Source organism: Dyella sp. PARNA 12/25 (assembly GCF_055702865.1).
On the sequence record NZ_JBVQCI010000003.1, the window covers coordinates 400,106 to 457,337 of the forward strand.

General features: G+C 61.6%; 53 protein-coding genes and 1 pseudogene (2 of these 54 cut by a window edge). 24 read left to right on the forward strand and 30 right to left on the reverse strand.

Annotation, left to right across the window (positions count from 1 at the left end; all coding sequences use genetic code 11):
* The 9 genes from AC0GUR_RS09510 to AC0GUR_RS09550 all read left to right on the forward strand — a co-directional run.
* Positions 1-21, forward strand: partial view of a hypothetical protein gene (locus tag AC0GUR_RS09510; RefSeq protein ID WP_472877218.1) — the 3' end only. It extends 165 nt beyond the left edge of the window; 21 of the gene's 186 nt are visible here — the last part of the coding sequence; its start codon lies beyond the left edge, outside the window; its stop codon occupies positions 19-21.
* The gene (locus AC0GUR_RS09515; RefSeq protein ID WP_472877219.1) at positions 18-254 is read left to right on the forward strand and encodes a hypothetical protein; all 237 of its coding nucleotides are present in this window, start codon (positions 18-20) and stop codon (positions 252-254) included. Before AC0GUR_RS09510 ends, AC0GUR_RS09515 begins: the two co-directional genes overlap by 4 nt.
* Positions 251-1,324 (forward strand): replication initiation factor domain-containing protein, encoded by a 1,074-nt coding sequence (locus AC0GUR_RS09520; RefSeq protein ID WP_472877220.1) that lies wholly within the window; start codon positions 251-253, stop codon positions 1,322-1,324. The genes AC0GUR_RS09515 and AC0GUR_RS09520 overlap by 4 nt, the downstream gene beginning before the upstream one ends.
* Positions 1,325-1,341: 17 nt before the next feature.
* Complete coding sequence (locus tag AC0GUR_RS09525; protein ID WP_472877221.1) at positions 1,342-1,638, forward strand: hypothetical protein; 297 nt, start codon at positions 1,342-1,344, stop codon at positions 1,636-1,638.
* A gap of 199 nt (positions 1,639-1,837) precedes the next feature.
* Positions 1,838-2,062: a major capsid protein gene (locus tag AC0GUR_RS09530; protein WP_472877222.1), complete on the forward strand. Its 225-nt coding sequence runs from the start codon at positions 1,838-1,840 to the stop codon at positions 2,060-2,062.
* Between the two features lie 120 nt (positions 2,063-2,182).
* Positions 2,183-3,460, forward strand: coding sequence for a hypothetical protein (locus AC0GUR_RS09535; RefSeq protein WP_472877223.1), 1,278 nt, complete (start codon positions 2,183-2,185; stop codon positions 3,458-3,460).
* A gap of 1 nt (position 3,461) precedes the next feature.
* The gene (locus tag AC0GUR_RS09540) at positions 3,462-3,773 is read left to right on the forward strand and encodes a hypothetical protein (RefSeq protein WP_472877224.1); all 312 of its coding nucleotides are present in this window, start codon (positions 3,462-3,464) and stop codon (positions 3,771-3,773) included.
* Positions 3,773-4,936: a zonular occludens toxin family protein gene (locus AC0GUR_RS09545; protein ID WP_472877225.1), complete on the forward strand. Its 1,164-nt coding sequence runs from the start codon at positions 3,773-3,775 to the stop codon at positions 4,934-4,936. The genes AC0GUR_RS09540 and AC0GUR_RS09545 overlap by 1 nt, the downstream gene beginning before the upstream one ends.
* Entirely contained in the window at positions 4,936-5,073 is a 138-nt protein-coding gene (locus AC0GUR_RS09550) for a hypothetical protein (RefSeq protein ID WP_472877226.1), read from the forward strand. Before AC0GUR_RS09545 ends, AC0GUR_RS09550 begins: the two co-directional genes overlap by 1 nt.
* Before the next feature lie 127 nt (positions 5,074-5,200).
* Here AC0GUR_RS09550 and AC0GUR_RS09555 read toward each other — a convergent pair whose 3' ends face one another.
* Positions 5,201-5,497 carry a hypothetical protein gene (locus AC0GUR_RS09555; RefSeq protein WP_472877227.1) on the reverse strand — a complete coding sequence of 99 codons (297 nt, stop codon included), beginning with the start codon at positions 5,495-5,497 and terminating at the stop codon, positions 5,201-5,203.
* 103 nt (positions 5,498-5,600) lie between these two features.
* Between AC0GUR_RS09555 and AC0GUR_RS09560 the strand changes: the two genes are divergently transcribed.
* The gene (locus tag AC0GUR_RS09560) at positions 5,601-5,930 is read left to right on the forward strand and encodes a hypothetical protein (RefSeq protein ID WP_472877228.1); all 330 of its coding nucleotides are present in this window, start codon (positions 5,601-5,603) and stop codon (positions 5,928-5,930) included.
* A gap of 1 nt (position 5,931) precedes the next feature.
* On the opposite strand, the gene AC0GUR_RS09565 is transcribed toward AC0GUR_RS09560, so the two are convergent.
* From AC0GUR_RS09565 to AC0GUR_RS09605, 9 genes are all read right to left on the reverse strand, one after another.
* On the reverse strand, positions 5,932-6,120 hold the full coding sequence (locus AC0GUR_RS09565; protein ID WP_472877229.1) for a hypothetical protein: 189 nt from the start codon (positions 6,118-6,120) through the stop codon (positions 5,932-5,934).
* 161 nt (positions 6,121-6,281) lie between these two features.
* A complete protein-coding gene (locus AC0GUR_RS09570; RefSeq protein WP_472877230.1) occupies positions 6,282-7,466 on the reverse strand; it encodes a zonular occludens toxin domain-containing protein in 1,185 nt (394 codons plus the stop codon).
* Positions 7,466-7,753, reverse strand: coding sequence for a DUF2523 family protein (locus tag AC0GUR_RS09575; RefSeq protein WP_472877231.1), 288 nt, complete (start codon positions 7,751-7,753; stop codon positions 7,466-7,468). Before AC0GUR_RS09575 ends, AC0GUR_RS09570 begins: the two co-directional genes overlap by 1 nt.
* A gap of 1 nt (position 7,754) precedes the next feature.
* Complete coding sequence (locus AC0GUR_RS09580) at positions 7,755-9,125, reverse strand: virulence factor TspB C-terminal domain-related protein (protein WP_472877232.1); 1,371 nt, start codon at positions 9,123-9,125, stop codon at positions 7,755-7,757.
* 152 nt (positions 9,126-9,277) lie between these two features.
* The gene (locus tag AC0GUR_RS09585) at positions 9,278-9,499 is read right to left on the reverse strand and encodes a major capsid protein (RefSeq protein ID WP_472877233.1); all 222 of its coding nucleotides are present in this window, start codon (positions 9,497-9,499) and stop codon (positions 9,278-9,280) included.
* A 32-nt stretch (positions 9,500-9,531) separates the two neighbouring features.
* Positions 9,532-9,714 (reverse strand): hypothetical protein, encoded by a 183-nt coding sequence (locus AC0GUR_RS09590; RefSeq protein WP_472877234.1) that lies wholly within the window; start codon positions 9,712-9,714, stop codon positions 9,532-9,534.
* A gap of 70 nt (positions 9,715-9,784) precedes the next feature.
* A complete protein-coding gene (locus AC0GUR_RS09595) occupies positions 9,785-10,063 on the reverse strand; it encodes a hypothetical protein (RefSeq protein ID WP_472877235.1) in 279 nt (92 codons plus the stop codon).
* 20 nt (positions 10,064-10,083) lie between these two features.
* Complete coding sequence (locus AC0GUR_RS09600; protein WP_472877236.1) at positions 10,084-11,283, reverse strand: replication initiation factor domain-containing protein; 1,200 nt, start codon at positions 11,281-11,283, stop codon at positions 10,084-10,086.
* Positions 11,280-11,450 carry a hypothetical protein gene (locus AC0GUR_RS09605; RefSeq protein WP_472877237.1) on the reverse strand — a complete coding sequence of 57 codons (171 nt, stop codon included), beginning with the start codon at positions 11,448-11,450 and terminating at the stop codon, positions 11,280-11,282. The genes AC0GUR_RS09600 and AC0GUR_RS09605 overlap by 4 nt, the downstream gene beginning before the upstream one ends.
* Positions 11,451-11,659: 209 nt before the next feature.
* Here AC0GUR_RS09605 and AC0GUR_RS09610 point away from each other — a divergent pair, with 209 nt between their 5' ends.
* Entirely contained in the window at positions 11,660-12,079 is a 420-nt protein-coding gene (locus tag AC0GUR_RS09610; RefSeq protein WP_472877238.1) for a DUF3693 domain-containing protein, read from the forward strand.
* 517 nt (positions 12,080-12,596) lie between these two features.
* Here AC0GUR_RS09610 and AC0GUR_RS09615 read toward each other — a convergent pair.
* From AC0GUR_RS09615 to dgoD, 5 genes are all read right to left on the reverse strand, one after another.
* Complete coding sequence (locus AC0GUR_RS09615; protein ID WP_472877239.1) at positions 12,597-14,939, reverse strand: glycoside hydrolase family 31 protein; 2,343 nt, start codon at positions 14,937-14,939, stop codon at positions 12,597-12,599.
* A gap of 1 nt (position 14,940) precedes the next feature.
* Positions 14,941-16,374: a sugar porter family MFS transporter gene (locus tag AC0GUR_RS09620; RefSeq protein ID WP_472877240.1), complete on the reverse strand. Its 1,434-nt coding sequence runs from the start codon at positions 16,372-16,374 to the stop codon at positions 14,941-14,943.
* A 75-nt stretch (positions 16,375-16,449) separates the two neighbouring features.
* Positions 16,450-17,787 (reverse strand): xylose isomerase, encoded by a 1,338-nt coding sequence (xylA, locus tag AC0GUR_RS09625; protein WP_472877241.1) that lies wholly within the window; start codon positions 17,785-17,787, stop codon positions 16,450-16,452.
* A gap of 46 nt (positions 17,788-17,833) precedes the next feature.
* Positions 17,834-19,348: a xylulokinase gene (gene xylB / locus AC0GUR_RS09630; RefSeq protein ID WP_472877242.1), complete on the reverse strand. Its 1,515-nt coding sequence runs from the start codon at positions 19,346-19,348 to the stop codon at positions 17,834-17,836.
* Between the two features lie 11 nt (positions 19,349-19,359).
* On the reverse strand, positions 19,360-20,508 hold the full coding sequence (dgoD, locus tag AC0GUR_RS09635) for a galactonate dehydratase (RefSeq protein ID WP_472877243.1): 1,149 nt from the start codon (positions 20,506-20,508) through the stop codon (positions 19,360-19,362).
* Between the two features lie 253 nt (positions 20,509-20,761).
* Here dgoD and AC0GUR_RS09640 point away from each other — a divergent pair, with 253 nt between their 5' ends.
* Positions 20,762-21,928 (forward strand): XylR family transcriptional regulator, encoded by a 1,167-nt coding sequence (locus AC0GUR_RS09640; protein ID WP_472877244.1) that lies wholly within the window; start codon positions 20,762-20,764, stop codon positions 21,926-21,928.
* 216 nt (positions 21,929-22,144) lie between these two features.
* On the opposite strand, the gene AC0GUR_RS09645 is transcribed toward AC0GUR_RS09640, so the two are convergent.
* The 5 genes from AC0GUR_RS09645 to AC0GUR_RS09665 are packed head-to-tail and all read right to left on the reverse strand — an operon-like array spanning position 22,145 to position 33,471.
* A complete protein-coding gene (locus AC0GUR_RS09645) occupies positions 22,145-24,658 on the reverse strand; it encodes a beta-glucosidase (RefSeq protein ID WP_472877245.1) in 2,514 nt (837 codons plus the stop codon).
* An 8-nt stretch (positions 24,659-24,666) separates the two neighbouring features.
* On the reverse strand, positions 24,667-26,271 hold the full coding sequence (locus AC0GUR_RS09650; protein ID WP_472877246.1) for a GH35 family beta-galactosidase: 1,605 nt from the start codon (positions 26,269-26,271) through the stop codon (positions 24,667-24,669).
* Positions 26,272-26,279: 8 nt separating this feature from the next.
* Positions 26,280-28,181: a sialate O-acetylesterase gene (locus AC0GUR_RS09655; protein ID WP_472877373.1), complete on the reverse strand. Its 1,902-nt coding sequence runs from the start codon at positions 28,179-28,181 to the stop codon at positions 26,280-26,282.
* 35 nt (positions 28,182-28,216) lie between these two features.
* The gene (locus AC0GUR_RS09660) at positions 28,217-30,430 is read right to left on the reverse strand and encodes a WD40/YVTN/BNR-like repeat-containing protein (RefSeq protein ID WP_472877247.1); all 2,214 of its coding nucleotides are present in this window, start codon (positions 30,428-30,430) and stop codon (positions 28,217-28,219) included.
* A 53-nt stretch (positions 30,431-30,483) separates the two neighbouring features.
* Positions 30,484-33,471, reverse strand: coding sequence for a TonB-dependent receptor (locus tag AC0GUR_RS09665; RefSeq protein WP_472877248.1), 2,988 nt, complete (start codon positions 33,469-33,471; stop codon positions 30,484-30,486).
* 281 nt (positions 33,472-33,752) lie between these two features.
* Here AC0GUR_RS09665 and AC0GUR_RS09670 point away from each other — a divergent pair, with 281 nt between their 5' ends.
* A complete protein-coding gene (locus AC0GUR_RS09670) occupies positions 33,753-35,411 on the forward strand; it encodes an alpha-L-fucosidase (protein WP_472877249.1) in 1,659 nt (552 codons plus the stop codon).
* 15 nt (positions 35,412-35,426) lie between these two features.
* Here the strand turns inward: AC0GUR_RS09670 and AC0GUR_RS09675 are convergent, their stop codons facing one another.
* Positions 35,427-37,046, reverse strand: a complete 1,620-nt coding sequence (locus AC0GUR_RS09675) for a family 43 glycosylhydrolase (RefSeq protein ID WP_472877250.1) — start codon at positions 37,044-37,046, stop codon at positions 35,427-35,429.
* A 440-nt stretch (positions 37,047-37,486) separates the two neighbouring features.
* On the opposite strand from AC0GUR_RS09675, the pseudogene AC0GUR_RS09680 reads away from it, so the two are divergent.
* A pseudogene (locus tag AC0GUR_RS09680) lies at positions 37,487-37,678 on the forward strand (IS30 family transposase); the annotation flags it as partial.
* A gap of 731 nt (positions 37,679-38,409) precedes the next feature.
* Here the strand turns inward: AC0GUR_RS09680 and AC0GUR_RS09685 are convergent.
* On the reverse strand, positions 38,410-39,447 hold the full coding sequence (locus AC0GUR_RS09685) for an alpha/beta hydrolase (protein ID WP_472877251.1): 1,038 nt from the start codon (positions 39,445-39,447) through the stop codon (positions 38,410-38,412).
* 110 nt (positions 39,448-39,557) lie between these two features.
* Positions 39,558-40,541, reverse strand: coding sequence for a GlxA family transcriptional regulator (locus AC0GUR_RS09690; RefSeq protein WP_472877252.1), 984 nt, complete (start codon positions 40,539-40,541; stop codon positions 39,558-39,560).
* 337 nt (positions 40,542-40,878) lie between these two features.
* Between AC0GUR_RS09690 and AC0GUR_RS09695 the strand changes: the two genes are divergently transcribed.
* From AC0GUR_RS09695 to AC0GUR_RS09730, 8 genes are all read left to right on the forward strand, one after another.
* The gene (locus AC0GUR_RS09695; protein WP_472877253.1) at positions 40,879-41,289 is read left to right on the forward strand and encodes a nuclear transport factor 2 family protein; all 411 of its coding nucleotides are present in this window, start codon (positions 40,879-40,881) and stop codon (positions 41,287-41,289) included.
* Positions 41,286-41,897 (forward strand): LysE family translocator, encoded by a 612-nt coding sequence (locus tag AC0GUR_RS09700; protein WP_472877254.1) that lies wholly within the window; start codon positions 41,286-41,288, stop codon positions 41,895-41,897. Before AC0GUR_RS09695 ends, AC0GUR_RS09700 begins: the two co-directional genes overlap by 4 nt.
* A gap of 71 nt (positions 41,898-41,968) precedes the next feature.
* Positions 41,969-42,451, forward strand: a complete 483-nt coding sequence (locus AC0GUR_RS09705) for a hypothetical protein (protein ID WP_472877255.1) — start codon at positions 41,969-41,971, stop codon at positions 42,449-42,451.
* Positions 42,452-42,634: 183 nt separating this feature from the next.
* Positions 42,635-42,886: a chorismate mutase family protein gene (locus AC0GUR_RS09710; protein WP_472877256.1), complete on the forward strand. Its 252-nt coding sequence runs from the start codon at positions 42,635-42,637 to the stop codon at positions 42,884-42,886.
* A 605-nt stretch (positions 42,887-43,491) separates the two neighbouring features.
* A complete protein-coding gene (locus tag AC0GUR_RS09715; RefSeq protein WP_472877257.1) occupies positions 43,492-44,622 on the forward strand; it encodes a YncE family protein in 1,131 nt (376 codons plus the stop codon).
* Between the two features lie 414 nt (positions 44,623-45,036).
* Positions 45,037-46,254, forward strand: coding sequence for a hypothetical protein (locus tag AC0GUR_RS09720; protein WP_472877258.1), 1,218 nt, complete (start codon positions 45,037-45,039; stop codon positions 46,252-46,254).
* A 156-nt stretch (positions 46,255-46,410) separates the two neighbouring features.
* Entirely contained in the window at positions 46,411-47,040 is a 630-nt protein-coding gene (locus AC0GUR_RS09725) for a class I SAM-dependent methyltransferase (RefSeq protein WP_472877259.1), read from the forward strand.
* Position 47,041: 1 nt separating this feature from the next.
* Entirely contained in the window at positions 47,042-47,965 is a 924-nt protein-coding gene (locus tag AC0GUR_RS09730; protein ID WP_472877260.1) for a flavin reductase, read from the forward strand.
* Positions 47,966-48,278: 313 nt separating this feature from the next.
* Here AC0GUR_RS09730 and AC0GUR_RS09735 read toward each other — a convergent pair whose 3' ends face one another.
* A complete protein-coding gene (locus AC0GUR_RS09735) occupies positions 48,279-49,283 on the reverse strand; it encodes a phosphoenolpyruvate carboxykinase (ATP) (protein ID WP_472877261.1) in 1,005 nt (334 codons plus the stop codon).
* 203 nt (positions 49,284-49,486) lie between these two features.
* Here AC0GUR_RS09735 and AC0GUR_RS09740 point away from each other — a divergent pair, with 203 nt between their 5' ends.
* Complete coding sequence (locus tag AC0GUR_RS09740; protein WP_472877262.1) at positions 49,487-50,956, forward strand: B12-binding domain-containing radical SAM protein; 1,470 nt, start codon at positions 49,487-49,489, stop codon at positions 50,954-50,956.
* A 25-nt stretch (positions 50,957-50,981) separates the two neighbouring features.
* On the forward strand, positions 50,982-52,193 hold the full coding sequence (locus tag AC0GUR_RS09745) for a nucleotidyltransferase family protein (protein WP_472877263.1): 1,212 nt from the start codon (positions 50,982-50,984) through the stop codon (positions 52,191-52,193).
* Here AC0GUR_RS09745 and AC0GUR_RS09750 read toward each other — a convergent pair.
* The 6 genes in view from AC0GUR_RS09750 to AC0GUR_RS09775 are tightly spaced (at most 35 nt apart) and all read right to left on the reverse strand, a layout consistent with a single transcriptional unit that may run on beyond the window.
* Entirely contained in the window at positions 52,182-53,312 is a 1,131-nt protein-coding gene (locus tag AC0GUR_RS09750) for a glycosyltransferase family 4 protein (protein ID WP_472877264.1), read from the reverse strand. The two genes, AC0GUR_RS09745 and AC0GUR_RS09750, sit on opposite strands and share 12 nt — an antisense overlap.
* Positions 53,309-54,445, reverse strand: a complete 1,137-nt coding sequence (locus AC0GUR_RS09755) for a glycosyltransferase family 4 protein (RefSeq protein WP_472877374.1) — start codon at positions 54,443-54,445, stop codon at positions 53,309-53,311. Before AC0GUR_RS09755 ends, AC0GUR_RS09750 begins: the two co-directional genes overlap by 4 nt.
* A 35-nt stretch (positions 54,446-54,480) precedes the next feature.
* Positions 54,481-54,678, reverse strand: a complete 198-nt coding sequence (locus AC0GUR_RS09760) for a hypothetical protein (protein ID WP_472877265.1) — start codon at positions 54,676-54,678, stop codon at positions 54,481-54,483.
* 33 nt (positions 54,679-54,711) lie between these two features.
* The gene (locus AC0GUR_RS09765) at positions 54,712-56,217 is read right to left on the reverse strand and encodes a B12-binding domain-containing radical SAM protein (protein ID WP_472877266.1); all 1,506 of its coding nucleotides are present in this window, start codon (positions 56,215-56,217) and stop codon (positions 54,712-54,714) included.
* 22 nt (positions 56,218-56,239) lie between these two features.
* A complete protein-coding gene (locus tag AC0GUR_RS09770; RefSeq protein WP_472877267.1) occupies positions 56,240-56,938 on the reverse strand; it encodes a class I SAM-dependent methyltransferase in 699 nt (232 codons plus the stop codon).
* Positions 56,938-57,232: the end of an amidohydrolase family protein gene (locus tag AC0GUR_RS09775; protein ID WP_472877375.1), read on the reverse strand. It continues 911 nt past the right edge of the window; only the last 295 of its 1,206 coding nucleotides appear in the window; its start codon lies beyond the right edge, outside the window — the gene reads right to left on this strand; it ends in the stop codon at positions 56,938-56,940. The genes AC0GUR_RS09770 and AC0GUR_RS09775 overlap by 1 nt, the downstream gene beginning before the upstream one ends.

Below are 57,232 nucleotides of genomic sequence, written 5' to 3' on the forward strand. Positions count from 1 at the left end.
AAGCAGGGGGTGCAGCTGTGATCCGCCTTACCGAAGGTCTTCCGGGTGACGGCATGATCCTGGCTCCGCTGCCGCCAGTCTCAGGCATTGAGATTGAGGACGTTCCCTATCTGGACACCATCGAGCGAGTTCAGGTGTACCTGGACGATGCCGACCGTCTGTTCCGCGAGGGTTCGCGAGCGGGCGGCATGTTCGTGCTCGGCAAGGCTGCGTGCGCGCTGGAAGCGCTCGGAGCAGGGGAGGGCGAGCTTTGAATGCCCAGCGTCCGCGTCGTCGTGAGTTTGTGACGGATAAGGCGTGCGCAACTGCGCGCGCCGCTCATAGGCCCGATAGTAATACGGGCCTAAACCCTCAGTCCCCAATTCGGCGGGGCTTTGCTCTTGGCATTGACTATCTCTCGCTTGTTTTCCAGGCGGATCAGACGGAGCGTCACGGGCTTGTCACAGTGGCGGACGTGGTTGCATGGCTGTACCCGAAAGCGCCGCTGATTGTGGGCGCGGTTGAGGCCAAGTGGTTTCAGTTCTACACCGAGTCGGCCTATATCTTCGGGCCTGATGGCAAGGTCGTGGGTCGTGTCGGCCTGGGCAGCAAGAACGGCGGCATGTGCGTGTCGCTCTCCGGCGCTGGCTGTCAGCTCGTCGACGACTGGTTTTGCACGCAAGTGCAGGCGCGGCGCTTGATGGCGCATATCTCGCGCGTCGATATCGCATTCGACGACTTCGAAGGCGCGATTTTTCGCGACATTCGCGAGGTCGATACCTGGGCGAAAGAGGGCAAGTTCAACGCACGCACGGGCCGTCCTGCTGAGACCAGCTTTTGGGATGACCACGGCAAAGGCAAAGGCTGTTCTGTGTACGTGGGCAAGCGTGGCCGCAAGCTGCTGAACCTTTACGAGAAGGGCAAGCAGTTGAAAGACCCTGATTCCCCGTGGGTGCGCTGCGAGTTGCGCTTGTGGGCGAATGATTGCGTCCTGCCGCTGGAAATTTTGACGGACCCGCTGGGCTATCTGCGCGGCTCTTACGCGCTGCTCGCGGAACTGCTTCCGGAAACGGCGGCAGAGAACAAGCCGGAGCGCATTGCGCGCACGGTGGACGCTCATGCGAAAGCGATGGTGAAAGTCATGGCTAACCAGTCCGGCGCGTCGCTTTACCTTTTGGTGGCTGCCCTGGGTCCTGATGTTTGGGCCTTCCTCAAAGACCGTGTTTTCCGCGCTGACATACCGCGCCGATTTAAGGGCGTAGCCCCTGACCTTCAAACCCTTCGAACCATCGTCCGCGAACAACTCGGCTATTCGCCGGACGTCCAATTTTCTGTAGCCGTGTAGACGCCCTGGGAGGCGATATGACCAACAACCGTCCGCAGTACACGATTCTCCGCGCTTATGACGAAGTGCGCGTGCATGAAGACAAGAAAGACAGCAGCAAGAAGCACGGTTTTCAGACGTGCGGCATCGTCAAGGGCGAAGGCCGCGTGGAAGAGTTCCAGCAGTACTTCGATCCTAACCGCCAATCGCACTTCCTGCCCCCTGGCGACTTCCAGGTGAAGGCGGGCGGCATGTACCTGGACCGCGACGGGCGCTTGCAGATCGAACGCGAATTCGTGCCGATGCCGAAGACGCGCGCTGCGGCGACCGCGTAATGCCTTACCTGTACTGCCCCGGCGAAGCGATTGACCAAAGCACGGGGCAGTGCAGTGACCCGCATTGGGTCGATACACCCGGTGGGCTTCCGCCCCTCACCGCGGCGCAAGGTTCAGCTATCGCGGGAGCGATTGCGGTGTGCTGGGCCTTGGGCTACTGCGGGCGGCTTATACGACATGCATTGAAAGGAAGACTGTGATGAACCTGAAGAACCTCAAGAGCAAGACCTTGGCTATTGTGGCCACCCTGTCGGGCGGCTTCATTGCCGCTCCGGCGTTTGCTGCCGACGCCGACATCAGTGGCCCGGTGGTGAGCGCGATCGCGGGCACGAACCCGCAGATCGTGGCGGTGGTTGGCGCGATGGCCGGTGCACTGGTGCTGATCGTCGCGTGGAGCCTCATCCGCCGCGCGATGGGCAAGTAAGCCAAGAGCAACAGCAACACACGACGGCGGGGCAATCCCGCCGTCCTTTCCTCGGGAGGCGGTCGTGGGCATTGCAGCGTACGCGGGGTATTTCGTCATCGTGGCTTTCTTGGGGGCGATGTGGCTCGCATTCTCCGGCGATTGATGGTCCTGCTGTTGCTGTTGGCGGCGGCATGGCCCGTCACATCCTTTGCGGCAACGTACGATGAAGCGAAGGCGGGGTGTGAGGATGGCCTCGCGAAAAATCCGTCCATGAACCAGAACGGCTTTACTACCACGTGCAAGGTCCGTGATGCGGGTACAAGCGTTCCTGCGTCGCAGCGCTACATGTTCCAGTGGTGGCAGCTGAGGAATGGTGTTGTGCAGGGCTGGTATGGTCCTCAGTGGGCGTTTGACGGCGACCTGAGCGGCATGTGCAAGGCGCGTCCGGCGTATCAGACAACGACGCCCGGAAATATGACTCTGTGCCTTGCCGGTTGCTCGTATGCGCCATCGCCGGGTAAGGAAACGTGGACGGTTAACCACATCACGCGCGGCACGTCGAGCATTGGCGCGGGCAAGATGCATCCCACGGGCGAGACGTGCGGCGTGGGGCCTGTCGCTGCGACGGAGCCGCCACCGGTAGACGAGCAGCAGCGCAAGTTGTGCGGTGGCGGTAGTTGCGTCGATACGGCGGCGGGCAAGGCGTGCGCGCTGAACAGTGCAGGCGAGCAGGTGTGCTTGACGCTGCCGAAAAAGGGCGACCAGGGCGCGTGCGCCTCGGGCGGCGACACGACCTTGTGCGCGGGGAACCCCGCACCTACACCGCCCAACCCGCCTATCACGGATCCGTCGTCGCAGATCGCTGCAAGCGACAAGTACACGTCGCAGACCGGTAACGGTCCGATCGATAACACGACGGTCAACAACTACAACAACACCGGTTCCGATGCGAATCCAGGCAAGGGGCCCGGTGATGTCGATGGCAAGGGCGACAAGCCCGACGATCAGAAAAAAGACGATGGCACCACGGCCAGCGGCGGCGGTGACTGCACGACCGCGCCAATGGTGGAGGGTAGCGCGGCACTCGGCCTGATCGCGCGTCAGGCGTGGCTGCTGCGCTGCGCAGAATCCGGCAAGGGTGGCGACGATAGCGACAAGACCGTGCCCGGTCTTGACGATATTGGCAGCTCCCCCGGCGATGGCTTCAAGAAAGAGATAAACGTGCTGGACAAGCTGGATTTCTCGGGCTTTGGTGGTGGCGGGCAATGCCCGCGCCTGCCGGATTTTGACCTTGGCAAGTTCGGTGGCCATCTCACGCTGCAAGCCGATTGGTGGTGCGACGTGTTGAACAAGGCGAGCTACGTGATCGTGCTGCTGGGCGTGTGGTTCGCGCTGCGCATTCTCGGAGAGAAGTGACATGTTTGATGGCTTGAAAGGCTGGTTGTGGTCACATCTGAAGATGCTCATAGGCATCTTCATCAGCACGATGCTGCTGAAGTCCGGCGGCATTTTTGGCCGTATCTTCGGCACGCTCGGCCTCGCGTTCATCACGTACAAATACGTGATGCCTGAGCTGCGTAGCCTGCTCATGCAGTACGCGGGCGCGGTTAGCTCCGAGACGTACAGCCTGATCACCTACACCAAGTTCGACGTGCTCATGGTGCTGGTGATCTCCGCGAGTGCGACGAAGCTCGCGTCTAACTTGATGGTCGGCAAGGTGGGCTTCTAATGGCGATTGAACTCATCACGGGCCAGCCGGGTCACGGCAAGTCCTTGCTCGCAATCTCCAAGGGCTTGGAGTTCGTGAAGCAAGGCCGCGAAGTGTACGCGGCGGGCTTCAAAGAGTTGCAGTACGAGGCCGCAGGCTTCAAGCCGCTGCCGTTCGATTTTCGCGAGTTCGATCCTGCTGACAAGGACGACCAAGGCCGACAGATGCCGAAATGGCAGCTGTTGCCTCACGGCTCGGTGATCCTGTTGGATGAGTGCTACGACTACATGCCTTCGCGTGCGGCGGGCGCAAAGGTGCCTCCGCATATCGACGCGCTGGCACGCCACCGTCACCACGGCTACGACATCGTGCTGGTGTGTCAGAAGCATGACCAGCTGGACAGCTTCGTCAAGGGGTTGATTGACCCGCACATCCACGTGCGCCGCAAGTTCGGCTTTAACGTGGCGTTGCTGAAAACGTGGGACCGCTTCGAGTCGAACTGTGCGAAGGGCAGCGATTACATCATTGCGCCGACATGGCGCTATCCTAAAGAGGTGTTCGGGCTCTACACCAGCGCCACGATGCACACGGTCAAGAAGCGGCTTCCGTGGTACTTCTACGCCCCGTTCGCGCTGGTCCCGATGATCGGTGGCGCAGTCTGGTACGCCCAGCACTCCTTCAAGAGCATGGGCGACCAGACGACCGGCGCAGCAGCGACGGGCGGCGGGTCGAGCATGAGCGCAAAGGCTTCACACTCGGCAAGCAGAGATGCGGACGACGATCTACGGCGCAGCGACTACGTGGCGTGGTTGAAACCACGGGTGCCAGGTCAACCGTGGACGGCACCGGCCTACGATCAGTTGGCACCGCAAGGTGTGCCCGATCTGTTTTGCATCGCGGTGGACGATGGCCGCTGCACGTGCAACACGGAGCAGGGCACCAAGTACGAGGTAGACGCCGGCGTGTGCCGCGCCATCGCACGGGATGGCACGTACAACCCCTTCCGTAAGCCGCTGGATGGTGCCTCTCGCCATCACCAGCGAGAGCGCGAGCCGGGCACGGTAGGTAGTCAGGAGGCCGTGGCGGGGCCTGATGGGGCTGACTCTGGTGGCTACTGGCCGAAGGCCACGATTCCGCAGAACTACAACCCGCCTGAACACCAAATCGCCACAGGAGGTCCCTGATGCCGCTTATTGCTGTTTTGGCCGAACTCGGCCTTGTGTCTGAAAGCGTCGCCGCGATTCTTGGCGCGCTTGCCAGTGCCTACGCTCTCTACAAAGCGTGGCAACTCGTGCTCAACGTAATGTCTGCCCGAGCCTGACGGGGTGTAGGGGTGAAACCCCTACGGATACGCCGTTGACCTAGAAACCCATCCGGCTCGAATGGGTCACTGGCCTGCTCAGCTCAAAGGTCGATCACTCCCCATCGCCACCCGCCAAACCGCGCTCTTATGGCTCGTCGGGCGTTTTATGTGAAAGGGTTTCTGGCGTCCAAATTTGGCCGCGCGGGCCTTTGAGATACCGGCCACGGACCACCCAGCCATGCCATGGTCCAGAGAGGTCGTGGCGGTTATAGACGCGATCTTGCAGCCAAGTGGCGATTTCTTTGACGGTCACTTTCCAGCCCATGGGCGAGGAAAGTGCCTGTTTTTCAACGTCGAAGGTCCATCTAAACCGCATACCCAGCATCCATTCGCAAGAAACTGCGAAGGATCGCAAAGAACATGCCAAGGCGGCGACGGCCACGTCGGTAATTTGACATAATATACATTATGCGAAATCTTATGGCGCTGGCCGCCGCTGGCATGGCCCTCGCATGGCTGCTCTCCCAAACGCACGGAAAGCGCACATGTCCCGCCGCAGTACCCGCCTAGACTGGCTATACGACGACACCCTGCAACAGTTCACCACGCCATCAGGCCGCATCGTCACGCTGCGCGAAATCGCCAGGCTTCTGCAAGATCACGTCAACTGTCACTTTGACTTCGCCGACCCGTGGACGGGTTGGCGAATGCGTGGCGACACGCTAATCCCTCCGCACGGGTCGATGCGAGGCCCAAGGCTCAAGCCGCACAACGGCCCCGCGTTCGCCCGCTGGGCGGCCAGCGAAGATCGACCGCAAGAGGCTCGGCCTCAGGGAAAACCCGGGCTGCGGCTGGTGTACAGCAAAAAGGCCTGACTCAATTCTTGCGACGCCGCGCGTCATACACCTTGCGCCGCGATTCCTCGGCCCATTGCTCAAACGACTGTTTCGGCTTCGGCTTCGCCTTAGGCGGCGAGGCCGGCCCGTTCTGGCGCTGTCGCCACAGCCCATAGATCAGCGCAGCCACCGAGATAAGAAAGCCCGCGTTGGCGAGTAGATGATCCATCACGCATCCCCTGTCCTGTCGGGACAGGGTAACAAAAGCGGGTTTGGCGGGTGGCAATGGGGAATGATCGAACTTTGATATGAGCAGGCCAGTGACCCATTCGAACCGGATGGGTTTCTAGGTCAAAGGCGTATCCGTAGGGGTTTCACCCCTACACCCCATCAGCGGCCCGAACGACCGCCCCCGAAATAGTTGGGGTCCCAGTGGCCATACGTAGGAGGCGTGTACGCCGTGGCCGTCGCCCGTTCATGAGAAGTCGCGGAAGACGCGGAGTCGGCATCAGAACCGGCAGGAACCGGTTGCTGCGCAACCGGAACACTGCCGGTGCTGCTTTGCGACGCGATGGCTTGCGACGGCTGTTTGCTGATCGGCGTGCGGTACGGGTTATAGACGCCGCCTTCCGCGTAGGCCTTGCACATCGCGTGCGGCACCTCGGCGTGCGTGCCCTGCTCCGTCAAGCATCGGCAATTGTCCTCGCCGTGGTCGCCCTCGAACTTCACACAGAACAGGTCAGGCTGTGCCTGCACTTTCTGATCATCAAACACCGGGGCACTCCACGGGATGCCGGCGACGCGCGGAATCTGGCGCTTGACCCACTCATCGGGCGTAAGCAGCGGTTTCTGCTGGCCGCTCAGCGCGGCGGTTGACGGCCCGATGCCAGACGAAGTTGCGGGTGCTTCATCCTGCGCACCGGCCTTGCTGCCGGCGTGCTTCATGGCCTGATAGCCGAGCATGCCGAGCAGCGGCAGTGCCAGGAGCACCGCGCCGGCAATATAGATGAACTTCGGCACGCGACGCTTCACCGTGTGAAGCTCCGCCGACTTGTAAGCCGCCATCGCGTCCTTGCTGTATTTGTGACGCGACTTATTTTCGGCCTGCTTTTTCACGCCCGCAGCATTTGGGTCGGCCTGACAAATCGGCCACTCCCATCGCTCGATCCACTCGGTACCGAACACGCGAACCGTGTGAATGTGCCGATCAACCAACTTGCGGACGTATGGGTCGATCAAGCTCGGATGCTGCGTGATAAATATGAAATCGACACCAGCATGCCGGTGCTCGCTCATATCCTTAATCCACTCGGGCGAATCGGCAGCACCACGGCGTGCCGGCATCAACTTCTGACACTCGTCCACTACAACGATCGCGCCCGCAGGCAAGGTGCGCCACGCCCTGACACCATCTGCATCCAAGGGAATCGCAATGCCATCACGCAGATCGGTTATGCCATGCTGATAGAGCGGTCGCTCAGGCATGGTCTTGCGAAGATTCGTCATGTGCTCGACGGCACCGAGGGTCTTGCCTGCACCCGGCAATCCGGTGCGCAACTCCATCAAACCCGACATTACGAAGGCCTCCGACGCTCAAGCACAGACTTGACGCCATTCATCGTGTACTTCGCTGCCACTGCCGACAGCAGCATCGTGATCGCCGCATCCACGCCCAAGAAGCCCATCACCTGCAGGCCCATGGCCGGAACGCCGCCCGCGACCTGGCTGATGTAATTGCGCAGCGGCGCAATCGTGAACGTGTACGAGGTAAAGCTAAAACCAAGGGTCATGAGACCCGAGATGATCATGCTGCCGATGCGCGTCTCCATGACGCCAAGCAGCCACGCAATGAGCCGAGGCATGTCATGACCCTCCGAAAATGCTGCCGATCTTGAAGCCGCCGAGGATGCCCGCGCAGCCAAGCGCGGCGAGCAGCATCACAAAACCGCGCATCCATGGACCGTAATCACACACTGGCGTGAACGAGATGGTCTTGCTCACGCCGGCCACCTCAACCGTAAAATCATTGAACGGGCATGCATTGCCCCAGCCGAGACCGCTGCTGTCCAACTTGCTTGTGTCGCCCGCGTCCACGGTCTTGCCGCTGTCGATGTCGCCGACGACATGCTTGCCGCCCTCGGGCGGAGTGGAGCCGTCGCCGCCCACTGCGCACTTCGATGCCCAGGTGTTGCGGGCCACACCGCACATCACCTGATCACCCGAGCACGGCGGCATCGCGTCGCAACCGCCATCGCTGTAAGTGTTCGGGTCCTTGTTCGGCCAATGATCCTCAACCCACTTGTAGTAGTCGCACGCGGCAGCGGCCCAGCCGCAGTACGCCGGCAAATCCGTTTGTTTGGGCGAGCTTTGTTGCGTGGGGTAGTTCGGGTCCGGCTGCGTTGGCGTGAGTGTCTGAGGGTCTACACCGTACTTCGGTGCAAGCTCCTGTTTGAGCGCATCCATGTCGTGCGCAATGTCCGGGTTAACAACCACGTTGCCGGTTTGCGGATCGGTAAACAGCTGCGGCCACCAATCCGGGTGTTGCGCGGCAAGGCCGGCGAGGTCCTGATCCGTCACCGGCACAGGCTGCGCCGTGTAGTCCGGATCATGAAGATTGCCGGTTGCTCCGGCCTGAAACCAGTGAATCACGAGTTGGCCGGAAGCCTGAAAACCGTCATCTCGCACGGCCTTCCATGGCGCCATGCAATCGCCATTAATAGGTGGCGTGCAGGGCTCCACTACATACGAAACCATGTAGGGATAATGCGCTCGATAGTCTGCCTCCTCCTGCGCTACCGCGCCCACTGCCGAGCAACTTGGGAAGTTGCCGCCAATCGTGAAGTATGAGCCGCCCGCCTGACAGGAAGCGCCCACCGTCGTTGTACCCGGTGCGGTGAGCTGGCCCGTGCCCGGGTCTGTGTACCACTTGTAAAGCTGGTACGCCGAGATGGCGAGGCCGACCCAACCCGCAAAACGCAAACCCGCTGCCACACCGCCACGGATGATGCCGCCCACCGTGCCACCTGACATCGTGACCGCACGCGAGACGTAAGAGGCCTCGTTCGCCGCCGCAGCGACGCCGGCATCATTTGCTGCGCCGCCCACCTGATACGTCACGCGCGTGACGATGCCGTTACCCGGCGCAGATCCAATGGGCTGCACGGCGATTGGTTGAACCGATGGCATCGACGCAGCGCGCGCTACAGGAGCGCACAGCACGGTCGCAAGCAGCATCGTCAGTCCGACGACGATTTGCCGTTGAAGAGAATCCATCCGGCCCCCAAGAACGCGATCAGCACGAAGTACCCGGCGTAATCGACAATGGTCATAGCGAAGCCCTCACGGGGCGAAGAAGGGAGGGGGAGGTGTGCCCTCCCCCGCCGGCCTTACAGGCGATTCCAGACCTTCTTGAGGTACTTGAAACCGAGGAACGCCGCACCAATCGCGGCAATGGCAGCGAGGCCGCTGGTGATGGTCGCCACCACGGTGCTGGTGTCGATGCTACCGGCGTCAGCCATAGCTGCACCCGATGCAGCGAACGTCATCGAGGCCAGCATCAGCTTGTTGTTGCGAACGGCCACGAGGGCCTTGGACAAGTTCAGCTTCATTGTTTTGTTTCCCATGCAGGTTGATTGAGTTATCAGCAGTGTTTGTAAACCCACGCCAGCGCCCACACCGCAAGAATGGCGCTTGCAATCGCCGCGCCTGAGCTAGCACTCAAGGGCGGCAACATCGTCGGAGCCTGCACGTACTGCACCTGGCTGCATTGCTGCGTCTGCGGGTCAATGTTCACCGCGTCACACACCACGTACTGCACTTGCATGACACCTCCTAAAAGCTTTCAAGGCGAAGATCGCAGGGGAAATAAACGATTCCCCCTGCACACCCCGATATCACGCTGCGCGTGCGGCAGCCTTTACCGGCACCAGATCGAAACCAATGCGAAGGCTACCCTTGCTGTCGATGTAGGCCGGCTTCGGTTCGACGGCGTAGTCACCGGCCGGGAGCGCCTTCTCACCTCGATCCGGCGAGAACATGCGATCGAACTCGCGGAACATGCCCTCGCCCGTCATCAGGCCGCACGTCTGGAAGCCGTAGCGTGCGTTCGGGTCTTTCTTGCCATTGACAAGGCGAACATTGTTGGTCGCACGGATAATGGATTGCTGAGTCATGATGCGTCTCCTATGGACGTCTAAACGTTGAGAATGCGGCCCATGTGCGAGCCAAGAATGGGCGTGAGCACGGATGCACCCAGCCCGGTTGAAATCACCCACGCGGGAAGTTCTCTGCGCGTGAGCAGTTTTGCCATCGCATCGGCAAATTCAGAGGTTTCAGGGAACGCTTCGGCAATGGCGTAAACCACGCGGCCACACTGGCGTTTCGCGTGACGCAGCGCGCTGACCATCGTTGCGGCGAGCTTCGCCGTGCTGGTTTCCATGCGCGTGCTGTGCTGGCTGATCCACTCAAGCACAGGGTAATGACCCACGAGGTATTCCCATGGGCGATCGAGAATGTCGTACGGGATTTCGCGGTACTTGGCACCAAAGCGAGCTTCAAAGCGGACCCACGGGCTTTCTGGGTCGCCGAGCTGCTTGCCTTTCTCGTACGCGCACAGCTGCTGATTGCCGGTGTTCTTGCCGATGTAGACGGTCTGGCCCGAACCATCGGCGTAGCCAGCGAAACCAATGGCCGGGGGCCTACCGCGCGTGGTGAACTTGCCCGCGGCGTGCCAATCCTTCACATCGTCCAGCGTGTACCGCCCTTCCCTGTCGTCGTGAGCGCAATCCACGCGCGACAGTTTTGCGCCCCACCCCTCGACGACGGCGCGGGTGTGTGCCCACGCCGTGACGTGAGCACAACCCGTGCCAGAGAGTTCTACGCAGAACGTGCCGCGCTGCGATTCGCCACCGATCGCCACAAAACCGCACGTGTCGCCGGATGCCGTCAGGATGCGGCAGTGGTGGGCGTAGAAATTGCGGAAGCCACGCACCTGGGGCTCAAGCTGCAATCCACTGTCCGTTGCGACCGCCTGCAACACGTAGCGGGCCAGCAGTTCAATGCTTGTCTCACAGCCCTTGACCGCTTCAGCGCGGGTGCGCGTCCAGAAATCACCGTCGCGCACGTTGTCGCCCAACACAGACAGCGGGGCGGTGAACGTCAGGAAATCCACAATGGCAAGGGCCGCATCGTTGGCAGCTTCCCTTACCTCGACCACTGAGGACTTTAGTCCCCTGTTAGCTGAGGGGACTGCGCTTCGCGCGGCTTCGCGTGCCGCCATGAAAGCGCGTGCGCGCGCCATCGCGCCCTGCCCCAACTCTTCACGCAGCGCTTGAACACCAACTCGCTGCTCGACCGTCATCGCGTTTGCAGGCAAACCCGAAACGCGGCTCATGCGCGGCACGCCAGATCGAAGGCATAGGCGCTTTCCTGCTCGGCACGCTCCGCGCACTCGGCAGCGTCAAGCCACATCTCGGCGGCAACGTAGGTCGACTCAAGAGCCATGTGCCGCTCGCACTCGCGGGCGGCAAAAACGATCTGATCCAGCTGGAAGGCGGTCATGCGTTCACCCCGGCCAGAGAGGCGCGGCAGTCGCGAGCCACGCCGATCAACACAGCGACGATGTACGTCGCGTACGCGCCGAGCACGACGCCTAGAAGGGTTCCCGCGAGGAATACGGTGTGCATAAATGGCCCCTTATCAGTCCGAGACTCTCAGACTCGAGGTGCAGTAAAGTACCCTCGTACTCTCCAGTCAAGGGGTCTCAGACCGTGAACGCCACAATTAAATTGCTTGACAAATACGCCGACGCCTGCTCCGTCAAGCAGGACAAGGATTTGGCGGCCAAGCTGCGCGTTACGAAGCAGGCCGTTAGCGGGTGGCGCACCGGTCGATCACACCCGGATGCAGACAGCGTTTCACGCATGTGCGAGGCCACCGGTGACCAAGTGGCGCACTGGCTACCCTTGATCGAGGCCGAGCGCGCACGCAATCCGGAAGCTCGCAAGGTGTGGCTTCGGCTTGCTCAACTGGCTGCTGCACTCGCGGCCGTCTTCCTGACGCTCCGCCATGGGGTGGATACGCACGCCGTCTCGGCGTTCGTATTTGCACCTGTATACATTATGCGAAATCATGGATGGTCCCCGAGGCCGCCGGAGATGCTGGCTTGGCTGTTGTCGCAGTCCTCTTAATTCTGTCGCCAGACCGTTAATCGCGTCATTTCCGCTTATTCCGTCATCTTTTGACATCAGGTATTCGAGCCGCCTTGGTGGCGAACCTATTTAGGACTGGAGCGACGCGCCTTTGGTGACGATTCCCGTTGATCGTGCTTGGTGGCGTCTTTGGACGCTGCGGGTGCTTTCTTCCGCTTCGGCGACGTTGCCGAGTAAGCCTCGGAGAGCGCCTTTTCCAAAGCGACAATCTGGCCGATTTGACGCGCGGCCTGCGGTTCTAGGTGTCGGGCCTGATACCCGCGATCACACGAGCTAATCGCCCTGCCCTATGGCACGCTTTGGGTCGGAAGCAGACATGGTGCGAAGCCTGATGCGGTCTCCGATACATGCGAAATTCCGATCGGAAGAGCCGCGCGAAATGACTGATGCTGCCGGCCAATCTGGCAACATCAGCCTCTCAATCCCCGATCGCCTCATTCCACGCATTCATCTGTGGGAGTGAGGCCTGACCACATGGCCAGAGAGCCGATACAACCTACCTGCCGATGACCTTGGCACGTTCAGAGACGATCTTGTCGAACGCCGCGTCGCCACCAACAGCGTTCAACGCACTGGAGCTGTTGTTCCAATGAAGTTTCGTCGTTTTGCCCTTGTCCAGCTCGTAGCCGTACGAAGTACCGTCATCATCGTAGAGGGCAAAATCGGCGTCCTTGCCTGGATAGACAAGGATCTCACTGATGGATTGCTTTGACGCCGTCGACTGGATGTCAGAGCCCAGCGGCACGATGGATCCTGCGCGAACAAAAACGGGGATCTGGTCGATGGGTGCGGCCACCTTGACCCAGCGACCGCCTGACAGCTTTTCATTCGTCCAAAAGTTGTACCAGTCACTGCCAGCCGGAAGGTAGACGTCCTTCTGTGTCTGGCCCTGCTCGGTGATGGGCGCGACCAGGAAAGCCGGCCCGAACATGTATTCCGTACCCAGGTCGGCGACATTGGAGTCGCCGGGAAAATCCATCCACAACGGCCGCATGAAGGGTGCGCCCGTGTCGTAGGTTTTCCTAGCCTGGCTATAGATATACGGAATCAGGCGATAACGGAGTTTGTCGTACTTCGCCATGATGGCCTCGGCTTGATGGCCGAATGCCCAGATTTCCGTGTGCTTGCGATCGCCATGGAGGCGCAGGGTTGGCAGAAACGTCCCGTATTCGAACCAGCGCGTGAGTAGCTCCGGATAATCGTTGTTCTGTCCCACGGTATCGCGCGCATCCGAGGGATCGAGCAGGGGTGCCTTGGTTGCGCTGGTGGTCTGAGGCAAATACTGCCAACCGCCGATGTCGTTGCCCCAGTACGCGATGCCGGAGGCTGTCATGTTGAGTCCAGTGGGAATCTGGCGCTGCAACGCCTCCCAACTGGGATCGATGTCTGACGACCAGAACAGCGCACCGGTGCGCTGCGATCCCAGATAGGCCGCACGGGAGAGAATCAATACGCGCTCATCGGGCTTCCATGCGCGCATGCCTTGTGCAACGCCTTCCACATGTACCAGCGGAAAAAGGTTGTGGTAGCGATCCCCGGAGCCGATCGAGAAGAAATAGCCGTCCGGCACCAGATCCGGCTCGGTCTCGTCAAGCCACGGATAGTCGAAACCGTGCGAGAGGATGTTGTCGCGGGCGTGCTCCCAGAACCACTGACGCGCAGCGGGACTGGTCGCGTCGATCAATGCACCGGTGCGATCCGATCGGAAAGGCAGGCCGTCGACCGTCTTGCCGTTCCGGTCCTTGAGGAAATACCCCTTGGCATCAAGCTCGCTGAAATAGCGCCCCGAGCGTTCAAAGCGTGGCCAGATGGAGATGATCGACTTCATGCCCGCATCATGAAGCTGCTTGTTCATGCCGTCAGGGTCGGGAAATTCAGCGGTGTTGATGTCCATCTGGCCCATGTGTGTCCAGTAGAACCAATCGATCACCATCACGTCGAGCGGATAGTTCTTTTCGCGATACGTATGCGCAACGCGCAGCACCTCGGCCTGGCTGTCGTAACGCGCCTTGGACTGGATCAGGCCGAAGGCAGCCTTGGGCGGAATCGGCGTCTTGCCCGTTACGCGCGCGTACGCCGAATAGATCGCTTCGGGTGTGTCGCCCGTCACCACGAAAAAGCTGACGCGCTCGCCGACATTCGACTGAAAGCTCATGCGACCGCGAATTCCAGCAACAAATCGCGTGTCCGACGGGTTGTCCCAGATGATGCCGTACCCCTTGGACGAAACCATGAAGGGCACGCACACGGCTTCCCCGCTGGGTGCGTCGTACCAGTGCCGGCAATCGATGACGCGACCTCGCAGGTCGAGCGGGCCAAGGCTGCCCTGGTTCTGGCCCATGCCGTAGTAGTGTTCATCCGCAGGTGCCGAGAACGTCGCGCCTACCTGATAGGTGGATTCACCGGCCACCTCATGCGGATACATCTCCCAGCCGGTCATGTTGACGACGGTCGCACCCTTGGCGTTTTTCACCTGCAGGCGGACCGGCGCAAGGTCTGGCGCAAAGTACCGTTCCATGATGCCAGGCGCATGTGGTGCCGGCGCGGCATCCAGATGCAAGGTCAGCCCCGGCGATGCAAAGGTATCGCCGTTCGCATTGTGGATCTCATGGAAAGCCGAACTGTCAGCATGGTCGGCAAGGATTCCGTAGCCGGGCGCCTTCAATGCCTGCGTTTTGTCGGCGGCGATGGTGATGTGGACCACGTTGGGGCCGTAGGCCTCGACGCTTACCCATGCGCCGTTGCGGTCCAGCGCAACCGCCGGTGCAGCCTGGGCGGCGGAAAAGGCTGCGGTGAGGGAGAGTGCCAGGCCAAGCCATGCCGTGTTGGATGCCTGCATGTCAGCCTTCCATCTCTTCGAGTTCCTTGCCGCGCGTTTCCTGCACGTAGCGCACCACGAATACCACCGACAGCGCGGCTGCCAGGGCGTAAAGGCCATAGGCGCCGGCAAGCCCGATACTGGTGAGCAGCATCGGGAAGGTCACGGTAATGGTGAAATTGGACACCCACTGCGCAGCGCCTGCGACAGCCAGTCCCGAGCCACGGATCTGGTTGGGGAACATCTCGCCCAGCATCACCCACATCACCGGGCCCCACGACATGTTGAAGAAGATCACGTAGAGATTGGCAGCTGCCAATGCGAGCGTGCCCTGCCCGGCGGGCAGGCTGAGCTTGCCGCCGGCATCGATGCCGCCATGCGCGAAGGCCCACGCCACCAGTGCCAGTGTGATGGTCATGCCCGCCGAGCCCACCCACAGCAGCGGCTTGCGACCCACGCGGTCAACCAGCATCACCGCGACCAGGCAGGCGCCGATGCTGAGTGCACCGGAAAGCACGTTGATCAACAGCGCATCATTCTCGGAGAAGCCGACCGCCTGCCACAGCACAGCGCCGTAGTAGAACACCACGTTGATGCCCACCAGTTGCTGGAAAGTAGCAAGGCCAATGGCTACCCACACAATGGGGCGCACTCGCTTCGTGGTCTTGTCCAGAAGGTCGGAGAACTTGGGGTTGTGCCGGTCCTGCGAAAGCGAGGCGCTGATCTCCGCTAGTTTGGCGCGGGCCTCCCGCTCGCCGTACAGGCGCACCAGCACGTCGGCAGCTTCCTTGTCGCGCTTGCGCACCACCAGGAAACGCGGGCTTTCGGGAATGAACAGCAGTGACACCAGAAACAGCGAAGAAGGCAGCACCTGCATCCAGAACATCCAGCGCCATGCATCCCGGTCCAGCCAGAGCGTGCCGGTGGAACCGCCCGCGGCCCTGGCCAGCAGGTAATTGCTCAGGAACGCGCTGAACAGGCCGCTGATGATGGCGATCTGCTGCATGGTGGCCAGCCTGCCGCGATATCGTGCAGGCGCTACTTCGGCGATGTAGGCAGGTGCGATGACGCTGGCGGCACCCACTGCAAAGCCGCCGGTGATGCGAGCGGCCACAAAGAGCGCTGCACTGGTTGCCGCACCCGCGCCCAGCGCCGAAATCAGGAACAGCAGCGCCGAGACGATCAGCACCGAACGACGCCCCCAGACATCGGCAACGCGCCCGGCGAAGAATGCACCGAAAGCACAGCCAAGCAGCATGGATGCCACCTGGAAACCGATGGCTGCCGAGCTGGAATGGAATGCCTGCTTCAGGCCTTCCACAGTGCCGTTGATGACGCCGCTGTCGAAGCCGAACAGGAAGCCGCCCAGTGTGGCGACGCTGCTGATCTGCACGATGAGTCGGGTGTTTTCTGCCTGATTCGCGGCAGTCGGGCTGTCAAGCGCAACGCTGTTCATGCTTTCGGTATCTCATGTCGTTTTCGGTCGTCCCCCGGCAAGGCACACCCCCGTGTGCCCTGCCCCTTGCTACCGTCAACGCAGCAGATACTGGTTGATCAGGTTCTCGTAGCGCTCCTGCTTGCCACTCTGTCGCACTGGCTCGCCCTGCTTGACGGCGTAGTCGTACAGATTGGCAAGGCTCAGCTTGCCCTGAGCAAAATCGAGCCCAGCACTATAGTCGAAGCTGGCGTAGCGGTCCGCGCGCCACTTTTCCAGTGGCGACTGGTCCAGCAACGCGTGCGCCACTTCGAGGCCGCGCGCAAATGCATCCATACCGCCGATATGGGCCAGGAACAGGTCGTCGGCATCGGTGGATTCGCGACGTGCCTTGGCGTCGAAGTTCAAGCCGCCCGGTGCCAGGCCACCCTGGCGCAGCACCACCAGCATCGCACCCACCGTGTCGTAGAGGTCGGTCGGGAACTGGTCGGTATCCCAACCGTTCTGTGCGTTGCCGCGATTGGCATCGATGCTGCCGAGCAGGCCGTGATCGGAGGCCACCTGCAGGTCGTGTTCGAAGGTGTGGCCAGACAGCGTGGCGTGGTTGGCCTCGATGTTGAGCTTGAAGTCCTTTTCCAGGCCATGCTCCTTGAGGAAGCCGGCCACGGTGGCGGAATCGAAGTCGTACTGGTGTTTCATCGGCTCCATCGGCTTGGGCTCAATCAGGAAATTGCCCTTGAAGCCGATGCTGCGACCGTAGTCGCGCGCCATCGTGAGGAATCGCGCGAAGTGATCCAGCTCGCGCTTCATCTGGGTGTTGTGCAGCGAGGCATAGCCTTCGCGACCGCCCCAGAACACATAGCTTTCGCCGCCCAGCGCCACCGTTGCGTCCAGCGCGGCCTTGATCTGCACGGCGGCACGAGCCACCACGGCAAAATCCGGATTGGTCGCCGCGCCATTCATGTAGCGCGGATGGCTGAACAGGTTGGCCGTGCCCCACAGCAGCTTGACGCCAGTGGCCTGCTGGCGCTCCTTGGCAAGCGCGACCATGTGCCTGAGGTTGGCTTCGTACTCGTCGATGTCATCCGCATCCGGCGCCATGTCGATGTCGTGGAAGCAGTAATACGGCACGCCAAGCTTGGTGAAGAACTCGAAGGCGGCATCCATCTTCGCTTCGGCGCACGCCATCGCCGTGGCTTCCGCATCCCACGGGAAAACGCGGGTGCCGGGGCCAAACGGATCGTGGCCCGCATTGCAGAACGTATGCCAGTAGCAAACGGCGAAGCGCAAGTGCTCGGCCATGCTCTTGCCGCGAATCAGTTTGCCCGCGTCGTAGTGCTTGAACGCGAGCGGGTTGTCCGAGCCCGGACCTTCGAACGCGATGCGTCCGATGCCGGGAAAATATTCGCGCTTGCCAATAAAGGGGGTGCTCATGTGGTGGGAATCCTTGTCGGGCAAATAATGCAGGTCCGGTTGGCCGTCACACGGTGTCCGTGACCGGGGAATGGGCGTGCAGCAACCTGGCCACCTCGAGGTGGCGCAGAAAACCCTGGTAGTGCTGCCGGTAGGCGGCGACGCTAGCCGGATCCGGGCGCGTCGACAGTCCGGTGGCGATAACGACGTGCTCGCTCGCCAGCTCAGCGATATCCGCGCGGCAACCGCGGGCATGGTCACTCGCCCACGCCGCCTGCAACGCCGCGCCAAGCGCGGCGCCTTCGGCCTGTAGCGGCACTTCCACCGGCAGGTCGAACACGTCGGCAATCATCTGTCGCCATGCGGCGCTGTGACTGCCGCCGCCGGTGAGGCGGATCGCATCGAACTGCAAACCCGTGGCCAGCAGTGCGTCGTAACCACTGCGCAGTGCATAGGTCGCGCCTTCCATCGCGGCGCGGTAGATATTGCCGCGCGTCACGTTGCCCAGATTCATGCCATGCAGGCTGCCGCGTGCATGCGGCAGGTCCGGCGTGCGCTCGCCGTTGAAGAACGGAAGTATCAGCAGCCCACCGGCACCAGGCAGTGTGCCGGCCATCACCGTGTCGCCATCGCGCGCACTGAAGCCGAACGCCTTGGCCACCATTTCCGTGGCAAGCGTGCAGTTCATGGTGCAGATCAGCGGCAGCCAGCCGCCGGTGGACGAACAGAACGCCGCCCAGCGGGCCTTGTCATCCACCACCGGATGGTCCGCATGGGCAAACAGCGTGCCCGACGTGCCCAGGCTGATGCTAAGTACGCCGGGCCGCACATTGCCGGTGCCGATGGCGGCCATCATGTTGTCTCCGCCACCGGCGGAAACGCGCACGCCGGGCGACAGGCCCAGTTCTTCGGCAATGCTGTCCTTGATCGTGAAACTCGCGTTGGCTGCCACCAGCGGAGGCAGGCAGGCCGACAGGTCGCGATCGGCATCCGTCGCATCGAGCATGTGCATCGACCACTGGCGTGTGCGCACATCCAGCCAGCCGGTGCCCGAGGCGTCGCCGTATTCCATCCACCGCTCACCGGTGAGCCAGAAGTTCACGTAGTCGTGCGGCAGCAGGATGGTCGCGAGCTTGGCGTAGGCTTCCGGACGATACTTGCGCGTCCACGACAGCTTGGAAGCCGTATAGCCGGCCAAGATAGGGTTGCCACCCAGCGCCACGCAGCGTTGCGCTCCACCGGCGGTTGCCATGATCTCGTCGCATTCGCGCTGCGTGCTTGTGTCGCACCACAGCTTGACCGGAGCAAGCACGTTGCCATCGGCATCCAGCGGCACGAAGCCATGCTGCTGCCCCGACACGCCGATGGCGACGATTTCCGCGCGCAGCTGCCGGGGCAGCTTGGCGAAGCAGGTGCGCACGGCATCGATCCACCAGGTGGCGAGCTGCTCGCGGCTGCCATCCTCGCCGGCGATCAATTCGATCGACTGACCATGCGCGGCGATGACGCAGCGCGAATCCATGTCGTAGGCCACAAGCTTGACGCTCTGCGTACCCACGTCGATGCCAATCGTCAGGTTCATGGGCGCGCGCATCACCATTCCGCCACGCTGCCATCGGCATGGCGCCATACCGGATTGCGCCAGCGATGCCCGACCATGGCGCGCTCGCTCACATAGGCCTGGTCGATCTCGATGCCCAGGCCGGGACCGTTCGGAATGGCCACATAGCCATCCAAATAGGCGAAGACACTGCGATCGACCACGTAGTCGAGCAGATCGTTGTCGGCGTTGTAGTGGATGCCCAGGCTCTGCTCCTGGATGAAGGCGTTGTGGCAGAGCGCATCGATCTGCAGGTTCGCGGCCAGCGCGATCGGCCCTAGCGGGCAATGCAGGGCGATCGCCACGTCGTAGGCCTCGGCCATGGCAGCGATCTTCAATGTTTCGGTGATGCCGCCGGCGTGAGACGGATCGGGCTGGATGATGTCCACGCCACCGGTTTCCAGCACGCGCTTGAAGTCGTAGCGCGAATAGAGGCGCTCACCCAGGGCGATGGGCGCGGGCGACAGCGCAGCCAGTTCGGGGATGGCTTCCAGATGCTCGGACAGCACCGGCTCCTCGATGAACATGAGCTTGTAAGGACGCAGCTCGCGCATCAGCACCTTGGCCATGGGCTTGTGCACGCGACCGTGGAAATCCAAGCCCAAGCCGATTTCCGGGCCTACCGCATCACGCACGGCTTGTACGTTTTCCAGCACGCGCTCCACCTTGGCGTAGGTGTCCACGTACTGCATTTCCTCGGTACCGTTCATTTTCACGGCAGTGAATCCGCGCGCCACCGCCTCTTTTGCGGCGCGGGCGGTGTCAGCCGGCCGGTCGCCACCGATCCACGAGTACGTGCGGATGCGCTCGCGCACTGGGCCGCCGAGCAGTTCGTGCACGGGCACGCCCAGTTGCTTGCCCTTGATGTCCCACAGGGCCTGGTCGATGCCGGCCAGCGCACTCATAAGGATCGGGCCGCCGCGATAGAAGCCGCCCCGATACATCACGTTCCAGTGGTCCTCGATCCGGCGCGGATCCTGGCCGATCAGGTAATCGGACAACTCGTCCACGGCGGCGGCCACCGTATGCGCCCTGCCCTCCACGATCGGTTCGCCCCAGCCACTGATGCCGGCGTCCGTGTCGATGCGCACAAACAACCAGCGCGGCGGCACGATGAAAGTGGTGATGGCGGTGATCTTCATACTTGCTTGCGTTCCGGCCCGGGGCCTGCAAAGTGGCGACACCGGTCGCAACTCCTGGCGCCCGGAAGGGGCGTCCATACGGCTGCCCCGAATACCGCCGGGATGCTGCAATCAGGCTGCGGGGCTCGCAATTGCGAAATCCGCCAGCGAGGCACGTTTTTTTCCCTGTCGCGTTGCGTCATGCCCGGTGCCAGCGGAACTGCTAGCGTCGGCTTCCCTGGGCTATTTCCGACACGGCCCGTATCGCCAGACCATGTCTCCACATCGCATCGCCCTTCTCTTCAACGCGAACAAGGTTTACGACCGGCAGATCATTGCCGGCATCGGGCAGTACCTGAAATCCACGCGCGTGGAGTGGGACCTCTTCCTGGAAGAGGACTTCCGCAGCCGCACGCTAGGCATCCATCACTGGCGCGGCGACGGCATCATTGCCGACTTCGACGATCCCACCGTGGCCGAGACCCTGGCCGACATACCCATTCCGGTGGTGGCCGTTGGCGGTTCTTACGCGGATGTCAGCCAATACCCGACGTTGACGCCCTACGTGGCGACCGACAACGTCAAGCTGGTGCGGCTGGCCTATGACCACCTCATCGAGCAAGGCCTGCAGCGTTTCGCCTTCTACGGCCTGCCGCCCAATCCGGGCAACCGCTGGGCGCAGGAACGTGAGTCGGCCTTCCTGCGGATGATCGAGGCGGATCATCTGGAGGGCCTGGTCTACCGCGGTTCGTCGACCAGTGCTGGCGGCTGGGGGCGTGCGCAGGAAGACATGGCCGCCTGGGTGAAGTCGCTACCCAAGCCCATCGGCATCATCGCGGTGACGGATGCGCGCGCTCGCCAGCTGTTGCAGGCCTGCGTGGTGGCCGACGTACCGGTTCCGGAACAGATTGCTGTGGTGGGCATCGACAACGACCCCATGGCCCAGTTGCTGAGCCGCATCCCGTTGACTTCGGTGACGCAGGGTGCCGAGGAAATGGGCCGCATGGCTGCGCAGGTGCTGCACCAGATGCTGCATGGCGGCGTGGTTGCGGGCACCCGCGTGCTGGTGCCGCCGGTGGGCTTGAATATCCAGGCCAGCAGCCTGCACAAGCCGATGAAGAGCCCGCACGTGATGCGCGCCTGCCACTACATCCGCCAGTACGCCTGCCTGGGCATCAAGACCGAACAGGTTGCCGATTACGTCGGCATCTCGCGCACGTTGCTGGAAGAACACTTCAAGCGTGAGCTGAAGCGCACCGTGCACCAGACCATCCTGGAGCACAAGCTGGAAATGGCGCGCAGCATGCTCAAGGACGCCACCCGGCCGCTGGCCGACGTGGCAGTACGCAGCGGCTTCACGTCGCTGCAGTACATGTACGCAGTGTTCCGTCGAGAATTCAACTGTACCCCGCGGCAGTTCATCGAGAACGCGCGCTCGTAAGCTATGCGGGCGACTGCCAGGCTCTACGCGAGCCGATAACGCCAAAAATGCGGGCCATCCTTGGCCCGATCATGCGCCGGCCCCGGGGAGGCCATCATGGTCCAGCGCGAAACCTTTGTTTCGTGGTTGCAGGCCCGGCCCGCGCACCGCCAGTTCTCGGGGTCGAAATAACCGGCATGCCCGCGCCAGCGCACCGGCGCGGGAAATGTCACGCGGTTACTTGCCCACGGCCAGGTCCGCGCTCAGCGGCGTCTGGTCGGACGCGTCGCCCACATAGACAACGAAGCGACCCGGATCGACCTGCCAGTCATGCTTGCCGGCGTCGTACCAGGCGAAGGCGCGGCGATCCAGCGTCAGGCTGACGTGCTCGGTTTGCCCGGGCGCCAGTCGCAGCTTGCGGAAGGCTTTGAGCTCCTTGGCCGGGCGCGCTACGCGCGCCGACGGATCTCCTACGTAAACCTGCGCCACTTCAGCGCCTTCGCGCGAGCCGGTGTTGCGCACATCGAACGACACGGTGACATCGCCATTCGCGGCCACGCCCGAAAGAGCGAGCTTGCTGAAGGCGAAGTTGGTGTACGACAGGCCATGGCCGAACGCGAACACCGGCTGCGCCTCGCGCGGATGGCTGGTGTACCAGCGATAGCCCAGGAACACGCCTTCGCCATAACGCACGGTGGGATGGCCATCGGGTGCTGGGTGCGCATCGTAGAAGTCGTGCGTCGGGTTGTCCTGCCAGCGACGCTCGAAACTCATCGGCAGCTTGCCTTCCGGCGAGCGGTCGCCGAATAGCACTTCGGCAATCGCCTGCCCGCCTTCCTGCCCCGGGTACCAGTTCTGCAGCAGTGCCGGCACGTGGTCCAGCCAGCCATCGGTGGCGTAGGCGCCGCCAGAGGTCACCGTGACCACGGTGCGCTTGTTCACTGCGGCCACGGCCTCGATCAGCGCCTCCTGCCCCCAGGGCAGCTGGAAGCTGCGGTCGAACGCCTCGCTTTCGGAGGTACCATCAAAACCCACCGCGACCACGGCAGCATCGGCCATCGCCGCCATCTTGCGGGTTTCCTCGGGGATCAGTGCATCCACCGCGATGGCGCCGAGACTCATGCGGCTGTAACTGACGTCGGGGCGATAGTCGAGACGAATGTCCACGGCCTTGCCAGCCGTCATCGGCAGCACCACGTAATGCGGCGCCTGGCCCTCGAAGACCGGCTGCTGGATCACCGGCTTGCCGTCGACATACAGCGTGTAGCTGTCCTTGCTTGCCGCTGCGGTCAGGAACAGGAACTTGCCACTGCGATCGGGCACGAAACGACCGGACCAGCGGATGCTCTGGCGCTCCGTGGCTGGCGTGGTCCACAGCTCCGGCTTCCATTGATCCACCTTGGCATTGACGGTGCGCTCCAGCGGCTTGCCGGCAAAATCCGGGTTGCCGAAAGTTTCGCGCGTCAGGCCGATCTTGCCATCCGCCGTCACGAATACTTCCTTGCCGAACACGTCGGACGTGCTGGGCAGGCCGCGACTGTAGAGCACGTTGACCTTGCCACCCAGGCGATCACTGATGCCCGACAGGATGCTCTGCGTGCGGAACGTATCGATATGCGAGCTGCCGCCCGCACTCGCCGCGCCCGGATACGCCATGGGGCCGATCACGGCAACGGATTTCATGTGCGAGGCATCCAGGGGCAGCACCTTCGCATCGTTCTTCAGCAGCACCAGCGATTCGCGCGCGCCTTCCAGCGCTGCGCTCGCCGAGGACGGATCCATCTGCGGAATGTTGAAATCGCGCTGCGGACGATCGAGGAAGCCAAAGCGCACGGCGGTACGCAGCAGGCGGCGCGTCTTGTCGTCCAGATCGGCGGTGGACAGCGAACCATCGCGCAGGCCCGCCTCGATCAGTGATGGCTTCATGGCGTCAGGCGCCGGCATTTCCAGGTCAAGCCCCGCCTTGAATGCCTTCACGCCATCATGCGCGGCTTCCCAGTCGGACATGTACAGGCCGTTGAAGCCCCATTCCTGCTTGAGGATGTCGTGCGCGATGTGGCGGTTCTCCGCCAGGTAGTCGCCATTGATCAGGTTGTAGCTGCTCATGACCGCGCCGACCTGGCCTTCCTTCACGGCCATCTCGAAAGCCGGCAGGTAGATCTCGCGCTGTGTGCGCTCGTCGATCAGGCTGTCCAGGTGCCGGCGGTCGTACTCGGAGTTGTTGGCGGCGAAGTGCTTGATGGTGGCAACCACGCCCTGCCCCTGCACGCCATGGATCAGCCCTACGGCGATCTCGCCGGCAAGCAGCGGATCCTCGCCGTAGTACTCCATGTTGCGACCGTTCTGCGGCGCGCGATACATGTTGACGCCAGGGCCCAGCAGAAAGTGCACGCCGCGGGCTCGCGCATCGCGCCCCATCGCCGTGCCCACGCGCTCGGCCAGCGCCGGATCCCAGCTGGCCGCCAGGGCAATGCCTGCGGCATACGCCGTGGACGGCCCTGGTGCACGCACACCGATCGGGCCATCGGACATGGCCAGACGCGGCAGCCCGATGGCCGGCACGTCACGGCTATAGAAGTTGTCGACGCCGCCCAGCAAGGCGACCTTCTGCTCGACAGTCAACTTGCCGAGCAGGCTCTCGACGCGCTGCTCCACGGCAGCATTGTCGGCAGCGGGCACGGCATCGCCGCAGCTCGCAGCAGTGGACAACCCCAGCGCGCACAGCGCCAGGGCAAGCATGGTCTTGCGCATGAGCATCCTCAGTACGTGGCCAGCCTGACGCGCAGCACCTGCGGCAAGCTGGTGAAATTCAAGCCGTAGTCGGTCTGGTCGCCGTTCCACAGCCGCCGAAAGATCCACTTGCCATTCTCGTAATGGCCTTCCTCGACGCGATCGAGCAGGAAGCGTCCATCCGTGCCGCGACGTCCCGGCTGGAAGGTCACGCGCACGTTGTGCCCGGTGACGAGGTATTCGTTCTCGCCCAACTGCGCCACGATCGCGCCGCCATCGGTGTCGACATTGCCCTTGGGTGGATCCATGCCGAACTGCAGCTGGCCGTAGCCCAGCTTCACCTTCCAGTCGCCAAGATCCAGCGTCTGTTCGTGCGTGTCAGCAGGCTCGGATGCGCCCCACAACTTGCCGGCCAGCCCGGCAGTCGCGATTTCGCTACCCATGGGCACGAGCGCGCTGTAGATCACGCCGAACGCATCCACCGCGGCGTCATCGAGCTTGCGCGCGCCAAGCGGGTAGTTGGTGTACTTGGTGTAATCCATGCCGAACGGTGAGAAACCGATACCACCATGCCCCAGCGTGGCGTAGACATAGCGCGCGTAGCCTAGCGCGTGACCGGTCTCGGCCACGAACAGCGGGTTGTCTTTGCGTGCGTAGCGATCAAGCACGGCGGTGTAGCGCGGATACTCGGGCAGATAGATGTCCGGCGCGAGCAGGTCGAGCGACGGCGCACCAGCCTTCCAGATGTCCAGAACATTGTCGGTGGGACCGCCGGATTCATAGCTGCCCGGCAAGCCCGGATGGAACGGATCGCGCAATGCCGCATTGGTGTACATCGGCAGGTTGTAGACGGCCTTGCCTGCTGCGGCGACCTGGTCGATGAAACGGGCGATGGACCACGCGTGGAAGAACTCCGCCGCGTCCTTGCCGAACACCTGGCTCCAGCTGCCCGCCTTCTTGCCGGTCGCGTGGAGCAACGCATCGGGCACGGCGCCGGCAAACAGCTTGTTTGCCGCTGGCGAGTGGTCGCGGTCGGTGCGGTAGGTGCCCGCCTCGTTCTCCACCTGCACCATGATGACGGTGTGCTTGTCGCCATCGGTGGCTCGCAGGTGCATCATCAATTGCACGAATGCCTTGCGATCTGCCTCAAGCGTGGTCGCGGCATGCGGCGAGAGCGAGTTGAGCAGTTTCCCCGTGTTCGATACCAGCCGCGGGAAGCGCTGGTTGTCCAGCTTCACCCACGACGGCGCATAGCTGGGACCGTTGTTCTTCCAGGTAGCGAACCACACCAGTACCAAGCGCACGTGGTGGTCACGCGCCTGGGTAAGCAGCGTATCGAGGAAGCTGAAATCGAACTGCCCTTCCTTCGGCTCGATCTGCTCCCAGGCGATCGGCACACCTACCGTGTTGGCATGCATGCGTTCGACGGCTGGCCAGACTTCCGGCAACACGTCGGGCCATGCACTGGAATTGTTAACCTGCCCGCCCAGAACCACGTACGGCTTGCCGTCCACCAGCAGTGCATGATGGCCATCCTGATGGACGATGCGCGGCAGCTCGCCAGCCTGTACGCCCAGCGTGATCAGGGCGGTAACCAGTACCAGGGCAATGCGGCGTCTAAGCGTCGTGCGCATGGGAATCCTCAGGGAACCACGATGGTGCGGAACGGCGATGCCGGCAGGCCATCGCCGTTGATAAGGTTGGCGTCGACCGGGTTGTCGCTCCAGCCGTAACGCACGGAGGCCGGATGCGGAGCCGCGTCGCTGGTCACCACCACGTTTTCGCCTTCAATGCGCGCCTGCGCGTGCTGGTAATGCCCGTCGGCGCCAGCCACCTCGAAGCCGCCCACGGCATCGCCTCCGCCGCGCACCGCAAGCGTTGATCCCGCAGTGTCGAAGCGAACGACGGCATGGTCGCCATTGGCATGCCAATCGCGGTACACGGGCCCGGACGACACGATGTTGTCGCCCAGCACCACGCGACGCGCGGCGAGCGCGAGGCGATGACCCACGTCCTGTTTATCGATCGGATGGATGTCATCCGGATTGCCGACATCAATCGTGACGGCCTGGCCAGTGTGCAGCAGCGACAGCACGGCAGACTGCGATTCACGCAGTTCCGCCCAGGGGCTTTGCGTGGGCGTGTCACTGCCGCTCTTGAAGTTTGCCAGCTGCACCCAGAGGAACGGCAGCTGCGGCTGATTCCACGCCGTGCGCCACGCCTGGATCATCGCGCCGAATTGCTGCCGGTACGACATGGCTTGCGGCGCTGATGCGTTGGCTTCGCCCTGGTACCAAACCACACCACGCAATGGATAACCCAGCAGTGGCTGGATCATGCTGTTGTACAGCAGCGTGGGCGTCAGGTTGCGTGTCAGCGTGGGCACCAGGGTCACCTTGGCGGTGTGGAAGCGCCAGTTGCCAGCGAGCGGGCGACGCGCACCGTCGAACGTCTGCACGTAAAGCGCAGAGGCATCGCCATGTATGCCGCCACCGTTGCCAAGGTCGTCCACGCGCACAGCAATGCTGTTGCTGCCCGCGTGCAGCGCACTGGCCGGCACCGCATAAACTCGCGGTTTGTTCCATTGTTTGACGGTTTCGCCGACCAGCTGGCCATTGACGTAGCTGCGATCCGAGTCATCGATGGCGCCCAGGCCCAGCGTCACGCCCTGGGCCGCTTCGGTCGCACTCAAGGTGAACTCGGTGCGATACCAGGCCACGCCATCCATGTCGTAGTAGCCGACGGTTTCCCAATAGGCGGGCACGGGAATATCTGCCCAATCCGTGGTATCGAGTATTTCCGCAGCCCATGCAGGCTTGCCGGCGGCATCCTGCACGTCCGCCTGCAACGCGGGCCAGCGGGACAGGCGCTGGCGCGTCTGGTCGAGCCTGGCCTCTTCGGCGGCATCGTCCTTGCCGACGGTGACTGACAGTGCTGACACGTCCACATGGCCCGTATGTGCATCGGTCCATGCTTCCACGCTGCTGCCACCCCAGCTGCTGTTGATCAAACCCTGCGGCACGCCGGTGCGCGTCTTCATGTCGCGCGCAAAGAACCAGCAGACCGCAGAGAAATCAGCCACCGTGGTCGGACTGGCGGCAACCCATGTACCACCCTCCAGACGGTCCTGCGGGTGCAGGGACCAGCTGCGCGGGATCTTGAAATGACGGATGCTCGGATCGCTCGCCCTTGCCTGCTCGGCGGCCGCGTCGCGCACCTCGGTCATGGTGAACTCCATGTTCGACTGTCCCGAACACAGCCACACATCGCCCACTAGCATGTCGTGCAGCACCTGATGTTCGCTGCCGTCGTCGATGTCCATCGCGAACGGGCCACCCGCCACATGACTGGGGAGCGTTGCATCCCAGCGCCCCTTCGCATCTGCCTTCGCCGTGGCGTGCGCCCCATCGAAGCCCACAGAGACCTTCGCGCCGGGCGCGGACCAACCCCATACATGCATTGGCATGTCGCGCTGGAGCACGGCACTCTGCGAGAACATCAACGGCAACTCGAGCTTGGCCTGGGCCACCATGGGCAGCGACATCAGTAACGCCAATGCGGCGCCTGCATGAACATGTTTCAAGGGGTGGGCTCCGCGGGTTCGCCATAGATCAGGCCGCGTCCACTGGTCGCGGCATAGAAACGCCCAAAGACGCGCGGATCACCAACCAGCAGACTGATGCGCCCGTAGCGATGCGCGGCGTCATCGACGCGCTGCCACTGTCGGCCGCCGTCGATGGACCGGAAAATGCCCTGCAGCCCGTCGCGCCGACCGGCCACGAACAAGGTGGGCTCATCGCCGCCGACCGTCGGCTTGCCGAAACCAAAGGCATCGACGCCGGTGATCCCGGGCAAACGCGCGAGCAGATGCCCACGGTCGTCGCCGCGCAGCAGTGGAAGGTCGTGTGCCGTGAGCCAGAGCACGCCAGCTTCGGCAGGCGAGGCCTTCAACTGCACTGCACCACGTCCATGTGCGGCATTGCCAAACTCACCCTGGATCGGTGCAAAACTCGCGCCGCCATCGTGGCTGCCGAACAAGGCGCCAGTCTGCGGTGAGAACGCATAGAAGTCGCGGGCATCCACACGATCGCTAAGCACACTCATGCGCTCGCCCAGGCCTTGCACGATCTCCCAGTGCTGGCCCCGGTCACGCGTGAGGTAGACGTGCCGAGCGCCGCTCGGTGCCCACAACACCGTCACGCCATCGGCGGAAACGGCCATGGTTCCCGCGCCCTCGCCTTCTGGTGGCTCGCTGGCGAACACCTGCCAGTGGTCGCCACCATCCTCGGACCAGGCGGCACGCACGGCGGATCCGAACGGCTGGCGCAGGCGACCGCTGCGCACGATCAACGCGGGGCGTTGTTGTGCAAAATCGATGCTCTCGCCGTTCGCATAGCGTGGAGGTGGCGAAAATTGCAGCGGCGCCACGTTGAGATCATCGTGGCGAAAACCATCCAGGTCACCCACGGCGCTGAGCAGGTGCGCGCCCTGCGGTGGACTGATCAGGCCCAGCGGCACGACCTCTTCCAGCCCGCGGTCCTGGAACCACCAGTGCACGGTGTTGCCGCGGTCGAACCCGCGCATATCGCGCGATGCCCAGATGCCGTAGCCGGTGACGAACATCACGTGGTCGGCATCAAAGGGGTCGATCGCCACCGTGGTCATCCAATGTGGCGTGTGCGCACGGGTCCACTGCGCATCGGTGTGATCAAACGACGAATGCGCGAAGATTTCGTTCCAGTGCCTGCCGCCGTCGGTGCTGCGGAACAGCAGGTCATGCGGCTCATAACGATGGTGCGTGCTGGCGATAAGCACCTTGGGGTCGTGCGGATCCAGCGCGACATCGCCCCAACCGAATCCCGAGGGCGTGCTCCTGGAAGAAACTGGCGTGATGTCCGTCCAGCGGTTGCCCTTGGGCTGCCAACGCCACACGGCACCATCGCTCATGGTGTCGGGACCGGGTTCGTCGCCGTAGCTCAACACATAGCTGCCGTCGCTGGCGCGATGCATGTGGCTGGGCCGCAAGCCGACAGGCTGTCCCGGGATGGCGCTCCAGCTGTGGCCACCATCGCTGGAACGGAACAGGCTGGTCTCACGCGTAGAGACGCCGGCATACAGCACCGGCGTCGGCGTGCCCGCCTTGCCACTGCCAGGCTCGAACACCACGAACACGATACCGATGGACTGGGGCCGCCAGCTGTTGGTCGCCGTCGCCGCAGGCGACGTGGCCACGACGGGGAAACCGCCTTCCTTCGACCAATGCGCACCGTGATCGTCGCTGCGCCAGAGCCCGGCGTCGCGCGACCCCAGGAACAGCACGCGACCATCGTGAGGATCCACCGCCAGACGCTCGCCATTGCCGCGACCCAGCTCGTTGCCGCCCAGTTTGAACGGAAGATCCGCGCGTTCGAAATGGGCGCCGCGATCATGCGAGCGCAACACGGCGGCATGACCAGCCGCAGGCGTGGTGTAGGTGCCGGCGGCGAGGTAAACCCATTCCTTGTCGGAAGGGTCCAGCGCCAGGCTGTCGATGCCGAGCAGGTTGGTGTCTTTGGCTTCGATCCAGTCAGTGAGCGATACCCACTGCCCGCTGGACTGATCCCATCGATAGGCGCCACCCACATCGGTGCGCGCGTAATACAGGCCGCGTTCGGCGGGATGGAACACCAAGCCGCTGACGTAGCCGCCGCCACCGATGCGCACGCTGTCGTAGCGATAAGCCAGGTCACCATCGCTGGCCTGCGTTGCGGTGCAGGCGCACAGCGCCAGCACCGCAATCAACCTCTTCCTCATAGGTAGCCGGCGAGCCCGGCTACACACGATTTCCCCATGGCGCCTTGCCATCATCAGAAGGTGGCGCGGAACACGAGCTCGTAGCGCCGGTCGGCGACGAACCAACCACGGTGGTACAGGTTGTAGTCCACCACACCGTCGCCATAGCTGGTCGGACCCATCAGGGTGCGAACCACGGCGTTGTTCAAATTGTTCAACTGCAGGCCGATCTGCATGTTCTTGTTCAGGCGGTAAAACACCGAGGCGTCCAGCTGGCCGTAGTTGTCCGACCAGGTCGGCAGGTGCGTGGACGCGTCGCTGGTGGTCAACAGGTAGCGCGAGCGCCAGTTCCATGCCAGGCGTGCCGACCAGTCGCCCTTCTCGTACATCGCGACGAAGTTGTAACTGCGCTTGGAGATGCCGGTCATCGGCAGCTCCACGCCCGTCACCGTGGCATTGGTGTACGGATTGGTGGCGCTGTTGATGCCGCCCTGGCTGTCCACGTAGGTGAAGTTGGCCTGCACGCCAAAACCCTTCATCCATCCCGGCAGGAAGTCGAAGAACTGGTTGTAGCCTACTTCGGCGCCGCGCAGCGTGCCGGTACCCGTGTTGTACGGACGGGTCACCTCGAACTCCTGACCCTGGTAGACCTCCGGAGCGGTTTCCTGCGCGATGTAGTTGTGGATGTCCTTGTAGAACACCGTGGTGTACAGCATGCCGGTGTTGGAGAAATACCACTCCAGCGCGGTGTCGTACTGGGTGGCGCGCTCCGGCTTGAGGTACGGGTTGCCGGCCAAGCCGTTCCACTGCACTACCTGCGTGTTGTCCGCATTGAGCACATAACCCAGCTGCACAAACGACTGCATGTCCGCGAAGCTGGGGCGCGACATCGCCTTGGAGGCGGCAATGCGCCACTGCAGGTCGTCGGTCAGCTTGAAGCGCAGGTTGAGGCTGGGCAGTGCGTCCTGGTAATGGGTACGCGTATTGAGCGGCGCGTAACCACCGTTCCAGAGAGCCTTGTCGGCGTCCGGCACGCCGGTGCTGCTGAGGTTCGGATACTGCACGACGCCGTCGGTCTCCACGTCGGTGCGCACCAGGCGCAGACCGATGTTGCCGTCGAACGGAATGCCCAGCCAGGTGTCGTTGCCGAAGTACAGGATGCCATAGGCGGCCTTGGTCTTCTCACTTTGGTTGTTCTCGTCCGCCGGCGTGATCTGCACCGGGCTCCACCCCCACGACACGCCCATCGGATGAAGAATGTTGTAAGCCGACGCGTAGTTCTCCACCAGCGAGTTGCCGGGGAAGTACAACGGGGTCGGGATCTTCACGTTGCCGCGGAAGAAATTCGAGTACGAGTACAGCGTGGCGTTCGCCGGGTAGTAATTGACGCTCGCCACCGTGCTCGGCGTATTGACCGAGGCCCAGCTGTCGGTGATCACGCCCCAGTTGTAAGGCGTGCTGGTGTTGTCCTCGTTGCGGTCGGTGGCGCGTAGGCCGACCTTGAAATACTTCAACCAGCTGCTGTCCTGGAAGTCGTATTCAAGATCCAGGCGATAGGCGCGATCCATGCCCACTTCGTTCTCGCGATGATCCATCGCGGCGGACCAGAAATAGTTCGCGGGGTTGCTGGTGTAGCCGGCGGGGCTGGCCGACACCAGCGGCATGCTGCCGCTACCCGTGGTGTTGAGGAACATGCCCGGCAGATAGGTTGCCTGGAACACGGTGAAGTCCAGCTCGTCGCTGGTGGACTTCACGAACTGCACGTCACCGGTCAACATCATGTGATCGTTGATGTTGTACTTGAAGCTGTTCGAGAAATCGGTGGTGACGGTGGTCTGTGTCTGGTAGCGCGTGTCCGTATCGAAACGCACGCCGCCGTTGCTCAGGCCGTTGTTCCACGCATTGGAACTCAGCCAGCCGCTCTGGAAAATGCCCTGATTGTTGTAGTTGAACGTAGTGCCGCTGGCCGGGTCGATGTCGTGGCTGGTGTCGCTAAAGATCGCGCCATGCTCAAGCCAGGACATGTCGTAACGCGAGCGGATGAACTGGGACGTGATCTCCAGGTCCTTGGTCGGGCGCCACTGCAGTGCGCCGGAAATGCCGATGCGACGACGCTTGAAATCCAGGGTGCGCCAGTCAGCGCCGCCCGGGACGTACACCGTGTCCTTGCCGCTGCCGGCCGTGGCCGCGTCATCGGTGCGCATGGTGAACGGCTCGAGCTGGATGCCGTCGGTACGGGTGGCCAGTTCCGAATAGGAAACGTCGAGCAGCGCACCGAACTCGCCCCAGTTTTCCGTCTTCCAGTGGTTGCTGTAGAGGAACGAAGTCGACGGCTTGCTCTTCTGCGACAAGTCGCCTTCGTTGATGCCGTAGGAGAAGCCGATCATCTGCCCCGGCAAATCAAACGGCAGGCGGGTGCGCAGATTGACCGTGCCGCCGATGCCGCCTTCGATCAGTTCAGCCGACGGGTTCTTGTACACATCCACGCCAGCCAGCAGCTCTGCTGGCACGTCTTCGAAATTCAGCGCGCGACCACTGTTGGAGGAGAAGCTGTCGCGACCGTTCAGCAGCGACTCCACCTGCGTGAGACCGCGAATGGACACGTTGCTGCCTTCGGCTGACGGATGATCCGGGTCGTTCGCCGAAAGGAAGTGGTCGATGGTGACCCCGCTGATGCGCTGCAGGGTTTCAGTGACGCTGCGGTCCGGCAGTGCATTGATGTCCACGGCGGTGACCGAGTCGACAATCTGGTCGGCGTTCTGCTTCAGCGCTTGCGCGGTCTCAAGACTGGCCCGGATACCGGTAACGGTGACGCCATCAAGGTTCTTGGCGTCCTTGACGCCGGCCTCTTCGACCTTTTTCTTGTCCTTGGCGTCGGCGGACTTGGCCTGGTTGCCGGACTGGCTCTGCGCCTGGTCCGGGGTGGCGGCTGCCAGCTGGGCATGTGCATTCAGCGGCGCATAGAGCAGTGCCATGGCGATCGCCACGGCCGCGGAAAGACGCGCCAACGGCAAGGCATGCTGGGTCGCACCAGCGGTTTCCCCGTGCACAGTCTGGATCATGGTCGAACCTCTCCCCGTTCTTGTTATTAGCCATCGGCCGAAACTGCAGGCTGTGCATCCCCGAGCCCCCACGACCCGGTAGTTGTTTCGAGCCGGTTCTCTGGCCCAGACAACTTCACGCCTGCTTGGTGGTGGCGCATGCTGAATTGCGCTGTCGCGGCACACAATTACGAAATTGATGGGCATGGATAACGTTTCTTCATTTGCGGTTGCCACATCTGGCCGTGAAACCGGCATTCCCCTGCTAGATTTCCGGGCCATTCACCGCCTCGGAACCACACATGCACGGTCGCCCCAACCCGGCCCGACGCTGCCTGTCCGCCCTCACCCTGCTGTGTGCAACCCTGCCGCAGGCCTCGCAGGCCACGGCGGCTGCCACGGCGCCAACGGCGGGCACCATCACGCCGCAACAGGCCGATCTGATCTGGCAAAAAGCCACAGAAGGCTATGCGCCGGCACGGGCCGCGCTGGTGGCCAAGGTGGAGGAAGGTGCCGCGCTGGGGCCGTTCCGACCCGATTGGGCATCACTGCGAAATTACCGGGAACCGGCGTGGTTCGACAACGCCAAATTTGGCATTTTCGTTCACTGGGGCGTTTATGCCGTACCAGCCTTCGCCAACGAATGGTATCCGCGCAACATGTACGACCGAGCGAGCCCTGAATATGACCACCAGATCGCCACGTACGGCAGTCTCGCGAAATTCGGGTTGAAGGACTTCATCCCGCGCTTTCGCGGTGAACACTGGGACCCGAAGGCGTGGGCCACGCTGTTCAGGCAGGCCGGCGCGCGGTACGTGGTGGGCGTGGCGGAACACACCGACGGCTTCGCCATGTACGACTCCAGGCTCACCCGCTGGACTTCCGTGCAGATGGGGCCGAAGCGTGACGTGATGGCCGCGCTCGGTCATGCAGTCCACGCTGAAGGCCTGCGCTTTGGCCTGTCGACCCATCGCGGTGAACATGCATGGTTCTATGATCATGGGCGGGAGATCGACTCGGATGTGAACGACCCTGCCTACGCCGATTTCTACGGTCCTGCGCAGCAGCACATCGCGCTGAACGGCGACCAGGATCTCGCCCAGGACTGGACATACGTTTCAGATGCCTGGGTCGGGGACTGGATGGCCCGGACCGCGGAACTCGAGGCCTATTACCACCCGGACCTGATCTACCTCGACTGGTGGGTGGGCCATCCGGCATTCCGCAACGCACTGGCGCAATGGCTGGCGTACTACTACAACGCCGGCGCTAAGCGCGGTGGCGTTGTAGTTGACTACAAGGTCAATGCCCTGCCCGAAGGCAGTGCCACGCTGAACGTGGAGCGCGGCCAGCTCGGCGCCATCCGCCCGCAGCACTGGCAGACCGACACCAGCATCAGCAACGGCTCGTGGGGCTACGTGGAACACGACACGTACCGCCCGGCAGTGGACATCGTGCGCCTGCTCGCGGATGTGGTGAGCAAAAACGGCAACCTGTTGCTGGATGTCGGCCCCAAACCGGATGGCACCATCACGCCGCAGGAACAGGCCGTATTGCGCGAGATGGGGGCATGGCTGGCCGTGAACGGCGTGGCGATCTACGACACCCAACCGTGGCGCGTCTTCGGCGAGGGCCCCACTGCGCCGCGCACGGGTTCGTTCACTGAAGACAAGGGACCCACCGTCTACACCAGCACCGATTTCCGCTTCACGCAGAAGCCCGGAAAACTCTTCGCCATCGAGATGGCCTGGCCAGAGAGCGGTTCTGCAGTGATCAAAAGCATCACGCCGAATGACCGCGTGCAGGCGGTGCGTCTACTTGGCTCCTCCCGCCCCCCAAACTGGCGCCAGACCCCGGAGGGACTGACCATTGGATCTCTGCAGCGACCCAGCGGCATGCCGGTTCCGGTGTACGAGATCGATCTTGCTCCGGCGCCAGACGCCGCCACGATCAGTCGCTGAGGCAAGCGTCCCGCTTCAAGTGATGGCCCGGTATTTGAAGTCGCGCACCACCACACTGCCCTCGCCTGCGCTGTAAACACCGATCTTTAGGCTGAGGAATCCACCGAAGGTGTTGTGGTGGATTCCAGAAACCTCCATGCGCAGGCCGCACATCTGCCAGGTTTTACCGTCGTCGACTGAATAGTGGTACGTCACGACATGATCCTGATTGGTCACGCGGATCCGCAGGCTGGATGCCTGCATCGGTACGCGCATCCAGGATTGCTCCTCGGCGTACTCGAAAGTCTTCAGCACCTGCTCGCGCTGCGACAGGCCCATGCCGACGAATGCCTTGCGGTTGTAGAACAACAGCAGGCCGCCCTCGGCGCCGCCAGTCAGGCTGAGGGCAACCTCGGCCACGTAGCTGCGATCTCCCGGCAGGCACGTGAACGGCGAGCAGTCGGCAGGCGAGCCATCCTTGGCAGCGAGGCGCAGGCCGCCTGCCTCGTAGCTCACTCGTTTCATCTCCCCGGGCTTCGGGTCGAACAGGCTCCACTGCACGCCAAACTTGCGAGTGCTGAAGTCGTCCGACAGGGCAAGGCCATTCGACCCGCTCACGCCGCCCTTCGGCTTGGGCAGAGGCTTGGACAGGTCGCCGCCCATAGCCTTGAACCAGCCATCGGTCGTCCACTCGATCGGCTCCAGCAGGGTCTGTCGCCCCAGCGTGCGGAAGCCGTTTTCGTAGCCGTGGTAGACCATCCACCAATCGCCGGCGGGCCCTTCCACCAATGTCGCGTGACCGCGCGACCACCACGGCTCGGCGGCACTCGCGGTGCGCACCAGAGGGTTGTGCGGGCAATGCTCCCATGGGCCATGGATGGAGCGGGAGCGCGCAGCGATCACCATGTGGCTGGTCGGTGGGCCTGCGGTGCCGCCCACGGCAGTCACCAGATAGAACCATTCGCCATGTCGCAACAGCTTGGGGCCCTCGGGGGCGAAGTCCTCCACGATCCAGTCGTCGGGATAGCGCCAGGCACTGTAGGCCGACTCCAGCTTGCCGTCCGCGGCAAGTCCATCGTCGGTCAGTCGCACGCGGCGGATACCGTTGACGAACAGGTAGCGCTTGCCGTCCTCACCCACGATATGCCCGGGATCGATGCAACCTTCGACATGCAGGTCGATCGGATCGCTCCATGGCCCCTGAATGTGGTCGGCCCAGATCACGTACAGCGCCCAGCCCCGGTCGCCGGCGCTGGCCGGGATGTAGATGAAATAACGACCGTCGTGCTTGCATAGGTCCACTGCGAATACGGTGCCCAGCGGCTTGGTCAACGCTGCCGTGACTGGCGTCCAGTTCACCAGGTCCGTGGAGTGCCAGATCACCAGACCGGGACACGAATCGAACGGGGTGAACGTCATGTAGTAGTCGCCGCCATCCTTGAGGATGGTGGGATCGGGATGGTCGCCAGCAACGATGGGATTCACGTAAGTCCCATCACCACGGTCCGCCGTTCTTTGCCCTTCTATACCTGCACGCGACCGGACGACCTTTTTATCGGATGGCATGCCAGCCATGGCCGGCCCCATCGAAAACGGCGCAGCGACCGCGCCTGCCAGCATCCACTTGATGACGTCCCGACGCGATCCATCCACCATGCCCCCTCTCCACACAATGCACCAGCGTTGGATTGTGCATGGCGCTGCCGCGCAACTGACTTATGAAAGTCGCCGCACGCAATTACTTTTTTTTGGAAACCGCTTGTGAGCGAGAGGGCTGGTCCGATAAAGCAGGTCAGTCGCCATGAGCCCGGATTGATTCTTGTGTGACCAATCGGTTGTTTGGGTTCAGAGTCCGGCGAGGATTGTCATGGGCCCGGAACGCGCCTTGGAGTTACGTCCGTTCGACATACAGAACTTGATTGGGATGATGCTCTCGGATGGTTTCCATAGCGTCTTGCATTGCGGCCTTATCAGCCGAGTCAATCCAGTTGACGAAGCTCGTCAGGTGAAAGCCATTCGGACAAACCGTGTTTCGTGAGTGCAAATAAGACCAAGGCAACCTCAAGTCGCGGTCCTCGCGCCGCATCTGCTTCGGGTGGCAATGCGACTCTAACGAGAACATCAACGGCTTGCCGAGGCAGCATTTCCCCCAAGGCATGGACGTGACGGACATTACCCAAGCCAAGCTCAACGCGGTTGCCAGAAAGTTGAACGAACGACCGCTAGAAACGCCAGGCTTTGAAACACGGGCCGAACGATTTCAGCAAGCTGTTGCATCGACCGGTTGAGGCTGCCGTCGAAAGGGGTCATTCATCAGCCAGGTCGAGATTACCCCCGATAACTGTCCCTAATCGCCAGGCACACCCTGAGGCTTACAATTCTGGCACTGGTGCTGGTCCGTTAGGAGCACCACCAGCAGGCGCAACGCTTGGATGATGGATGTCTCGCAACAGCCTGCGGAGGCGTTGCGGCACCACGAGATCGGACGCAACGCCAGGCCCTTCTGCGTCTCGCAACTGCAGCTTGGACCAAGCGCCCCAAAATGAGGCGAAATGTCCAGCTTTCGTGGACGCAACAGAGCCCCTAATTACCAAGAATGCGCAATTATAGGTGAGACCTAAAGCTGCGGGGGTGCCAGCGTTGTAGCCGCCGGGCCGACTATTTCCGTTACGCCCTCTGCTAAGTGATTGCGTTACTTGCAGCGAGCTGTGCGGTAATCCGGTGATGTAGCGTTTTCAGTTGACGCCGGAATGTGCTGTCTTCGCCGAGCCGCTGACGCGGAAGCTTTTGTGCAGTCGAGGCAGTAAACCTTGTGCAACTTCCTCGGTGTACAGCCGTGAATCACGTGACCAACCATAGCTCAGCCCATGGTCGCCTGGAGCATGTGAGTCTTGTGAAGCAAAACTCCGAAGCAACCGACGAAGCTTCCTCAAAGGATCTCCATCCCAGCGTCGGCAGGTCGCCCGGCCTCGGCTCCGGTCAAAGGATGTCCGCCTCATCCCCCCCGAATACGCCCCAGTCACCCTGCCCTCGCACTTCGCCCCGCACATACGTGGGAAATGAAGTCCTCGTAGGCTGCATCAAGGGTGGAGCGCGAGTCACGCGGCCGATAGCCGCCGTGCTCTTTGACGAGTGCGGACGCGCTACGCCCAAGAAAGGTGAGCACGCTTTCCACGACTCTGGGATCGCGCAATACACGCCGATGCCCCAGCCCTTGCGTCACCAGCAAATGGGAGCAAGGCCAGGACGCCGCCATTGAACGCGCGTGTGGCAGTGGAATCTCTTTGTCTTCTTCGTCATGCACCACGAGCAGTCGGCGCTGTTTGTGGGCATCGCTTAACGTGGTGATGTCCAGATACGACCATGCGTGCCCGAGCCAATACTCCACACCCGCGCTGAATTCGGCGACAACTCGAGCATTCGCACCGATAGCGTGGGCGAAACCGGGGATGGCTGCGGCTGGCTGGACGAAGGGTGCGATGAACACCAAGTTGGCCGGCGCATTCCATCCCGCGCGAAGCGCCAGCGACACCGCGGTGCATCCACCTGAGTGGGCAATGATGCCCACCAGGTTGGGCTCGCACGACGTCACGGCTTGCAGGGCATCGGCGAACTCGAAGAAAGTCACTCGGCGCCCGCCATGTCGACTCGCTGCCGATGCACCATGGGCCGGTGCGTCGAAGGCGACGACGCGAAAGCCCGCCATCCGAAGTGGCTCGACAAATGGGTGCATCTGGCCGGCATGCCCGCCCCAGCCATGCATCAGCAGGATAGTCGGGCCCTCGTTGCCCCAAGCCCACGCGGTGACCTTGCCTCCGTGGACATCCCGTGACGTTCGCCTGCCAGCGTCCAATGTGGCCTGTTCATTGGGGCGCGGTCGCGACCTGGGTGCGGAGAACCATAGCCGGTCCATCACCTTCGCTGCATAGGACGGACGGATTGCACCAAGGGCCCGCATACCCCATTGCAAAAGGCGATGACGGGGCATGATCCGTGTCGGCGTGCCGGTGCGCGTGCCCGCATGGGTTGGCGAAGGTGGCAACGTAATCGTATTCATGCGGCTTGCTCATGAAAGGCAGGTCGCCAGTAACGTTAGCTATCGTGGCTGGCGATGGCAGCGGGCACGATGGCCAGATTGCTTGGCTGGCTCGCCATCGCAGCACAGCATCAGAACACCGTGACGTCGACACCGGGAAAGCGTTTGCGGAATGCGGCAGGCGTCAATTGCGTGCGGCGCGCAAACAATTTGGAAAACGTTGCCACGTCGAGATATCCCACCTCCGCCGCCACCTGGGCAATGCCGAGCGTGGTCGTTTCGAGCAGTAGCTTGGCCTTCTCTACGCGAAGGTCGTGCAGAAGATCGAGCGGCGAGCGCCCTGTTTCGGCGCGAAACTTCCGCAACAGCGTTCGACTGGAAAGGTTGAAGGCTTCCGCTAACGCGCCCAGCCGATAACGCTCCGCGATACGCGGTTCAAACCACACACTGATCGCGCGGGCCAATGATTCTCGTCGCCGGTGGCTCAGGCGATGATCGAGATACGTGGCCTGGCTGCGAGGGCCGTGGTCAATAAGGCTGAATCTGCCGACGGCACGGGCCAGGCTGCTGCCGGCACAGTCGCGCACCAGCTGCAGCGCCAGATCGCCATAGGCGGTGAACGCGCCCGACGTGATGATCTCGCCGTCGCGCAGCAACACGGCGTCGGGCTTGACCTCCACCTTGGGGTAACGCTTCGCCATTTCATCGGCAAGCGCCCATGCGGTGGTGGCTTGCCGCCCGTCCAGAACACCCGCATCAGCCAGCAACAGGCTTCCACCGCAGATGGATGCAATCCGACGCTGCTCGGCCGCCCGGCGAATCAGGGCTTTTTCCTCGTTCAGGCTAGCAAGCGTCGCGGTAATTTCCTCGGTGTTGTTGAAGTCAAACGCGGGGACCACCAGAAGGTCGAATGGTGCGGGCGCGGTGACGGACAACTGCGCACCGCCCGCCAGGCGAATCTGACCCGCATGTGTGCCAATGATTGATACCGCGAACGGTGGTGGCGCATCCGGAGCACGCAACCCGCTTATGCGATTGGCGACGAGCAGCACGTCCGACAGGCCAAGGACCTCGGCACCCATGCACCCGTCGTAGGCAAGAATGGCGACCCGCACGGCTACTCCTTCTGATCACGCCTCGCGCCAAGCGTGGCGATTTCACCCTGTACGTCAAGCGTCCGTAGTCACGAGTCGCCACGGAAGAACTAAGGGACGGAGCGGCAATTGCAAATGTAATCAGCAGCATACGCCCCGCTGTCGACACGGAAGCACGACCTGTTATGTCGATGAAACCGTAAAGTTTGGCGATATTGCACGCCGGTTGTAGCGAGCGTGGCGGGATTCCCCCTTGGTCTGTCGCCATGGCCCGGTGACGGGGACAAAACGACAGCCTAGGCTGCCGACCCACCAAAGCCCTTGTCCTATTTGGGAATCCAAGCATCAGGGAGCGACCATGCTCGATCCATCTGTTGTCCACGCGTTTGTTGCCATGGTGGAAGAAGGGAGGTTCATCGAAGCGTTGCAGCGGTTCTATCACCCCGCCGCCATGGTTTGGGAAAACCAGCAGACGCCGCGCGTTGGCCTGGATGCGCTGATCGAGAACGAACAGCGCGTATTGAACACTTTCACCACGATCACCGGGCACGCCATACAAGTACTGATCCACGCGGATCAAGTAGCCATCAACTGGCGCTTCGAGTTCTCGAACGGCTTACACCGCGTGGCCCTGGATGAAGTTGCGCTCCAGCAATGGAGTGACGGAAAGATTGTGCATGAACGCTTCTATTACGACCCCGCGCAGAACCGACCACAAAGCGTGCAGCCCGTAACCCATGGCGACGCCCAGGAGTTTCCTTCGTCATGAGTGTGGCATTTCTCCTCACATCGCTGTTGGTGGTGGCATCGCCGGGAACCGGCGCCATCTACACCATATCGACCAGCCTGTCGCATGGTGCCCGTGCCGGATTCACCGCCGCGCTTGGCTGTACGCTCGGCATCGTGCCGCACATGCTTGCCGCGATACTCGGCCTGGCGACGGTATTCCGCACGAGTGCCTTGGCGTTTGAAGTACTCAAGATCATCGGCGCTGCCTACCTGCTTTACATGGCATGGCACGCACTCCGGGATGCACGCATGCTGGAGGTGCGTGATTCAAGCGAGAGGCAAAGCACGACAAAAATCATCACCTCCGCCGTGCTGCTCAATCTTCTCAATCCCAAGCTTCCGATGTTTTTCCTGGCATTTCTTCCGCAGTTTGTGCCAGCCAACGACCCGTCGCCGATTCGGAGCATGCTCGTGCTCAGCGCCGTTTTCATGGCGATGACGTGGGTGGTTTTCGCTATCTACGGATGTTTCGCAGCGCTCATGCGCACACATGTCCTCTCCCGCCCCGCCGTGCTTACGTGGATGCGGCGGAGCTTCGCCGCAGGGTTTGCGCTACTCGGCGTTCGGCTGTTGGTCAGTCAGCGCTAGGACCGTGAATACCGATGTATGCCTGAAGCCCGGGTTGCATCGAATGGCCATGTCACCACAAGAGAATCATCATGCAACGCACACCTGAAAAACCAACCGGCCTTCTTGTCAGGGCAACGCTGCTTGCCGGTATGCTCGACATACTGTCGGCCATGGCCTATGTGCTTATCGCGGGAAAGAACCCCCTGGCGGTGCCCGTCGGGATTGCTTCCGCGATCTGGCCGGGCGCGTTGAAGGCGGGTCTGCCTGCGCTGATAGTTGGATTGCTGCTGCATTTTGCCATCATGTGGGTGATGGTCGCGGTGTTCGTGGCGGCCGCGCGCAGGATCGAATGGTTAACCGCGCAGCCCGTGGCCTCAGGCGTGCTCTATGGACTGACGTTATGGGCCGTGATGTACCTCTTGGTGCTCCCACTGCGCTGGCCTGCGCTTTTCCCTCACTTCACCGCTACTTTGGTTGCCGAGCAATGGTTCAGCCACATCGTGCTTGTCGGGGTGCCGCTGGCGTTGCTGACAAGCCGGTCGTTTCGACAAGCCCCAACACCCCGCCCCTGACGTAGAGCTCGATGCCCAACGTGACACGCTCAACGAGGCAAGTCACCGCGTGCGTTCTATACCAGGGTGTTCGAAGTCGGTCGTTTCGGGCGCCACAAACGCATAGGTCATTCATGACGGCGGCAATTGCTTCGTCACAACGTTGCGATGAAGAAATCACACTTCATGGTAGTAAGAAATCAGATGGAACCAGAGTCCTGTTTTGGCATGGAAGATATTCGCAAGGAGATTGACCTTCTCGATAGAGCGGTCATCTCACTCCTTGGCAAGCGGTTTCAATTTGTTCTCGCCTTGCTCGACACCCTGATCGATCGCCGCCATGGACAAAATTTTCCCTTCGAATGTTCATCGCCTTGCGTGGCTTCTCACGGCCACCGTAATCGCACTCCCTCTGCAGTCTCCGCCGGATTCTCAAGAATTGGAGAGGTCGCTTGATCGTCCAGCGTGACCCGCGCGACTTCGAAGCGTTACCCAAAGCACCGCTGTTCCTCGCGTAGTCACTCAGGGGCTGTATACGCGTTTCAAGTCCGACGGATATCAAGGCGAACTTGAGCCACTTGTGTCGTGTCGCGCCAGTCGCTGTGTTGCTGGCAATGCTTTTCGGCCGCAGGGTACTCAATGCCCTCGCAAAGCCGCGTACGGCGTAATGGATCAGCAATGGTTAACGGGAGAATTGGTGCCGCCAATCCGGCCGAAGGGCATTGAGAACGAGTCCGCTCGTTACTCCTGGGCCCCTGCCCTCGGCTTATACCCAGGTCCTGGCGTAACTGTGTTCGGCGCCAGCGACTAGCAGACGTGTAACTGGCTGGGCCCTTTGCTGACGGATCGAAATGTGCCGGGTATCCATGTCCGCAATGGATGAATGCGACGTAAATGCCACGCGTTACCGATGAACCGATGCGCGCATCGAAGGAGTCTACGCAAGCGAAGCTGACATGGAGTCGCCGATCGCACCAGGCTTGGGACCTAGCCCAAGGCATCCGGACCACGCGTTTCACAAGGGGGTGTTCGTTGCCCTCCACTGAACCAGGAGACGACTCATGAACTTGAGTACTCGAAGGACGCTCTTGGCGTCCGCAATGGGGCTTGCGTGCTTACTCTTTCATTCCGTCACCCTCGCGCAGGCGCAAGGTTTTCTTCCGCGCAGCATCACTTCTTCGACCATTCCGGCCAATGGTGACCTCAATCCTTATGGGGTGGCGTTTGTTCCCTCAGGTTTTCCGCAGGGTGGCGTCATTGCATCCGGTGATGTGCTGGTATCCAATTTCAACAACATCGGCAATCTGCAGGGCACTGGAACGACCATCATCAAGCTTACTCCCACCGGCGACCTGGCACCGGGCGTCGCGGCAGGCACCAGCGGTAACGCCACGGTATTTTTTCAAAGCCCTCTTGCCGGCCTGACAACGGCGCTTGGCGTGCTTCGTGGTGGATATGTCGTGGTGGGAAACCTGCCCACAACGGATGGGACAGTGACCACCATTTCCCAGGGGTCACTCCAGGTCATCGATATTCATGGGCATGTAGTGGCGACGCTGTCAGATAGCAAGTTCCTCGACAGCCCATGGGATTTGACCATCAATGATCAAGGTTTTCGTGCGCAAATCTTCGTATCGAATGTACTTAGTGGCACCGTGTCGCGAATCGATGTCACGATGGGGAAGTCGGGATTCAACGTCGCCGATAAAGTAGAGATAGGTACCGGATACTCCCATCAACCGAATGCAGCTGCGCTGGTCTTAGGCCCGACGGGACTCGCGTATGACAGCGGCTCTGACGTGCTGTATGTCGCTTCCACGGATGATAATGAGATCTTTGCGATACCTCATGCCGGAGGGCGCAGTACCGCTGTGAATCGAGGTAACTTGATCTCTTCAAGCCCCAGCCTGCGCGGTCCATTGGCGCTGGCATTTGCACCGAATGGACACCTGCTGACTGCCAACGGCGACGCAGTCAATGCCGACCCCTTGCATCCAAGTGAAATTGTGGAGTTCACGCGCAACGGGATTTTTATCGGCGAGTCCAACGTGGATGCATCACAGGGCGGCGCCTTTGGACTGGCTACAGTCCTGTCCAATCCTGGATTTCTTTCTCCTCGCGGTACCGTGTTCAATTACGCGGCTATCGACGATGTCGCCAACGATCTTGTCGTGACGTTCGTCCCAAACTAATGAGTCGCGGGTGTCGCATCGAAAGGCACTGCGGCCGCTACCCCTCGCCAACGGCGGAGTCCGCAAGCAGGGGATAGAGTTCTCCATGACATACGTAGAGACAAAGCCGTAACCAGCGATAGCTCTTTGGTGCCCGAAGATCACTGCCGTGGCGTATCGATCGACTTATCGATACGCCACCAGCGCTTTCCCGCTCAGGGGCTGTCTTTGACGGCCACTTAAGGAGATTCGGCCCGAACGAGCCCCGCGGGCCGCTGGGCCACTCCCGGGCACAGTTACCCGAACATCCCCATGGCGGGGCCATGGTTCAAGACGCGCTTTTCCCGCGATACCGGGCGCCAGCCCACCAAGGGAGTGGTTGCAACCAAAACAAGCCAAGTGGGCACCTACGGGTGATACCCATCCGGTGCGCCCATGCCCGTCGGAACGGCCCGCCATGCAATGGTCCTAACGGCGACTCCTGCGCGCACGCGGGGCATAGTCCTGACGGCCATTGCAGCGCTTTTGGTGCTGGCTTTTGGGCTAATCAGGCCGTACTACAACTGGGACATGGTCGGCTATGTTGCCGCGGCATTCAGCGCAGATGGTTATCACGGGGCCGATCTCAATACGGCAACCTACGACAGCCTGAGAAACGAGGTGAGCCCGAGTACATTCAATCAACTCATCGAAGGAGAGTATCGAGGAACTGTTTATCGCGACCCCGCTTCGCTGGCGCAGCAATTGCCCTTCTATGACATACGGGTGTTGTACGTTGCGTTGATTCGAACGGCTCACGCGATCGGATTTAGCTATCCGAAGTCGACCTATGTCGTCAGCGCGGTGTTCGCCGCTCTCTCGGTAGTGCTGCTTTCCTTTCTTGGTCTTGAGGTCGGCGCACCTGTCGCCTCAGTTCCTTTGGTCGTTGCATTTTCCGGCTTTGTCGAAATTGCAAGACTATCTACACCCGACGCGACAGCCACCTTGTTTGCGATGCTGACGCTCTATCTCCTGATAAGGCGGAGCCGGCTGACATTCGTGGTGGCCATGTTGTTGCCGCTGGTCAGAACGGAATTCTTGCTACTCTCACTGCTTGTATTCGTTCATGGCTTCGTCTTTGGTCAAGGAAGGTACGTGTTCGTGCCGATGACTATCGCCTGCCTGATCTATTGGCTTGTTGTCAGAATCAATGGTGCATATGGGTGGTTGACGTTGTTCAACATATCGCTCATTCACAGATCGGCATATCCAGCCACGCTGGTTCCGTCGCACGCTCTCCGTGACTACCTTAGGCCGTACGCGGCCATGCTGAGCGACTTCACCATGCACCCGCATTTTGTCATCTATTGTCTGGCAGCCGTTTTCCTGCTGAGAAAAAGGGTTGGGACAATTCAGACGGACTGGTATCTGGTCTCTGCCGCATTTCTTGTGCCCATGACGTTCGTGGCTGCCCACATCCTGCTCTTTCCTGAGAATACCCATCGCTATTTTGTGTTCGCTGCCGCAACGGTAGCAGTTGGCCTGATCGGCCAGATGCAGGCAGGGGCACAACCCCGCCCTGAAGATCTCGATTGCGCCAAGCGGCTGCCTTCGCCCTTCCATCCTGATAAGTGGGTCCAGGCAAGGTGGCGATCAGATAAAGGTCTGCAGTGATCCCATGACACCAAGGCCACAACAAGGACCAGATAGAGAGTGGGAAATGCCTCCATCCACTGGGGCCATCCCTGAGCCTACGTCGCGTCCGCCCTGGCCAGTAGCGCAGGCTGCGGAACATCAGCCAGCGATTCTGTCAGCAAGGTAGTCGACGGCGTGCATACTGGAGAGCAGTACCACAAAGTCATTCTGGCCTCGCGGCGCGACCGCAGGGTGCGCGCCAGGTTTCAAAGGATGGTGCTGAATTTGCTGCCCAACGGAGCGGGCGTGCTGGACTTTGGTGCTGGAACCGGTATCGATGCAAAGGTTTATGCCGATGCCGGGCATCCCACTTTCGTGTATGAGCCATCGGTAGCGATGCGCGAGTACCTGGAACAGTACTGCCACCATGAAATCGCCCGCAAAGCCATTATTCCGGTGGCGTCGCCTCTCGTCTGCGAGGTGCAGGCGGTCACGGCGAACTTTGCGGTTCTCAATCATTTCACGGATCACGCGCCGCTATTTGAAGAGTTGTCAAAGGTGGTTGTCCATGGCGGATTTGTCCTGGCCAGCATGCTCAACCCCTACTACATTGGCGATGCGCGTTACGGCTGGTGGCGATCGAACGCCATGAATCTCTTGCGAGCCGGTCACTATGTCACCGTCACTGAGAGCGGCATTCATCGTTTTGCGCCACGGGTTGTGGCGCGAGCGGCGGCACCACATTTCCAGTTGGAATGTCTCACTCCGCGCGGCTTCGGATTGACTATGCACCTTTACATGTTTTTGCTCTTTCGGAGGGTCTGAAATGTGGAAGGATTGGATAAGGCCATTTGTTCGTCCACTGCCGCAATGGGCGGTGATTGCCGTGTCTCCTCCGCAACAGATCGTCACCGCCACCCTGCATTGGGACGACAAGTCGCTGGATATCACGACGGATCACTCCGTGGCTTCGCTCAAGCCACTCATGATCGCCACCAGTGTTGACGCCGGCGAACGTCCCGTCATCGAGTACTGCGATAGCGCCACCCGGCGGGTTCTTGGGGTTTTGCGCCTCGCGCGGACAGCTACCGTCGCTGCCGAAGAGGCATCCATAACCCTCTACGAAGTCGAAGCGGGCGAACACCGCTGTCTCGGCCAGCCGAGACGCTCGTGGAACGCGTGGCTCCAGAACCGTCTCATGCTGAAAAATAGTTCGGCGCCCCACTCCGCGATGGATCCTGCCGCCGTGCAGAAACTCATGATCGCCTACTTGTGCCCGCGACCGGTCATCCTGGTCTCTGTCGATGCGCCGGATCACCACAATATCTTCCCAATGGATCTGATTGGACCCCTTGGGCAGAGTGGGCTCTTTTCACTTGCGCTACGCAGCACCAACGTTTCCGTGCCGGTCATGCGCGAAGTACGACGAGTTGCACTTTCAAGCATGCCAGCGACGATGAAGGATGTCGTCTACAAGCTCAGCGAGCACCATAAGCAGCCGCTCCAGGACTGGAACAGACTTTCGATTCCGGTTCGACCGTCGCGGGTATTTGGCATTCCCGCAGTGGGCGAGGCGCTGCGCATTCGGGAGTTGACCATCGTGCATAGCCAGGACGTTGGCTTGCATACGCTCTTTATCGGCCGCATCACTTCCGACGAGCATCTGGCGGATGGCGCCCAGCTGCATCACACCGCAGGCTTTCATCAAGCGTACCGTCGACAGCGGAATATGCCCCTCACTGAGGTCTGATCCGCATAGGTAACTAGCGGGTGTTTCTCTCGTCGATGCACCTGTCTCGGCACGAGGTCAGCTCGTGTGATCGCGAATGACCTTCCAGTACTCGTGGGTCGATTGCTGATGCAGCTGCAGTCGTCTCCGGACAGGCGGCTGGACGAGCTATACAGCGTTGTGTCGAGCCCGTGATGCGATCGATCCAGGCGTTTGTCGAGGCCCACGACAGCAGGACAACACTTCTCTTCGTCTGCAAGCCATATGCGTTAGCGCCTTGAGCCCAGGGAAAGGTTGTGCGTGAATTGCGCCTGCCATGCGGCCCGGCGAAAGGTCAGCAGAGGAGCTGCCGCAACGCCTCGACGGAAGCTTGCGGATGTCGCCCGCGACGCAGTTCATAGGCGCCAAGGCGCGCCAGGCTCCGTTGGAAATGGTGCCAGCCGGGCTGGCCGCATGCGTAGGGCTGGTCAGCGACTAGCCGGGCGACGATCTCTGCCTCTGGCAGCTTGCCAAGCAAGGCATCGGGGTCATCCGCCCACTGCCCGGAAACGAAAACCGCACCGGCCAGGGCCAAGGGGGCCGGTGCGAGGGTGCCATGACCGCTTCGCAAATCAGCCTCATGCTTTTGGATGCCGCTGCGTCGACGTATAACAGGTGCCTGGCTGATCCAGAGCTGCGCAGAGGCATCATCGACGAGGCCAAGTGCATCAGTCTTTACGTGCAGATAGTTGGCAACACCGGTGGCAAGCATGCTGTCGGGCTGTACGAATACGGCATCTTCGGAAAGAAAGTCCAGTCCACCCAGGAAACTGTGCAGGGCCAGGGTCGATTTGCCCGACCCACTGGCACCAAGCAGTAGCAAGCCACGTCCTTGCCGTCCAACGCACGCGCCATGCAACGGGACCAGACCAAGGCCGCGTGTTGCCAATGTGAAGACGGCGAACTCAATGAGCTCATAACGCACATAGTAGGGATCGCTCAGCATATCCTGTGATGCCACCACCAATGCTGTCCTTTGCTCTGGCGACATCACGACGTAGTTGGATCCATCCATGACGCCGCATAACAGGCCTGCGCCCGATTGTGTTTGCACGAGCGGTGGCTCACCGCCGACTGACATGGTTCGACGGGGAGCAAGGCGCAATTGGACTCGAAACTCCAGGTCTGTCGCGGACAGCCTGTGCTCCGGCAGGCCGGCATAGGCGGCCTCGACCAACTCCAATAACTCGTGACTGTCGCTTTCGAATCGAAAGCGACCACCGAGCACCTGCTTGTGCAGGACAAGACGCTGCCCGACCTGCTCAAGAAACGGGTCGTCGCCGGTGGAATGGATGGACATCGATGGCATCGTCGTCGATCAAGAGTCCCGTGAGGGTGATAGCACATCGCGGCACCAACGGACATCTAAATATTTCCCCCTGTATCGCAACCGTAGCACCGCCCCGGGGCACTCACGATCAACTGGGCGCTGCGCAAAGGCGGCAGCAGGGTTGGCCCAGCGCCACTGCGCCCGCTGTTTGCCCTGAATGAGGCTCCCTCGAAATGCTCAAGATTCAGGTCGGTCACTCCTACTACCTGAGGTTCGACCCGAAGCAGTGGGAGCGCGGCAAGCCCTATCCGCCACTCGCCACCATCCAGGTCGCTGCGCTGCTGCGGCAGATGGGGCATCAGGTCACGCTGTTTGACGCGATGCTTGCCAATGGTGAGGAAGAGTTCGATCGCGCCGTTCGATCCTGCCGGCCGGATGTCGTTGTGCTTTACGAAGACAACTTCAACTTTCTTACCAAAATGTGCCTCGCCCGCATGCGGGAAGCGGCTTGCCAAATGATCATCGAGGCGTGCGCAAGTGGCGCCAAGGTCATCGTGGCAGGGTCCGATGCTTCAGATCACCCGGAGGCCTTCTTGGGAGCTGGTGCCCACGCCGTGCTCATTGGTGAAGGCATCGCATCCTTGATCGAACTCATTGGGCGACTTGAGAGCCGCCGCGATATCGACACGAAGGCGTGGGTATCCAACCTCCCCGGAGTAGCTACGCTGGATGGCGGCCAAACCAAACTGACGCGCATTGGTGTGGTGCCGCCCGATCCTCGCATCGTCGGCCATCCGGCGTGGGATCTGATCGACGTCCAACGCTACCGATCCATGTGGCTGGAGCGTCACGGTTACTTCAGCCTCAACATGGCGGCATCGCGTGGCTGCCCGTTTCGTTGCAATTGGTGCGCAAAGCCGATCTGGGGCAATCATTACAACAGGCGCAGTGCCCAGGATGTGGCCGATGAAATGCATTTCCTGAAAGCCACGTTCAAACCCGACCATATATGGATGGCTGACGATATCTTTGGCTTTCATGTGAACTGGCTGGAGGAATTTGCCGCAGGTCTGAGCGCTGTCGACGGCTCCGTCCCCTTCACCATACAGACCCGCGCCGACCTCATCAGTGAGCGCATGGCAGCGGCATTGAAACTGGCAGGTTGCGCAGAAGTTTGGCTGGGTGCAGAGAGTGGTAGCCAACGCGTGCTGGACAGCATGAACAAAGGTACCAAGGTTGCCGACCTGATCACCGCCCGGGAACGCCTGGGTGCGCTAGGCATTCGTGTGGGTTTCTTCATCCAGCTTGGCTATCTTGGCGAACAACTGGAAGACATCGTTGCGACACGCGACCTGATCATCCGGGCCGCCCCCGACGACGTCGGCATCAGTGTGTCCTATCCGTTGCCCGGAACGAAATTCTACGAGCAAGTGAAGGCGCAGCTCGGTGAAAAGACACATTGGCGAGACAGTGGCGATTTGGCCATGATGTTTCGCGGAGCCTACGATTCGGATTTCTACCGTCAAGTCCGCGACTTGCTCCACGAACAGGTCGCATCCCAGCAGAAACGCAGCGCCAAGCGGTTAGCCAACGGCAAGGCTCGGCGAGCGCTCAATGCCCGATGGGAGGCATTATTCGCCAGCGAAGCCGAGCACCGCACGGAAGGCACGGTCGCACCTTCGTTTGTTACCGCGCGAAGTTAAGCGCTGGCGCAGCACTGATCCCGTCATGTTGCCGCCGCTAAAAATCATTAAGAAGGGCTTGCACCAAACCACTGAGGCGCTGGCGGCGGAACTGGCGCAACCCGGCAGCGCCACACCCGCATGGAACGAGCTCGAGTGGCGCTTGGCCACGGTTGCAGCCGTGGTGCACGGGGCGTCGCAGTTACTGAGCGGGCGTTGCGCGTGGCAAGAGCCCGAGTGGCAACGCTTCCTGACCAGTCAGCGTGAGCATGTCGAGCAACGCCACCAACGCATAGCGAGCTTGCTTGAACACATCGACGTCGCCGCCAGGGAGGCCGGCCTGGCCTTGACTCCCCTGAAAGGCGCTGCGTTGCACTCGATCGGGCTCTATACGCCTGGTGAGAGACCCATGGCGGACGTCGACTTGCTGGTGCGTGATTCTGACGCGGAGGACGCTGCGAGCTTGCTGAAAGATATCGGTTACGTGGAATCATTCAGCCTGTGGAGACACCGCGTATTCAAGCCGCCAATTGGCCAACCTTACGCCGGCCTGGGTGAGCATCGCGATACCCCCATCGTTATCGAACTGCATGTCCGGATTCAGGAGCGGCTGCCGGTTTCAGTGGTCGACATCTCCGAGCGAATCCATCCTCGGACGCCTCATCCCGGATTGAATGACTACCCGTCGACAGGTGCGCTGATGAGCCATCTGCTACTGCACGCGGCGGGCAATATCTGCAATCGCGGTCTTCGCCTGCTGCACCTGCACGACATCGCGTTATTGGCTGCGCGAATGTCGCCTGGCGATTGGAACGCATGCTTTGACGAGCGCGGCAAGGGCTCATCTTGGTGGGCGGTACCGCCGCTTCTGCTGGTGGCACGTTACTACAAGGGGGCGATTCCCTCAGATGTGCTCGCCCGGATCATCCCCTCCTGCCCCATCCACCTGAGAACCATCTCGCGCCGCCAGACGTTGACGCAATTGTCTTGCTCGGAATTCGTGCTTCACGCGTTTCCGGGGATCGAGTGGTCACGATCTCTTTCCGAAGTTTCTCACTATGTGAGAAATCGTCTAAAGCCTACGCAGGAGCTCGTTCAGCAACGCAAGGACATGGCGCGTACGCAACTCTGGCTTCAGGGACAGCACTGGGCAACCTCGCCACAACGACGACGCATGTTGACCTGGCTGGTCCGCCCCGTACCTCGCCTGGACGCATTGTTTGCAGTGCGCGCCGCTCTCGAGCAGTCAGCGCCGTAGTCCGACATCAGTCATTGAGGCCGCTGTGAGCAATTGAAGATAGAGCGTCTCGAATGTTCTGGCAGTGTAATCCGCATCCTCGACGATGGCCCGACGCTGTGCTGCCAGAGCCATGCGCAGGCGCAACGGTTCGTTGGCAAGCACCCGACTAACAGCGCCAGCCAATGCCACCCAATCGCCGACGGGTACGGCCAGCGCCGCCCAGGGTGACCATTCTGCAATATGTCCCACCGCTGTTCCGACCGTAGGAACGCCGACGGCTGCAGCCTCCAGCAGCACCAGCGGACCGGCCTCGTGACATGAGGACATCACCAGAAGGTCAGCAGATTCCATCAATGGACGCAGTTCGCGTTGCGTCTTGAACCCAAGCACGCGGACATGGCGCTGCAGATCCAGCTGGCGAATTAACTCGTCAACTTCGCCCTGCAGCGTGTCCACGCCGACCATATCCATTTTGAAGGCCACCCCCTGGCGCGCCAGCACCGCGAGCGCCCGCAGCAGGGTTGGCTGATCTTTGACGCGGTTGAGGCTGGCGACATGGATCAGCTTCGCCTCATCCGAGCAGCGTTCGCGCGGAGCCTTTGGCGACCACGTGCGCAAATCGACACCAAGCGGCACGCGTTTACCCTCGATACCTAGCGCGCGCAGCGAGTCGAGGATAGGTTGACTGGCGGCCGTGACGATATGTGCACCGCGCAGCACAACGGCTTCACGCAATCGCCCCATCCATTTTCGCCGTCCGCCGTAATCGATGTCATGCAATGCGACCAGCTCGCCCCCGGCGATGTGCACCAGACAGGGCAAGCCGAGCAGCCTGGCCGCCGTGACGGCGACCAGGCTGCAGGAGCCGGAAAAGATCGCGTGGATAAGATCAAAGGGAGCCCGGTGATGCTCGGCGCGAATGGCGCCGATGGCACGCAAGCGGGACCAGTCATCGCCGATATTGTGGACTCTGGCACCGGCAAAGCCCCAGCTGTCTGCTGCTGGCTCTTGTCGCAATGCGAACACGTGCACTTCGTGCGTGCGTGCAAGGCGTTCGATCAGCGCCAATAGCACGGGGATCACCCGGAACTCACCCGTGCGGTCCACGCCACCTGGCACGACCAGAGCAAGCTTCATGGTGCCCCCTGCCCTCGGCACTCAAGCAGCCTTTCATAGGCGCAAGCCCACAACTGCCCCAGCGCGACAAACGACAGTGCCTGATCAAAATGGGCGCGCACCTGCTCCTCTGGCATTCGGTTCGCCCAGGCATCCACAAGAGCGCTGGCGAACCGGGCCGCATCGCCGCACGGCCATAGGCGTCCCACGCTTCCTTGTGCGGAGAGCGCCCGGAATGACGGAATATCTGTAACCACCGGCATTACGCCGCAAGCCAAAGCCTCCAGTAGCGCGTAGCCGCAACTCTCAGAGCGACTGCCGGAGACAAACAGGTCCGCTGCACGCATCAACGATTCCACGCGCGCGTGTTCCACCTTGCCAAGCAAATGCACACGCCCGGTCAGTCGCGCATCCTGCTCAATGCGTCGCTTCACCTCGTCCAACAAAGGGGCATTTTCAAAGACACACCACAGCTGCAAACCAGGCAGGCGAGAGGACGCCGTCGCTACTCCATCGAGTACGGTCAACGGATCCTTGCCCTGGCTCAGGTGACCCACCCATAGCGCGCACGGATCACCATAAAGACCCGTTTCGGTTCTCGCGCGAGCGCGACTGCCAGGCGTAAAGCGGCTGCTGGATTCGGGAATGGCAAACCACTGCGTCATGGGCCCAAACAAGCCGCCCTCGACGAATGGCCTTGCGAGCTCGGGCGCGCCGAAAGCGACACCCGCTGCAGCCGCGTACCAGCGGCGCCAACGCCCTCGCCGCCACCAGCGTGGCGAGCGATCGGCGTGATCCTGGAGAACGATGGGCACGGCTGGCATGCATCGCGCGATGGCGCATGCTGCCTCGGCAAAGCACAAGCCGTGCACGTGAATGATATCGGGCCCGATGCTTTCCAGCAGGCGCGCAACCATCTCTCCACGTTCCTTGGCATCGGTCGCCCCATGGATATCCGTGAAGTAGTAGTCGATGCCGTTATGCATGACATGCGTCGAACGCATCGCCAGCTGGATCACTGAGACTTGCGTCCCGCTGCTGCTGACCGCTTCGGCGACGTCAGGTAGTGATGACCATCGGCGGAGCACCTCTTCCGGCTCCCACGTCCCCGGCGTTGGCTGGAAATTGATCTGAGCAACATGCAAGGGGCGCATGGAGCGGGCGCGCTCTGATTTCTTCAGCGGGTATGTCATGGGTTATGCCCGCCCGCAACCGGGTGCTTCATGGCAACCAGCACATTCAATGCGCCGCACGTCGGCGGCGCAGATGGCAGACAATGCCGAATCTTTGCGCAGCGTTTGTCAGGCTTTTGAAACACCGCGAAGGACACGTCAGATGCGGCCTGCACGCGCTGCGTCACGAACCACCGTGAAAGTTTGCCGGACATCGAGCCACTCCCGTTTATTGGATAGGCCCCTGTCTATAAACCCGACACTTGCGGTACACGGAGACGCACCAGCCGATTGGCGAGATTGAGCTCCCATGGCCGGTCATACCGACGGAAGCGGTAGCGCCACGAGGCGGCGGCGCTCAGTGAGCGCTTGGCCCAGGGCGGTGAACGCAAATCCTGTATGGTGGGATAACGGCAGCGCAGTACCGTCACGAAATCCTGGATGCGCAGGCGCATTCGGTCGGTAAGCCATGGTGCATCCGTATGGCAGGCGTAGTTGACCCACTTCGGTTCCGTCCACTCCTCCGGCGTCCTTGGAAAAACCAGGGGCTCGCCGCTGAGATCAAGTGTAGGTGCCGCACCCCGTCTGCCGCGATCCTTCTCGTGACGGCTGCCATCAGGTAGCGGCGTATAGACATAGATGACGATCTCGGTGTGCGGATTAATCCTTTTCAGCTCCCGAATGAACTCAAAGGTGCGCTCGGTCTCTTCCTCCGTGTTTTCTGGTGGCGCCACCATGAAAGAAAGTTCGGGGATGACGCCATGGCGTCGACACACTTCGACGACCTCCCGTGTTTGATCCGGGCGCGTGCCTTTGCGGATCTCCTTGAGCATCTGGCCGCTAGGCGATTCCGCACCGATGTAAGCCATGCGCAATTTGCTTTTTCGCACCAGCTTCCACCCTGAATCGGACAAGTTCAACAACGCATCCGCGCGGGCAAAACACCACCACGGAAGCTCAAACCTGGCCATCACCTCGAGTAGTGGAATCATGTCCACTTCGCGATCGAAGAAGTTGTGGTCGAAGTACTGGACCGAATCGGCCCCGATCTCATACTTCAAATGGTGAAGGTCGCGCTCAAGTCGCTCCGCGGCAGGCAGCATGGTGGTGCCACCAAACATCGCCGCGACCCCGCAGAAGGTGCAATGGAAGCGGCAACCGATGGCTGCCTGGTGAGCCACGGTGCGTCGACCGAGATAGGTGCGGGCCAGATATCGTCGTGGATCGCCCAGCTTGTCATAGGGAAGCACTTTGCCGGGATCCGCAAGTGAGAAACGGCGACTTGGGTTGTGTGTGACCGTGCCGTGGTTCATCCAGGAAAGTCCGCCGATGTGTGCAAGATCCGTCTCCGCTCCACGGCTCAAGGCGGTGATGAGTTCCTGCAGGGTTTCGTCGCCTTGCGCACGGACCACATAATCGACATAGGGGGCCGACAGTGCTACGTCAGGGTAAAGCGTCGGGAAGTAACCTCCCCAGACTATCGGCGCTTCGGGAAAGCGATTTCGAATAGCCTGCGACACGGCGATGGCAGGTGCAACTTGCGGCCCTCCCATGACGCTTACGCCCACTACGTCAAAGTGCTCGCGCTCCATCGCACTGAGCGTATCGGTAATGAAGTCGCGATCGACATTGCCGTCGATGATCCGGCTGCAGCCTGTTCGATCCAATGCCGTCGCCAGATGCAGCAGCGAAAGCGGGAACCGGGCGCTGGAGCGCGAGGTGATGGTCGGATTGATCAGCAGTGTGTTGGTCATAGGCGCAGTGAATCTTTAGAGGTCAGGAGATCCGTCTCAACTGAAATACGATGGCGACAGGTACTTTCAGTGCCGTCAGATCGAACCGGACGCCAGCAGGTATGTCCGATGGTTCTAGCATCGGCTCAAGCACCTGCTCGATCGCGAGACCGAGCGACGCGCACGTGGCGTGCCACTGACTATAGAGGTGGGGCGTGTGTCGCACGGCGTAGCGTTGTCCATCGGACTTAAAGTCGCGCAGCCAGCCGAGTGCGTGCCCGATAGGATGAACGTCACTGCACAGCAGCACGCCACCGGGGCGCGTTGCGCGGCGTAGCTCCGCCAGCCCGTCCCCTAGATGTTCCAGATGACCCACGACCAGGCCGCAGATCGTGAGGTCCGCCCAGGCATCGGGCATCGGCAGGGTCGTCAGGCTGCCCTGCATCAGTTCGATGGCTGCGTTGTGCTGTGAATCGGCCAACTCGGCCCTGGCGCGATCAAGCATGGCGGCTGAAACATCTACGCCAGTGACGCGCGCCGCGCCGCGTTGAATGGCATGCAGCACATAGCGGCCGCTGCCACAGCCCGCGTCCAGCACCGAACACCCCTGTAGACCAGACGGCATAAGACTGAGCATGGCGCGCTCCTCAGCCTGCATGACGGGGTTATGCGCGCAAGCGGGGTAATGCGGTGCCCACAGGGCATAAGCTTCGATAGGGTCGAGAATGGGCGTGTTCGACATCAGTGACGAACCTCGACGGCAGAATGGACTTCGCGGCTCGCATGATCGCTGGACGGCTCGAGCCCTGGCTCCAACGCCATCAGTAACGGGTTGGCCAGCGATCTGGCCAGCAGCTTGGGTCTGCCGTCCAGCATCACGGGCACGGCATCCTCGTCGGCCGCGTCAAACCAATCAGCGAAGTCGGGGTCCGCAATCTGCGGCACGCCGTTGCGCACGACAGCGCGGATCTCGCTACGCCCGATGCCTACCAGGCTTTCGGCCTTGTCACCACCGCGATCGGTGACGATTACCATG

What these genes read in the sequence shown, in the direction of transcription:
- AC0GUR_RS09525 (WP_472877221.1), top strand. Translation starts at nt 1,342, where the DNA reads ATGACCAACAACCGTCCGCAGTACACGATTCTCCGCGCTTATGACGAA.
- AC0GUR_RS09530 (WP_472877222.1), top strand. Translation starts at nt 1,838, where the DNA reads ATGAACCTGAAGAACCTCAAGAGCAAGACCTTGGCTATTGTGGCCACC.
- AC0GUR_RS09540 (WP_472877224.1), top strand. Translation starts at nt 3,462, where the DNA reads ATGTTTGATGGCTTGAAAGGCTGGTTGTGGTCACATCTGAAGATGCTC.
- AC0GUR_RS09545 (WP_472877225.1), top strand. Translation starts at nt 3,773, where the DNA reads ATGGCGATTGAACTCATCACGGGCCAGCCGGGTCACGGCAAGTCCTTG.
- AC0GUR_RS09550 (WP_472877226.1), top strand. Translation starts at nt 4,936, where the DNA reads ATGCCGCTTATTGCTGTTTTGGCCGAACTCGGCCTTGTGTCTGAAAGC.
- AC0GUR_RS09560 (WP_472877228.1), top strand. Translation starts at nt 5,601, where the DNA reads ATGTCCCGCCGCAGTACCCGCCTAGACTGGCTATACGACGACACCCTG.
- AC0GUR_RS09565 (WP_472877229.1), bottom strand. Translation starts at nt 6,120, where the DNA reads ATGGATCATCTACTCGCCAACGCGGGCTTTCTTATCTCGGTGGCTGCG.
- AC0GUR_RS09570 (WP_472877230.1), bottom strand. Translation starts at nt 7,466, where the DNA reads ATGTCGGGTTTGATGGAGTTGCGCACCGGATTGCCGGGTGCAGGCAAG.
- AC0GUR_RS09575 (WP_472877231.1), bottom strand. Translation starts at nt 7,753, where the DNA reads ATGCCTCGGCTCATTGCGTGGCTGCTTGGCGTCATGGAGACGCGCATC.
- AC0GUR_RS09580 (WP_472877232.1), bottom strand. Translation starts at nt 9,125, where the DNA reads ATGCTGCTTGCGACCGTGCTGTGCGCTCCTGTAGCGCGCGCTGCGTCG.
- AC0GUR_RS09585 (WP_472877233.1), bottom strand. Translation starts at nt 9,499, where the DNA reads ATGAAGCTGAACTTGTCCAAGGCCCTCGTGGCCGTTCGCAACAACAAG.
- AC0GUR_RS09590 (WP_472877234.1), bottom strand. Translation starts at nt 9,714, where the DNA reads ATGCAAGTGCAGTACGTGGTGTGTGACGCGGTGAACATTGACCCGCAG.
- AC0GUR_RS09595 (WP_472877235.1), bottom strand. Translation starts at nt 10,063, where the DNA reads ATGACTCAGCAATCCATTATCCGTGCGACCAACAATGTTCGCCTTGTC.
- AC0GUR_RS09600 (WP_472877236.1), bottom strand. Translation starts at nt 11,283, where the DNA reads ATGAGCCGCGTTTCGGGTTTGCCTGCAAACGCGATGACGGTCGAGCAG.
- AC0GUR_RS09605 (WP_472877237.1), bottom strand. Translation starts at nt 11,450, where the DNA reads ATGACCGCCTTCCAGCTGGATCAGATCGTTTTTGCCGCCCGCGAGTGC.
- AC0GUR_RS09615 (WP_472877239.1), bottom strand. Translation starts at nt 14,939, where the DNA reads ATGCAGGCATCCAACACGGCATGGCTTGGCCTGGCACTCTCCCTCACC.
- AC0GUR_RS09620 (WP_472877240.1), bottom strand. Translation starts at nt 16,374, where the DNA reads ATGAACAGCGTTGCGCTTGACAGCCCGACTGCCGCGAATCAGGCAGAA.
- xylA (WP_472877241.1), bottom strand. Translation starts at nt 17,787, where the DNA reads ATGAGCACCCCCTTTATTGGCAAGCGCGAATATTTTCCCGGCATCGGA.
- xylB (WP_472877242.1), bottom strand. Translation starts at nt 19,348, where the DNA reads ATGAACCTGACGATTGGCATCGACGTGGGTACGCAGAGCGTCAAGCTT.
- dgoD (WP_472877243.1), bottom strand. Translation starts at nt 20,508, where the DNA reads ATGAAGATCACCGCCATCACCACTTTCATCGTGCCGCCGCGCTGGTTG.
- AC0GUR_RS09640 (WP_472877244.1), top strand. Translation starts at nt 20,762, where the DNA reads ATGTCTCCACATCGCATCGCCCTTCTCTTCAACGCGAACAAGGTTTAC.
- AC0GUR_RS09645 (WP_472877245.1), bottom strand. Translation starts at nt 24,658, where the DNA reads ATGCGCAAGACCATGCTTGCCCTGGCGCTGTGCGCGCTGGGGTTGTCC.
- AC0GUR_RS09650 (WP_472877246.1), bottom strand. Translation starts at nt 26,271, where the DNA reads ATGCGCACGACGCTTAGACGCCGCATTGCCCTGGTACTGGTTACCGCC.
- AC0GUR_RS09655 (WP_472877373.1), bottom strand. Translation starts at nt 28,181, where the DNA reads ATGTCGCTGCCCATGGTGGCCCAGGCCAAGCTCGAGTTGCCGTTGATG.
- AC0GUR_RS09660 (WP_472877247.1), bottom strand. Translation starts at nt 30,430, where the DNA reads ATGAGGAAGAGGTTGATTGCGGTGCTGGCGCTGTGCGCCTGCACCGCA.
- AC0GUR_RS09665 (WP_472877248.1), bottom strand. Translation starts at nt 33,471, where the DNA reads ATGATCCAGACTGTGCACGGGGAAACCGCTGGTGCGACCCAGCATGCC.
- AC0GUR_RS09670 (WP_472877249.1), top strand. Translation starts at nt 33,753, where the DNA reads ATGCACGGTCGCCCCAACCCGGCCCGACGCTGCCTGTCCGCCCTCACC.
- AC0GUR_RS09675 (WP_472877250.1), bottom strand. Translation starts at nt 37,046, where the DNA reads ATGGTGGATGGATCGCGTCGGGACGTCATCAAGTGGATGCTGGCAGGC.
- AC0GUR_RS09685 (WP_472877251.1), bottom strand. Translation starts at nt 39,447, where the DNA reads ATGAATACGATTACGTTGCCACCTTCGCCAACCCATGCGGGCACGCGC.
- AC0GUR_RS09695 (WP_472877253.1), top strand. Translation starts at nt 40,879, where the DNA reads ATGCTCGATCCATCTGTTGTCCACGCGTTTGTTGCCATGGTGGAAGAA.
- AC0GUR_RS09700 (WP_472877254.1), top strand. Translation starts at nt 41,286, where the DNA reads ATGAGTGTGGCATTTCTCCTCACATCGCTGTTGGTGGTGGCATCGCCG.
- AC0GUR_RS09705 (WP_472877255.1), top strand. Translation starts at nt 41,969, where the DNA reads ATGCAACGCACACCTGAAAAACCAACCGGCCTTCTTGTCAGGGCAACG.
- AC0GUR_RS09710 (WP_472877256.1), top strand. Translation starts at nt 42,635, where the DNA reads ATGGAACCAGAGTCCTGTTTTGGCATGGAAGATATTCGCAAGGAGATT.
- AC0GUR_RS09715 (WP_472877257.1), top strand. Translation starts at nt 43,492, where the DNA reads ATGAACTTGAGTACTCGAAGGACGCTCTTGGCGTCCGCAATGGGGCTT.
- AC0GUR_RS09720 (WP_472877258.1), top strand. Translation starts at nt 45,037, where the DNA reads ATGCCCGTCGGAACGGCCCGCCATGCAATGGTCCTAACGGCGACTCCT.
- AC0GUR_RS09730 (WP_472877260.1), top strand. Translation starts at nt 47,042, where the DNA reads ATGTGGAAGGATTGGATAAGGCCATTTGTTCGTCCACTGCCGCAATGG.
- AC0GUR_RS09735 (WP_472877261.1), bottom strand. Translation starts at nt 49,283, where the DNA reads ATGTCCATCCATTCCACCGGCGACGACCCGTTTCTTGAGCAGGTCGGG.
- AC0GUR_RS09740 (WP_472877262.1), top strand. Translation starts at nt 49,487, where the DNA reads ATGCTCAAGATTCAGGTCGGTCACTCCTACTACCTGAGGTTCGACCCG.
- AC0GUR_RS09745 (WP_472877263.1), top strand. Translation starts at nt 50,982, where the DNA reads ATGTTGCCGCCGCTAAAAATCATTAAGAAGGGCTTGCACCAAACCACT.
- AC0GUR_RS09750 (WP_472877264.1), bottom strand. Translation starts at nt 53,312, where the DNA reads ATGAAGCTTGCTCTGGTCGTGCCAGGTGGCGTGGACCGCACGGGTGAG.
- AC0GUR_RS09755 (WP_472877374.1), bottom strand. Translation starts at nt 54,445, where the DNA reads ATGCGCCCCTTGCATGTTGCTCAGATCAATTTCCAGCCAACGCCGGGG.
- AC0GUR_RS09760 (WP_472877265.1), bottom strand. Translation starts at nt 54,678, where the DNA reads ATGTCCGGCAAACTTTCACGGTGGTTCGTGACGCAGCGCGTGCAGGCC.
- AC0GUR_RS09765 (WP_472877266.1), bottom strand. Translation starts at nt 56,217, where the DNA reads ATGACCAACACACTGCTGATCAATCCGACCATCACCTCGCGCTCCAGC.
- AC0GUR_RS09770 (WP_472877267.1), bottom strand. Translation starts at nt 56,938, where the DNA reads ATGTCGAACACGCCCATTCTCGACCCTATCGAAGCTTATGCCCTGTGG.